Genomic DNA, 56,614 nt, shown 5'->3' on the forward strand with positions numbered 1-56,614 from the left:
GTCGAGAAGGTCGATGCGGCCGGCTATACGGTGGACTATGTCAGCCCACAGGGCGGTTACGTGCCCATCGACCCGCACAGCCTGCAGATGGCGCCAGACTTGGACTGGCAATGGTATGACGACAAACGCTTCATGACACGCTTGGGCACCACCTTGAGCCCCGGGCAGGTGAAGGCCGACGATTACAGCGTCATCTATTACACCGGTGGGCATGGAGTGATGTACGACTTTCCCGACAATCAGCCGCTGCAAGAGTTGGCGCGCAAACTCTACGAAAATGGAGGCATCATCGCGGCGGTCTGCCATGGTGTAGTTGGCCTGCTGAATATCAAACTGAGCGACAACAGCCTATTGCTGAAACACCGTCAGGTCACCGGCTTTTCCAACACCGAAGAAAAGCTGGCCGAACTGGATAAGGTGGTTCCCTTTCTGACCGAAAACGAGATGGTTGGCCGCGGCGGCGTTTACAGCAAGCATGATGATCCGTGGATGCCACACGTGGTCGAAGATGGTCGATTGATCACTGGGCAGAACCCGGCCTCGACCGCCTTGCTCGCCGAACACGTGCTGGCGCAACTCAAGCCGGCCAAAGCCTGACATCAACCTTGTAGTTTTCCTCTGCCGCACACTGCAAAAGGACTACAGCCGATCGGTCATTGAGTGCATAGGCTCAGGGTTCAGTTGTTCACCACGAACAGCCTCGGCCCGGAGAGCGATTGCCCTATGTTGAAAATCCTGAACGCAGGATACCGCCTGCGAGAGCTGCTACTGCTCTCCACGGTGGGCCTCGTGCCTGTGATCTCCGGTTTGCTGGTAATGGTTGTTCAACTGGAAATGAAACTTGCGGAAAATGCCGCCATCTCCGTTCAGGAGGCAGTGTTCAGCATTGACCAGGCGCTGAACCGGATGCATGAAGCTGCCCAGCGTGCCTTGCCGCTCGCAGGCAAGCCTTGCGACAGGGTCAGGAGCGCATTACAGGAGCAAGTTGTGAGCCGCTCCATGATCAGATCGCTGACCTTGGTAGAAGGTAATGAAGCCTCCTGCAGCAGTACTTCAGATTCTCTGGAATACCTATCGTCCTTTGCCGGATCCGGCCAGCAGGTCGAGTTGTCCTATGGGCAACCCGACAAGCGCCGCAAGCTGCTGGTCAACTATTACTTGCAGGGGAGTCATGGCGGGGTGATCGTGACCGCCTATGCCATTTCGCTACGCAACGAACTGGACGCTTTTCAGGATGGGCTGACACTGCTGCTGGAGTTCGACGACCGCTACATCTGGAGCAAAGGCGATAGTCGAGACCCACAGCGCCCTTCGCAGTCCGAGTTTTTTGCGAGCGCGCTGTCGAGCAAGTATGGGTATAGGGTCAAAGGCGGTTACGCCGAAGGCTTCACCGCCCAGGAAATACAGCAGTCAATGGTGCAGATCTTTCCCTCACTGATGCTGGTAGGGATCGTGACCGGCTCGATCGTGTATCTGGGCCTGTACAGGGCGAGCGCCCACAGGCGTGAGGCGACCACCAAGCATGCATGATGGCGGCGCCCCTCAGGTCGGATCAGTCAGTGCTCAGCACACCACGGCGCACCTGGTCCCGCTCGATGGATTCGAACAGCGCCTTGAAGTTGCCTTCACCAAAGCCATCATCACCCTTGCGCTGGATGAACTCGAAGAACACCGGACCAAGCAGGGTTTCCGAGAAGATCTGCAGCAGCAGGCGCTTGTCTTCAGGTTGCGAGGCGCCATCGAGCAGGATGCCTCGCGCTTGCAGCTGATCCACCGGCTCGCCGTGGCCAGGCAGGCGCTCTTCGAGCATTTCGTAATAGGTCTGCGGTGGCGCCGTCATGAAGCGCATGCCAAAGCCCTTCAGCGCGTCCCAGGTCTTGAGCAAGTCGTCGGTGAGGAAGGCTACGTGCTGGATGCCTTCACCGTTGAACTGCATCAGGAACTCTTCGATCTGCCCGGCACCCTTGGACGACTCTTCGTTGAGCGGGATGCGGATCATGCCATCGGGCGCAGTCATGGCCTTGGAGGTCAGGCCGGTGTACTCACCCTTGATATCGAAATAGCGGATCTCACGGAAGTTGAACAGTTTCTCGTAGAAGCCGGCCCAGTAAGCCATGCGCCCGCGGTAAACGTTATGGGTGAGGTGGTCGATGATTTTCAGGCCGGCACCTACCGGGTTGCGATCCACGCCTTCGATAAAGTTGAAGTCGATGTCGTAGATCGAACTGCCTTCGTCGAAGCGGTCGATCAGGTACAACGGCGCACCGCCAATGCCTTTGATTGCCGGCAGGCGCAACTCCATCGGGCCGGTTTCGATTTCTACCGGCTGGGCACCCAGCTCCAGAGCGCGGGCATAGGCTTCATGGGCATTGCGCACGCGGAACGCCATGCCGCACACAGAAGGGCCGTGTTCCGCCGCGAAGTACGAGGCGATGCTCTTGGGTTCGTTGTTCAGGATCAGGTTGATGCCACCCTGGCGATACAGGTGCACATCCTTGGAGCGGTGGGTAGCCACCTTGGTGAAACCGAGTATCTGGAAGACCGGCTCGAGTACGCCAGGCGTAGGCGAAGCCAGCTCAATGAACTCGAAGCCCATCAGGCCCATTGGATTGTCGAAGATATCAGCCATGTTCGTGTCCTCATCTGCAGCGAAAAATTATTGATTGCGTGGGATGTGGAACAGAAACGGCGGTGAGCACGGGATGCCCCGCACGCTGCGGGCGAGGAAGTCACCTATGATCAGCTTGAACCCATGGTATGTCATATGGACCCATTCTCAGCGGGCTTGATCCTTCGGAGCTGAAGGACCTTATTGTTGTATTCGTAAACGGATTCTACATTGCGTAAAATGGTTTGTCGCGTTTTAGTTGGTCCTGAGCGCCGACAAACGGCTATTCTCTCGTTATCTCTCATCGTAGCCAGGTCAGCATGCCCCTTACCGTAAAACGCCGCGCCGCATTCAGCTGGCGTACCCTGTTGCCCTGGGGCGTCGGTGTGCTGCCAGTGGTGTGCGGCCTGGCCATCATGAACTGGCAGGTCGAGCGCGAGATGCAGGCCAGCAGCCAGGCCACCACCCGCCAGACGGTGGAGCACGTCGAGCGCATCCTCGACAACTTGTCCAGTGCTGCCAATGCATTGCTGCCCCTGGCTGGCAGCCCCTGCGATCAGACCCAGCTTACGCTGCGTGCCCAGGTGACCCGCAACGCCTTCGTGCGCTCGACCAACCTGTTCAGGCACAACAACCTGTATTGCACCTCGCTGTTCGGCGAGTTCGACGAACCGGTCAACGCCACCGACTATACCGACGGCAAACTGTGGCTGATGGACGGCAACTCGGTCACCCCGGGGCACGCGCTGCTGGTGTACCGTGCCAGCGAGGGCGACAAAGGGGCAATCACCACGGTGGATGGCGACCACCTGCTAACGGCACTGCGCCTGATCGGCCCTGACGAAGACTTGCAAATCCGCGTGGGCGATGCCTGGATGGGCAAGGACGGTGTCGTGCACAAAGGCGTACCACCTGCCGCCGCCAGCGCCAACGTACTGCTGGGTTCGACCCGTTACCCGTTCAGCGTGCAGGGCGGCTACAGCACCGGCAAACAGGGCCAGCTGTTACGCAGCCACTACCCTGCCCTTATCAGCTTGCTGCTGGTGCTGGGTGCCGTGGCGGCGCTGGTATGCCGCTGGCAGATTCGCCGGGCCACCTCACCCCGCGCCGAGCTGGACCGCGCGCTGCAGGCCGACGAATTTCTGCCGTATTTCCAGCCTGTGGTGCGCAAAGGCGACTACCGCTGGGCCGGCGCCGAAGTGCTGATGCGCTGGAACCACCCGCGCGAGGGCCTGGTAAGGCCCGACCTGTTCATCCCTTATGCCGAGCACAGCGGGCAGATCGTCGCCATGACCCGGGCGCTGATGATGCATACCGCGCAAAGCCTGGCACCCTATGCCGGGCTGCTGGAGGACGGGTTCCATATCGGTGTCAACATCACCGCCGATCATTGCCGCGACCTCAGCCTGCTGGACGACTGCCGCACCTTCCTGCAACACTTTCCGCCGGGCCGGGTGGTGCTGACCCTGGAACTGACCGAGCGCAAACTCATCGAGCCTACCCCGGTGACCCTGGAACTGTTCGAAAAGCTCCACGCCATGGGCGTGATGATTGCGCTCGACGACTTCGGCACCGGCCAGTCGAGCCTCAACTACCTGCGCCAGTTCCAGGTCGACTACCTGAAGATCGACCAGAGCTTTGTCGCCATGATCGGCGGCGATGCGCTGTCCGTGCACATTCTGGAAAGCATCATCGACCTGTCGGCCAAGCTGGGCCTGGGTATCGTGGCCGAAGGTGTGGAAACGAACACCCAGCGCGACTACCTGGCCTGCCATGGGGTGGACTTCCAGCAGGGCTACCTGTTTGCCAGGCCCATGCCGGCCGCCCAGTTCCTGGAGGCACTGGCCACACGCCCGGGCGCTGCGCAGTTGCCGCAACGCGCGGCCCCTGAGATCATGCGCGGCTGATCCACCCGCTCAACTCCCCTATTCGAGGCACTCGTGTCAAAAGGCATCGTTTCATCGGTCATGGCGTCCTGTCTGTTCGCTGTGATGTACTTCTATACCTCGCTGCTCACGCCACTGGATGGCGAAGAGATCTTTGGCTGGCGCACCCTGCTGACGCTGCCCTGCCTCACCTTGTTCATGCTGGTCTCGAAAGACTGGAAACGGGTGGGCGAGCTGCTGGCCCGGGTAAAGCGCACGCCTGTGCTGTTGCTGGGCATGGTCGGCACGTCGTGGCTGATGGGCGTACAGTTGTGGCTGTTCCTCTGGGCACCCTTGCATGGGCGCAGCCTGGAAGTGTCGATGGGCTATTTCCTGCTGCCACTGGCCATGGTTCTTACCGGGCGGCTGGTGTACGGCGAGCGCCTGTCACGCCTGCAAAAGGTGGCCGTGGCTTGTGCCGCACTGGGCGTGGGCCACGAGCTGTACCAAAACGGCAGTTTTGCCTGGGAAACCCTGTTGGTGACGATCGGCTACCCGATCTATTTCGTGCTGCGCCGACGCTGCCGCACCGACCACCTGGGCGGCCTGTGGTGCGACATGTGCCTGCTGCTACCGTGGGCGTTGTACTTCGTTATCCAGGGCCCGCTTTCCAGCGCTGACCTGCAAACCCACCCTGGGCTGTATGCGTTGATCCCGATCCTTGGGGCGATCAGCGCCTCGGCCCTGATCGCCTACGTGCTGGCCAGCCGCATGCTGCCATTCAGCCTGTTCGGCCTGCTCAGCTACGTCGAGCCCGTACTGCTGGTGGGCGTGGCATTGCTGCTGGGCGAAACCATCGGCCCGGATCAGTGGCTGACCTACCTGCCGATCTGGGCCGCAGTGCTGGTGCTGGTGCTCGAGGGTTTCAAGCACCTGCTGCGTCAACGTCGCCGTTCGGTGTAAGCCGAACCTGGCGCACCCGCCGCTCTTCCACCGCCTCCACGGTCAGCGTCCAGCCATTCCAGGCCAGGCGGTCACCCACCATCGGCAGGCGGTCGAGCAGGCTCATCACCAAGCCCGCGAGGGTCTGGTAATCCTCGGTAGCACGGGCACTGAAGCCGGTACGCGCCTGGACCTGGCTCAGGTTCAGTGCACCACTGACCACGAAGCCCTCGCCCTCCTGGACGATGCCGGGGCCTTCAACCTCGCTGGCATCCGGCAGTTCACCGGCAATCGACTCAAGGATGTCGGTCATGGTCAGCAGGCCGGTGAAGTCACCGAACTCGTTGACCACGAAGGCGATGTGAGTCGACTGGCCTCGCATCTGCTCCAGGGCGTTGAGAATGCTGAAGCTCTCCAGCAGGTTCAGCGGCACACGCGCCATGCCTTCCAGGTCCGGCTGGCTGCCCGACAGCAGCTCCTTGAGCAGTTCCTTCTTGTGCACGAAGCCCAGAGGATCGTCGACACGGCCATTGCGGATCAGCGGCAGGCGCGAGTACGGCGAGTTGGCCAGGGCCTGGGTAATGGCGTCGGCCGGTTGCGCCAGGTCGATCATGTCGACCTCGGTGCGGGCGGTCATCACCGTACGGATAGGCCGCTCGGCCAGGTTCAGCACGCCACTGATCATCACCCGCTCACGCCGGTCGAACAGCACCTGCTCCTCACCACCCTCGACCAGGTCGGCGATTTCCTCACCCACTTCGTCCGCCTCGACACGGCGGCCACCCAGCAGGCGCAGCACGGCATGGGCAGTGCGTTCACGCAACGGCCGGTGCTGCTGCAAGCTGCGCTTGCGGCGGGCACGGGCCAGCTGGTTGAACAGCTCGATAAGGATCGAGAAGCCGATGGCCGCGTACAGGTAGCCTTTCGGGATATGGAAGCCCAAGCCTTCGGCGGTCAGGCTGAAACCGATCATCATCAGGAAGCCCAGGCACAGCATGATTACCGTGGGGTGGGCGTTGACGAAGCGGGTCAGCGGTTTGCTGGCAACGATCATGATACCGATCGAGAAGATCACCGCGATCATCATTACCGACAGATGTTCGACCATGCCCACCGCGGTAATGACCGCGTCCAGCGAGAACACCGCGTCAAGCACCACGATCTGCGCAACGATCGGCCAGAACGCCGCATGACGTACCGCCCCACTGGCCTGGGTTACATGGCCCTCAAGGCGTTCATGCAGTTCCATGGTGGCCTTGAACAGCAGGAACACACCACCAAACAGCATGATCAGGTCACGGCCGGAGAAGCTCTTTTCGAACACTTCGAACAGTGGCGCGGTGAGGGTGACCATCCACGAGATACTCGCCAACAAGCCCAGTCGCATGATCAAGGCCAGGCTCAGGCCAATCACCCGCGCACGGTCACGCTGATGCGGCGGCAGCTTGTCTGCCAGGATGGCGATGAACACCAGGTTGTCGATACCCAGCACCAGCTCAAGGACGATAAGCGTCAACAGGCCTAGCCAGGCCGTGGGATCGGCTAGCCATTCCATTAGCGGGTACTCACCGGGGAAGCGTCACGAGGACGGGGGAAGGATGGCCAGAACGGCCGAAAACTGGGGGGCTCCGCGAAGGTGCTCATATAGACCTTGTTAAAAAATTGGGAAAATGATCGTACAAGCAGCGCTGGTTTCTGTGATAGCGCAAAACTATTACAAAACCTGTATCAGTTGTGAGGCGGTATTTGGGGGTACTTTTCTTCAATACCCTCGACAGCCAACGGCTGAAAATCACGGTTCCTTCCAGCCACCGGATCTTTCTCATGAGCCTGTCCCTGTCCATGGCCGCCTTCGCACTGGCGGCGTCGATTTCCCCCGGCCCGGTCAACATCGTTGCCCTGAGCAGCGGCGCCAACCATGGCTTACGCGCCAGCCTGGCGCATGTGGCCGGCGCCACGCTGGGCTTCTGCCTGTTGCTGGTGCTGGTCGGGCTGGGCCTGCATCAACTCCTGCTACGCTGGTCGCTACTGGGCATGCTGCTGCACTGGGGCGGGGTCGCGTTTCTGCTGTACATGGCGTGGAAGCTGGCCAGCGACAACGGCCGGCTGACCAATACACACTCGACAACAGCGCCTTCAGCCTGGCACGGCGTGGCGATGCAATGGTTGAATCCCAAGGCTTGGCTGGCAGCAGTGGCCGGGGTCGGCGCTTACACGGGGGGTGAGCAGCACCTGCTGTGGCTCTTTGCCTGGATATATGGCCCGATCTGTTTTGTTTCGGTCGCGTGTTGGGCATGGGCCGGGAGCATGATTCGCCAGTATCTGGGCAACCCACGGCACGTGCGCTTGCTCAATCGAGGGTTGGCGGTATTGCTGGTGGGCAGTGCGGTCTACCTGGTTATCTGACGCCAGCGGCATCGCGGTAATGCCCCGGTGTCGCCGCCAGGTGCTGCTTGAATGCCCGCTGCAGGTGCGCCTGGTCGGCAAACCCGGCCTCCTGCGCAACCTCGGCAATCGCGCGGCCTTGGCGCAGCTGCGCCCTGGCCAGCTGTACGCGCTGATCGAGCAGGTAGCCATGCGGCGTCAGCCCGAAGCGTTGGCCAAATGCACGAATCAGGTAGGAACGTGACAGGCCGCAGGCGGTGCAGATGTCTTCCAGGCTCAGCGGATCGCTACGATGGGCACGTATGAAGGCTGCCGCCGCGTCCAGCCGTGGGTTACCTGCTTCACCCGTGCCAGTTTCACCCGAGAGAAAGCCCGGCAATGCACTAAACAGGGTCGCCAGGCGCGCCTCCCTGTCAGGCACGCTGGCGTCGAACAGGTCGGCAAAGGCCTGCATCAAACGTTGGTACAACGCAGGCGAGCTACTCCAGGTTTGCGTCGGCAAGGTGAAACCCAACGCCTGTAGCCAGGGCAAGTCGACGAACAGCATCAGGTAGGACCAAGGCTCGCGATCGATGGGGTTGCAGGTATGCACCACGCCCGGGTTCATCAGCACCGTGGTGCCGGCCCCCACCTCAATGCGCAGGCCCCCGTTCAGGTAAGTGCTGCGCCCACCGGTGATCACCCCGATGGAAAAGCTCTCGTGGGAGTGTGCGGCATAACACACCTGCCGCCCGTCCCCTACCCGCCGGGCTTCGACAAAGGGCAACGCAGGGTCACGCCAGAACCGTGATACCTCGATCATCCCCTCGCCCACACGTTGCTCAGATCCCCCCGATACTACACGGTTATCGCGCAAACAGATCGAGCGTGCGTTCCACTTCACCAATATCGATCCTGAAACCATCGCCCTCCGGTATGCCCACCACAAAGCCGAACTGCTGGTGGTCGCGGTCCGTCAGGTATTTGTAGTAGCTGACGAACCGGTTAGGCGGCTGCAAGGTCAGCAGGCTACCGCCAGGCTGCAGCACATTCACACCATGCACCAGTTGGCTACCCTCTACGCCAATGACCACTTTTGCCCCGGCACAGGCTGCGACAATGCTCGGCACGTCAGACTTGAGCGGGTTGACCACGCGAAAACCACGCGTAACCCGCAAGTGTTCGGCAAGCTCCAGCTCATTACGCAGCAGACGCAGGTCGCCGTCACCGCCCCGCAGCAGGAACACACCCGGGTGTGGGGCATGCGGCACATGCGACAGCAGCTTGTCCCCCATGGCCCGGTAGCGGGCGTGCCGGCTGCGGTTGTTGCTCTGGTCGTCGAACAGCACCAGCTCACGGAAAAACGCACTGCGCAAGCGCAGCGGCTTCATATCCAGCCAGTCTTCATAGGCGGGCGCCTGGGTAAACAACGGGTACTTGGCAGAGGGTGCGGTGGTCACCGGGACGCCCTCGTTGCAAGCCAGCGCATAGGTCGGGCAATCTTCCATCAGCCAGGTACCGAACCAGGAATTGCCGTTTTGCGTGCAATAAATGGCTGCCCGGTCAATTTCGTTGTCCACGATGATGCCCGGAAAGGTGCTGGGTTTGAGTGACAACCAATGGCTGGCCTTGCCCTTGTACAACGCACCATCGACCAACCACACATTCTTGATCAGGTAGCCCCGGGTTGGCCCTTGCAGCGTACTGATGCCGCCCTCCATGGTGCGCGCAGGGTGTACGTAGGGGTAAAAACGCTTGCCCTCCCAGCCCGTCACCCGCTCCAGCTGGCCGGGCAGGTAGATGGCTGGTGGCGACACCGTGGTCTCGCCCGGCGCAATGTCCCAGCTCTTGGCAGCCACACTCTTGAGGTCGATGGCCGTGTTCTTGCCCAGGCGCTTGCGGGCCATGTAGCGGTAGGCAGCCAGTGTCCAGGTGTGCTGCCTGGCTGCGAGCGATGCACTGAACTGCGAGATGTCGCTTCCCATGAAGCGTCCTCCCTTGGTAACGAAATGAGAAACCGGGCGCATCGCACCCTCTCTACGCATCCCTGGCTAACACTCAGTTGGACATCACCCTTTCCATCGCGGGAGGGGATTGCAGGTTGGCATACCGGCTGCGCAGCGCTTCCACGAACGGTTCGCCTGCGCCGTTGCCGCCATACAGGTAAATCTTGTGCAGCCCACCAAACACCATTTCGTGGTAGCGGCTGGCAAATTCTTCTTCACTCGGCCCCTCGGGCAACCCCAGGTGCAACGTGAGCTTGTCGCCTTCGACCGCGAACATCGGCGTGTCCCACAAAAACTTCGCCGCGCCGGCCTTGGGCAAGCGAACGAACAGGTAGGCATGGTTGCCCAACGAGTCGATATCGCCGCCACGCCGGCGCTTCCACTTCAACAGCCCGTCATCTGGCCGCGCCAGGCACAGGCCAATGTCGTAATAATCGAAGCCCTGTTCCAAGGCCCACTCAAGGGCCATGAACGTGGTGATGGAGTTCACCTCACGTAGCTTCTTGGGATCGGAAAACACCGCTTCGCAATAGCCAAAGCGCAAGGTGCTCCAGTAGCGTTTGCCGCCGCGCACCACTTCGCACCCCAAGTGGCAGCCGATTACCTCATCGCCCAAGGTAATCAGGTCGAGCCGGCCAACGCTCTTGGCAATCCGGAACACTTCGTCCGTGGGGAACTGTGCCGCATGAATGCCTTGCCTGGCCGTGGCATAGGGGCGCAGCAGGTCCCGGTCAGCCATGGCGATCTCGTCGTCCGAGAGGGTTTTACGCATCTGGTAAAGCGGGCGGTTCTTGCGGATGCTGCGGCGCAGTTCGCTGTCGTAGCGGGCCGTGATGTCTTCCAGCGGGCGCCCCAGCGGAACCACGGCGCTCAGGTAATGTGGCACCGACAACGCGCCCGACGTCGGCATTTCGCTGATCACCACAACATGGTTGGCCGCCGCAGTCGCGCTTGCACCCTCCACGACCGATGCGCTGCCCTGGCCCTTGCCGCCAATCAGCAGTTTGGCCATTTCCCGTTGCTGCTTGCGCCCTATGTAGAGGATTTCGTACGGGCTTTCCTCCTGCATCCGAAACCTGGCAACTTCCCAACGCCAGAAACAGGCACGCGCCAACACTTCACGCACCTTGCTGGCCAGCAGCCTCATTTCGTAGCGCATGGAGGGCGACAGGAATTTTCGCGCCACAGCCGTCAAGGTCTCTTTCATTTCTTCTTCGACGTCCTTTGAAGTGCTCTATGGTCTATCGGAAAAAGAGAAAAAATCAGCAAAAACACCTAACGTCTTGATTTTTATAGTATGGACTTAAACTTCTTTATCACATTCAGTAACAATTTAAGATGCCTGCAAACGCTTTGGCAAGCGGCTCCCCGCTAACTTTAGATCAAGTTTAATGGCGTCAAAATTCCTGCATGAAGTGCATACCCAACAAGCACTTTGCTATAACCGTGCCCGGCGCGCGCCGCTGCAATTATCACTTCGCTATCAATTGATAACCCTTGATGCCGTCTTTGCATAACAGCCCTGGAACCCTAAGGTGACCTGTCGACAAGCACGAGGGGCCATGTTGAGCCAGACTGGTGTTTTTTCGGCAGCCGGTGCATGCTCGCAGCTGAAGCGATTCACCCGGCTTGAAAACCGCCCTGCCAAGTGAGGTGCAGTACCCATGGACCGTCTGCTCGATTCACTCTTCCCCAACGCCGAAAGCATCCCCCAAATCTGGCGCCTGGAAGCCCCCCTGGAACAACGTGATTACCTGGTGAACGGCGAGCTCAGGCGCTGGGACGGCCCCCTGGCCACGGTACGCAGCCCGGTCTGGCTCAAGGAAGGCGGCGAAGAACGCCAAGTGGTGCTTGGCAGCGCCCCACTGCTTGATGCCGACACCGCCCTTACCGCGCTCGACGCTGCCGTTCAGGCCTACGACAAGGGCCGCGGTGCCTGGCCGAACATGCGTGTGGCCGAGCGTATCCAGCACGTCGAAACCTTCCTGGCACGCATGCGCGAGCAGCGCCAGGCCGTGGTCAAGTTGCTGATGTGGGAGATCGGTAAAAACCTCAAGGACTCGGAAAAGGAATTCGACCGCACCTGCGACTACATCGTCGACACCATCAACGCCCTCAAGGACCTCGACCGCCGCTCCAGCCGCTTCGAGCTTGAACAAGGCACGCTGGGCCAGATCCGACGGGCGCCGCTGGGTGTCGCCCTGTGCATGGGCCCCTACAACTACCCGCTCAACGAAACCTTCACCACGCTGATCCCCGCGCTGATCATGGGCAATACCGTGGTGTTCAAGCCCGCCAAGTTCGGTGTGCTGTTGATCCGCCCGCTGCTCGAAGCCTTCCGTGACAGCTTCCCGCCCGGGGTGATCAACGTCATCTATGGTCGAGGCCGGGAAACCGTCAGCGCGCTGATGGCCAGCGGCAACGTCGATGTGTTCGCCTTCATCGGTACGCACAAGGCCGCCAGCGACCTGAAAAAGCTGCACCCACGCCCTCACCGCCTGCGCGCCGCACTGGGGCTGGATGCCAAGAACCCGGGTATCGTGCTACCGCAGGTCGACCTCGACAACGCCGTCGAAGAGGCGGTGACCGGTGCGCTGTCGTTCAACGGCCAGCGCTGCACGGCACTGAAAATCCTGTTTGTCCACGAGGATGTGGTCGACGCCTTCCTCGACAAGTTCCAGCGCAAACTGGCCGCGCTCAAACCTGGCATGCCGTGGGAGCCCGGTGTAGCACTGACACCGCTGCCCGAGCCTGGCAAGGTCGACTACCTCGACTCCTTGGTCGCCGATGCCACGGCCAAGGGCGCACGCGTGCTCAACGAAGGTGGCGGGCAGAGCCGCGGCTCATTCTTCTACCCCGCCTTGCTGTACCCGGTTAACCACGAAATGCGCATATACCATGAAGAGCAATTCGGCCCCCTGGTGCCTGTAGTGCCCTACCGCGACCTGCAAACCGTGATCGACTACGTACTGGACTCCGATTACGGCCAGCAACTGAGCCTGTTCGGCAACGATCCGGCTACCATCGGCAGCCTGGTCGACACCTTCGCCAACCAGGTCGGGCGCATCAACATCAACGCCCAGTGCCAACGTGGCCCGGACACCTACCCGTTCAACGGCCGCAAGAACAGCGCCGAAGGCACCCTGTCGGTGCATGACGCCTTGCGTGTGTTCTCCATCCGCACACTGGTCGCCACCCGCTTCCAGGAGGCCAACAAGGCGCTGATCAGCGAAATCATCCGCAACCGCCAGTCGAGCTTCCTGACCACCGACTACATCTTCTGACGGCCGCGCTTATAGGAAATCGATCTAGCGCCCTTGTCGATTTTCCACCGGTGCAAACGACTCTAAGCAACAGGGCGCCCTCCGGCGCCCACTGCGAAGGAGAGTCGAACATGGCAGCCAAACCCATCCCCGAAGGCCAGCACAGCATTACCCCGTACTTGGCCATCAACGACGCCGCCAAGGCCATCGAGTTCTACAAGCAGGCCTTTGGTGCGGTCGAGATGTTCCGCCTCGATGCGCCAGGTGGCCGTGTGGGCCATGCCGAGCTGAAAATCGGTGATTCGTCACTGATGCTGGGCGACCCCTGCGACATGGAGGGCGGCCTCACCGCCAGCCAGAAACTCAGCGGCGCAGGCGTGGGCCTGCACCTGTATGTCGAGGACTGCGACAAGGTCTACGCCCAAGCATTGGCGGCCGGCGGCACCCAGTTGCATCCGTTGACGGACCAGTTCTACGGCGACCGCAGCGGCACCCTGAAAGATCCGTTCGGCAATATCTGGTTCGTCTCCACCCACAAGGAGGACCTCACCCCGGACGAAATTCGTGCCCGCGCCGCGAAGATCTTTGGCGGCAACTGAGCGGCAAGTTGAAAGCGGCGCGACTTTGCTTGAAGCTTGAGGCTCGTAGCTCGGAGCTGCTTCATGCGAATCATCGACAAATCCGCCGCACAGGTGCGCAGCCTGACCCCCGCCGAAGAAGAGCTGCTGGTCGGCTTTGCCACCGGCAGCCTCGGCGGCCCACGCCTGCTGCAGGCCAACCAGCTGCTGATGAAAGTGCGCAATGCAAACCAGTGGCTGGCCTGTGACTGCCGCAGCGACGCCTTGCCGGTGCTCAATGTCACCCTCAACGGCAGCACCGGCACGCTGTTTCTCAAAAACAACCCGGGCACGGCAGAACACACACCCGGCTGCCCGTTCACCAAGGACGAGCGTGAGGCCGACGAGCGTGAAAACGACCCTGCCCCCCCTGCAGCCTGGCTGCCGCCCGACACGCCACTGCGCCTGATCGGCGACTTTCGCAGCGCCACCAGCAGTGCCAGCGGCGATAGCAACGACCGCCGCGAACAACAGCGCCTGCTGTCACTGCTGCTGACCTGGATCGAAACCAGCGGCCTCAATCTTTACGCCACCCACCTGAAAAAGGACCTGACCACCCAGTTTGCTGAATTGCGCAGCGTGGCCAGCCGCTACCCGCTGCTGGAGCGGGTGCCCGCCAGCAATTACCTGGAAACCCGCCTGGACATGAAGCACATGATGATGCTCAAGTCCCGGCTTCGCGAAGCCACGGTGTTCGGTAACCACCGCCGCCACGGCTTGCTGCTGGACTGTGTCGACCAGATCAAAGGGCGCAAGCTGTTCAACAACCGCAGTGAAGATGGTTTCGACTTCCAGGGGCACCACCTGTATTGGGGCGGTAGCCGTACCACCGGGCCATTACTGGCGCTGATGATCTACTCACCCACCAGCGCCGGTAGCCATTTCTATGAGCTGATCCATGTGGCCAGCGTACCGGTGCTGTCCCGTGCCCACTTGTTCCCTGTGTATCGCGATGAAGAGCGTGAACCGCTCAAGGCGCTGGTGTCGTTGATTGACTGGATGGCCAGCAAAGGTGTGAAAGTGCAAATGCGCCGGCCGGTCATCGGCGGGCAGGTCATGGATGAACTGGTGCTGACCTCGGACCAGGACCGCGTGCTGTCGGTGTCATTGCTGGAGCAGCCGATCGGGCCCGAGCCAGATGCCGAGAACTTCAAGCGCTATGCCGACTTCAAGAGCCTGGAAACCTTCCGCAAGTTCGTTGCCGGCTTTTTCATGCGTGAACGCTGAAATCCTAGGGCCGCTTCGCGGCCCAGCGCCGGCAAGCCAGCTCCCACGGGGACCGCGCAATGCTGAATAGCTACGCAGTACTCAGTACAGGCAGCCCCAAGCTTTCAGGTCACCCTAGGAACAGCTTGTAAGCCGGGTTATCCGTCTCATCCCAATACCGATACCCCATCTCATCCAGCGCCAACGGCAACCCCGCTACCTCGTCCCCCGGCACCTCCAACGCCGCGAATACCCGGGCCTCCGCCGCCCCATGGTTGCGGTAGTGGAACAGGCTGATGTTCCAGCGCTTGCCCAGCCGCTCCAAAAAGCCCAACAACGCCCCAGGCCGCTCGGGGAACTCGAAGCGCATGACCCGCTCATCCGCACCCGGCGCGGCGTGGCCACCCACGGTATGACGCACATGCAGCTTGGCCAGCTCGTTTTCGGTCAGGTCCAGCACGCTGTAGCCCTGCTCGCGCAGGTTGGCCAGCAACTGCTCACGCGGGTCGTGAACAGGGTGGGTCTGCACCCCGACAAACAATCGCGCCTCTTTGCCGGGGTAATAGCGATAGTTGAATTCGGTGATCTGCCGTTTGCCCAGCGCCTGGCAAAACGCGCGGAAGCTGCCCGGCTGTTCCGGAATGGTTACGGCAATGATCGCCTCGCGCTGTTCCCCCAGCTCGGCCCGCTCGGCCACATGGCGCAGGCGATCGAAGTTGACGTTCGCCCCGGAATCGATGGCCACCAAGGTCTGCCCCTGTACGCCATCGCGTGCCACGTACTTCTTGATCCCGGCCACCGCCAAGGCGCCGGACGGCTCGGTGATCGAGCGGGTATCGTCGTAGATGTCCTTGATCGCCGCACACAGCTCATCGCTGCTCACGGTCACCACCTCGTCGACGAAGTGCCGGCACAGCTCGAAACAATGGGCGCCGATCTGCGCCACCGCTACACCATCGGCGAACGTGCCGACTTGCGGCAGGATCACCCGCTCACCAGCAGCCATGGCAGCCTGCAGGCAGTTGGAGTCTTCCGGCTCCACGCCGATCACCTTCACCTCCGGGCGCAGGTATTTCACATAGGCAGCAATGCCAGCGATCAAGCCGCCACCACCGACCGGTACGAAGATGGCATCCAGCGCACCCGGGCGCTGACGCAGAATTTCCATGGCCACCGTGCCCTGCCCGGCGATCACGTCCGGGTCATCGAACGGCGGCACGAAGGTAGCGCCTTCGCTGTCGGCCAGTGTCAACGCGTGTGCCAGGGCGTGCGGGAAGCTCTCACCGTGCAGCACTACATGGCCGCCACGCGAACGCACCCCTTCCACCTTCAGCGATGGCGTGGTGGTGGGCATGACGATGGTAGCCTTCATGCCCAGATGCGAGGCTGCCAGGGCCACACCTTGGGCATGGTTGCCGGCCGAAGCGGTAATGACCCCCCGCTCACGCTGCGCACGGGTCAGGCGCGACAGCCGGGTGTAGGCACCACGGATCTTGAACGAGAAGGTCGGCTGCAGGTCTTCGCGCTTGAGCAATACCTGGTTACCCAGGCTGGCAGACAAGGCAGGCGCGGCTTGCAGGGGCGTTTCGATGGCCAGGTCGTACACCGGGGCGGCAAGAATGCGCCGCACCTGTTCCGACAGCAGTTGCTGGGGGGTGACTGCAGTACGCGGGACGCTGAAGCTGGTCATCGATGACTCCTTGGCTGTTTTCAGTGTGCCCAGGAGTCAGAGAGAAGAAACCCGCCTCCAGGGCGGGTTCGGTGCACGTACGCGCTAGCCCGCCAAGCTGATAATGGCGGTAATAATAATGGCGTTCACGTGCGGGAATGTATTCATGGGGTAGGAACTTAGCCGGTAGCGCAGCACAAAGTCAACACTTGGCTTGCTGCGCCGAAAGCGGCACATCGAACACCTTGTCGAACCCCCACTGGAAGACAAAGGCGTAAACGAAGAAGAACACGAACAACGCCAGGTTGGTCAGCAGCGCCGCCCACAGGCTGACGTCCAGCCAGTACGCCACCAGCGGCAGCAAAATCACCACCAGACCACCCTCGAAACCCAGCGCATGCAGCAAGCGCCGCATGAAGGTGCGCTCACGCTGATGCTGGCGCGCTTCCCAACGCTCGAACACCCAGTTGTAGCCCATGTTCCAGCTCATCGCGATGCCCGACATCAGCACCGACAGCACGGTCGACTGCGCCATGCCTGCACCGAACGCCAGCTCCAGTGCAGGCGCCACGCAGGCCACAGCGATGGCCTCGTAAAGAATGGCCTGGACGATCTTGCGCGCCTTGCCTTGCATGTTCAGCTCCCTGGGTAAACGACCTGTAAAACTACAAGATGTGGCCCACAAGAAAAAGCCCGAAATTTGGACAACCTCGTATTCGGCTGCTTGTATCTATCCCGTACAAACGGCGACATGTCGTACAACTTCGTCGAGGGAACCGAGCGAGGATACAGACGATGGCCTACTCCACCCTGCCGGTGACTGCCGCATGAGCCTGGCATTCATCGATTTTCTCACCTATGTGCTGTTCGGCCTGAAGATCCTGGCGATCACCCTCGCCTCGCTGATGTTCCTGCTGGGCCTGGACGACCTGTTCATCGACCTGTGCTACTGGGGGCGAAAGCTGATCCGGCGTTTTCGCATCTACGACAAGTTTGAGAAGGCCGACGAGAAACGCCTGTACGAAGTCCCGGAAAAACCTTTGGCCATCATGGTCCCGGCCTGGAATGAAGTGGGCGTGGTCGGTGAAATGGCGCGCTTGGCGGCCTCCACCATCGACTACGAGAACTACCAGATCTTTGTCGGCACCTACCCGAACGACCCGCAAACCCAGGCCGACGTCGACGCGGTGTGCCTGCACTACCCCAACGTGCACAAGGTGGTGTGCGCCCGCCCCGGCCCCACCAGCAAGGCCGACTGCCTGAACAACATCATCGACGCGCTGCTGCGCTTTCAGCAGGACGCCGGTATCGAGTTCGCCGGTTTTATCCTGCACGACGCCGAAGACGTGATTTCGCCGATGGAACTGCGCCTGTTCAATTACCTGCTGCCGAACAAGGACATGATCCAGATCCCGGTGTACCCCTATGCACCCGAATGGAAGGGCTTTACCGCCGGCCACTATGTCGACGAGTTCGCCGAAAACCACGGTAAGGACGTTGTCGTTCGCGAAGCACTCACGGGCCAGGTACCCAGTGCCGGGGTCGGTACCTGTTTCAGCCGTCGCGCCATCAGTGCACTGCTGGAGGACGGCGACGGCATCGCCTTCGACGTGCAAAGCCTCACCGAAGACTACGACATTGGTTTTCGCCTGAAGCAAAAAGGCATGAAGTGCATTTTCGCCCGCTACTCCATCAGCGACCCGGCGCTGACCCTGAAACAGGAATGGCGCCCGGGCATGAGCCGTGAGTTTTCCCAGGTAATCTGCGTACGCGAGCACTTCCCGCGCGACTGGCAGCATGCCATCCGGCAAAAGTCGCGGTGGATCGTCGGCATTGTGTTCCAGGGCACCAGCAACCTGGGCTGGAGCCGCAAAGGCGCGCTCAACTACTTCCTGTGGCGCGACCGCCGCGGGCTGTTCGCCTATTTGCTGAGTTTTCTGGTCAACCTGTTGCTGCTGGTATTGCTGGCGATGTGGCTGGTCACGGTGATTGCGCCGGATTCGTGGCGCTTCATGTCGATCCTTAGCGACAGCTGGCTGCTCTCGACCTTGCTGTGGCTCAACGGTCTGATGCTGTTCAACCGCCTGTTCCAGCGCGGCTGGTTCGTTACCCGTTTCTACGGCATTGGCGAAGGCCTGCTGTCGGCGCCGCGCATGATGTGGAGCAACTTCGTCAACTTCTTCGCCAACCTGCGTGCCCTGCGCCAGGTTATGGAGATGGGCGACTCGCGGCGTGTGGCCTGGGACAAGACCACGCACGAGTTCCCCGCCATCGCTGCCCCTGCCCGCACGCCACTGGGCCAGCGACTGGTGGCCAAAGGGTTGATCAGCGACGAACAGCTGCAACAGGCAATCAACAGCCCTGTACGCCGCCGCCTGGGCCGCGAACTGCTGCTGCGTGGCTGGGTAAGCAGCGAACAGTTGGTGGCCACCCTGGCCGAGCAGCTAGACATTCCATGGGCCCCGCTGAATCCGTTCAAGCTCGAACCGCAACTGATCGCCAAACTGCCGCGTAAACTGGCGACGCACTATGGCGTGCTGCCGGTGGCCGAGGACGGCGACACGCTGATCCTGGCCAGCGAAAGCCCGGTCAGCCAAGTGTCACTGGGGGTAATCAGCCGCCACCTCAAGCGCCCGGTACGCGTGCGCCTGGCACCACAAGGCCGGGTAACCCTGGGCCTGCGCTACCACTACCCAAGCCCCTGGCAGAAGCCGGAAACCCGCGACATGCTGGCCACGCTCGCACGCCATCAGGACGACGAGGCGCTGCTGGAACGGGTCAGCCACCACCAGGTCATGCTCGGTACCCTGCTGCAGGTGCGCGGTATGGTGCCCGTCACCTTGTTCAACCAGGCATTGATCGACTTCGACGCCGAACACCAGAGCCTGGGCGAGCACCTGATCGCTCGCGGCATCATCACCGAGCAGGTGTTGCAGCAAGCACTCGACGAACAGGCCAGCGAACAGCAGGCTGCCCTTGACCTGACCCGGGAGGTGGCATGAAGCCGCGTTTTACTCTCACCTTCACTGGCCTGTTGCTGTGCTCCGCCGCACTGCCCGTCGCCGCCTCGGCACCGATGACCGATTTCCAGCGGTTCACCAGCTTTCCGTTCATGGACCGCAGTTATCGTGAGGCCAAGAAAGAGAACTGGGCCGAGGTCGAGCGCCTGACCCGTCACGTGCTGGGCCGCGTGCCGAACAACGACGAAGCCCGCGCACTGCTGGTAGAGGCCCTGGCCCACCAACGCCGCTACAAGGAGGCCGAAGCGCTGGCCGAACAACTGGACGGCAGCCCCGAATACGCCGACGCGCTGCTCGAACTTCGCCTGACGTGGATCGAGCAGGATCCACCGCCAGCCAGCCATGTCGAGCAATGGCTGGCCACCAGCGATGGCATGCACCGGGTGCGCCTGTGGCAGGCTTACAGCCTGAGCCTGGCCAAGTTCGGGGGTGCTGGCAAAGCGCTGGAATGGCTCAACCAGCTGCCACCGCGCGATGATGGTCAGGTACTGCGCCTGGCCCGCGCCAACTTTGCCGAACAGCTGCGCAACTGGAAGGAAACCATCGAGCAACTGCAGCCGCTCGCCGACAAGGGCCAGTTACCCGCCGAAGACTGGCAACGCCTGGCCAATGCGTATATCCAGCAGGTGGACGAAAAAGGGCTGAACACGCTGCTGGCCAGCGCGCCTTCCCCCCAGGCAGCCAACCAGGCACGCCTGGCCATGGCCAACCGCGCCATTGCCGTGGGCCACAACCAACAGGCCCAACGCTGGTTGCAGTCGCTGCCGCCCGATCAGCTGAATCAGCCCGACCAGCGCCAGCAATTGTGGGAGCTGGCCCGCGAAGGTGATGATGCCGTACTGCTGCGCCGCCTGAGCAACGACCTGCAGCGCCCCTGCCTGGAAACCGTCGACTGGTTGTCACGTCAGGACCCTGACCAAGCCCGCGAGCAGTTCAAAGGCTGCACCCCCAGCACCGATCCACGCGCCTACGCTGTGCTCAAGCAACGCCTGTACGGCGACCCGCCACAGCCGCCGCAACCGCGTACCGCCAGCGAATGGGAAAAGCGCTACCGACAAAGCGGCGACCTGGCCGCGCTGGAGCAAGCCACCTTCCTGTTGGTGGAACAAGGCCAGGTGGCACATGCCCGGGAACTGCTGGAGCACGCCTACGACCGCCGCCAAGGCCGCCTCAGCCCGTCGTTGCTGCAGCGCCTGGGCAACCTGTATGCACGTACTGACGGGGCGCTGGACAGCCGCCGCATGCTTGGCCTGATACCCCGGGTGGATGCCAACACCCGCGCCCAGTTGCTCGGCCGCCTGGCCGAAGCCGGCCAGTGCGATGCCGTACACCAGGCGATACCGGCCACCCCGAGCGAACCCGGCCAGTACCGCGCACTGGGCCGCTGTGCCATGCCTGACCAGCCCGGCGAAGCGGTGGTCTACTACCAGGCCGCCGAACGTTTTGGCGGCGGCGGCGATCGCCTGCCCTTGGCCTATGCCCTCGAAGCGGCGGGCGACTCCGAGGCGGCCCTGCCCATCTGGCGCAGCGTCCCGGACGGCGCCTGGACCGACAACGCCCGCCTCACTGCCGCCCGTGGCGCGCTGAATGCCGGCGATGCAGAAGCCGCTCGACGCTACTGGGACGCCGCCGCGCACCACAGCGCTGATGACTGGGCGCTGGGCGCCGCCATTGCCCAGCGCCAGGGCGATTACCCGTCCGCCTTGGGCTTCCAACGCCAAGCCTTGGCCAGCAACCCTCGCGCCGACCACTACTATGCGGCCGCAAGCACCGCGCAGCTGGCCGGCGACAGCGCGCAGAGCATGGCCTGGCTGGCCGAAGCGGTGCGCCTGGCCCCCGATCAGCCACGCTATCGCGCCGATTACGGCATGCGCCTGGCCGGCGCCACAGACAAGGCCCAGCGCCGCCAGTCGATCCCATACCTAGAGCGGGCGACCCACGACTTCCCCGAGGACTACCGCCTCGGCGAAACGCTGGCCTTGCGCTACGACGAAGCCGAAGACAGCGCCTCGGCACGCCGCGAACTGCGCCGTATCCTCGATGTGGAGCAGAACCTGGTCGACGGTGACGACGAGTACGGCAGCCTGGAAGCCCGCAAATACCGCCAGCGCAGGGCCCATGAAGCCCTGTCACGCCGTGACACCATCACCCTGGCCAGCACCTGGTCGCCCGCCGGCACCTCGACCAACGACAAGTTCCTCGACAACGGCCAGCGCAGCGGCAGCTCGCGCCGCGCACAATCGCAAAACGTGCAACTGGCCATGTGGGACCACGCCCTGGGTGAAGAGCCCAGCCGCAACGGCAGCACCTTCTCGGTCTATGGCAGGGTACTGTTCGGTGGTCAGAGCCGTACCGATTACGCGCAAAGCATGGGCACCGGCGTTGGCCTGCGCTACAAGCCGCTCGGCCAGGCCAACCTCAACCTGTACGCCGAGCTGTATCACCAACGACAGATCGACGAAGATCATTATCGCGGCCTGAGCCTGGGGCAGTTGTTGAGCCCGGCCAAGGTCGGCGGTAATTGGGGCGACCTGCGCCACAACGCCGAGTCGAGCAACGACCTGTTGCTGCGCGCCACGGCCTCATTCCTTGACCAAGCTGACTGGCGCAACGACTGGCGGGTGGATGAAGACGACTGGAACGAGCGCTTCCTGTATCTCGACGCCGCCTGGTGGACACGCGCCGGCGACCATGCCTGGCTGTCGCGCTACCAGCAGGGGCATGCCTGGAAGCTGCCGGGCAGCTCACCGCAAACCATAATGCCCTACGGTTTTGTCGAGTTCTCCAGCCAGGACCCGAGCAACGACTGGCGCCAGGACGCCCGTGCGGGGGTGGGTGTGCGTTGGCAATGGTGGTTCGACGACGACCGCTACAACGCCTACCGCGGCTCGCTGAAAGTGCGCGCCGAATACCAGCAGTCGCTGGGCGGCAATCTTTACGAGCGCGCCAACGGCGTGCTGGTCGGTGCGGAGATGACCTTCTGATGCGCAAGATCCTCGCCTTCTGCCTGCTTGCCCTGTGCCTGCCGGCCACAGCTGACCAACGCCTGTTCTACCAACCCCTGAACCGCGACGCCAGTATCACCCCTGCCCAGTGGCAACAGCTGTGGCACGCCACCGTGGCGCAGGGTGGCAAGACCCTGATCGTGCAGTGGAGCGCGTATGGTGACAGCGATTTTGGCGGTGCCCAGGGCTGGCTGGCAAACAGCCTGCGCTCGGCGCATGCCCAAGGGCTGCAACTGGTCTTGGGGTTGTACATGGACCCGGCCTATTACCAACGCCTTGAAGCGTTGGACGGCGAAGGTCAGAACAGCTACTGGAAAGCGCAGTTGGGCCGCTCGCTCAGCCAATACCAGCACCTGCGCAACGCCTGGCAGTTGCCGGTGGATGGCTGGTACCTCCCCATGGAGCTGGACGACCAGCATTTTCGCGAGGCTGAACGGCGCGATGCGCTGTACATCCAGTTGCAGGCCTTCAACCGCCAGCTGGACAAACCGTTGCATATCAGTGCGTTCAGCGCGGGCAGATTGTCGCCAGGAATCAACGCCGCGTGGCTGGAGCAACTGGCCGGGTTGGGCTTGACTGTCTGGTGGCAGGATGGCGCCGGGACCGGGCGTTTGCCCGCGTTGGTGCGCCAAAGCTACGAACAGGCTTTGCCGTGCCGGGTGGGCGTGGTGCGCGAGGCGTTCCGCCAGGTGAGCGGGCCAGGGCAGGCATTCAGGGCTGAGCCTGCCGAACCGAAGCTGGGTAGCGGGTGCCATGCCGAGGCGGTGTTCGCCTTGCGCTACCGGCCCTGGGCCCGAGGTGTGTTGCCACAGAATTGAGTCACCAGGCCCGGCCCTATCGCCGGCCAGCGATAGGGCCGGGCCTGGACAAGCAGTAGTCTCAGGAGCCCACCGATGTTCAAGACCATCGAAGCACACGTACGACAGCAGGTCGCCCCCGCCGCCCTGCGCGCCGAATTCCGCCAGCACGAATTCGAGTCCATGCGCCCGTTCTGCCTGCTGGTGTTCTGCATCAGTATCCTGATCTGGCTGGTCTTCGACCTGATCGTCAGCTTCCTCGGCGGCCAGGGTTTCACCTGGCTGTCCTACCTGTTCATCGCCCTGCTGGGCTGCCTGACCATCGTGCTGCGCTTCACACGGCGCAGCCATCACTTCGACGTGCTCAACCTGCTGTTTATTACCGTCATCACCTTGGGCATGCGCCTGGTGATCGAAGGCATCCCGGTAGCCCTGCGCCCGGTGTGGCTGGTGCTCGGCGTCTCCACCGTGCTGTATGCCGTGTCGGTGCAGCCGGTGCGGCGCTGGTCGTTCTTCTGCGCCATGGTCATCACCTGGGTGATGCTCAACCCCTTCTACCACACGCGCATTGAACCGGACGCACTCGAAGGCGCCATGCTCATCAGCTACGCCATTTTTCTCAGCAGCCTGGTGAGCTACAGCTACCTGCAAATCCGCAAGGCCAAGCTGCACAATTTCTACCTATCGAAGGTGCTGCTTGAGCAGGCTTATGTCGACGCCCTGACCGGAATCCCCAACCGCCGCTCGTTCATGGCAAAAACAGAGCAGCAATTGAAACGGGCGACGCCCAGGCAGTATCTGGCGATGGTCGACATAGACAATTTCAAGAAGGTCAATGACCGTTTTGGCCACGACGTGGGTGACGAAGTGCTCAGACGCGTGGCACTGCACATCAAGGCGGCGATGGTCGATTCCGAGTTTGCAAGATTGGGCGGTGAGGAATTTGCCATTTTTCTTGAAGGGCTCGACCAGCAAAGTGCTGAACAGCAGGTGGAGGCATTGGTACGCAGAGTGCGTGAAGATGCAGGCACACACCCGGTAACCATCAGTATCGGCCTGGCGCAGGTGTCCCCAGGCGATACGTTGACCATGGCGCTGATCAAGGCTGACCAGGCGCTGTATGAAGCCAAGCACACGGGCAAAGACCGGTTTGTGTTGTGGACTACCCGGCTGGCAGCCGAATCCTGAACTGCGCACCGCCCAGTGCCGACTGCGCGACCGTCAAGGTCCCGCCCTGCCCCTCGATCGCTCGCCGGCTGATCGCCAAGCCAAGGCCAAACCCGCCGGTGTTGCGATCGCGGCTGCGGTCCAGGCGGTAGAACGGTTGGAAAATCCGCTCGCGCTCCTCAACCGGTATGCCAATGCCGTCATCCTCCACTGTCAGCAGGCAGGCACCATCGCCCTCCAGCCGCAGGCGCAGCAACAGGCTTTCATCGCAATAACGCATGGCATTGCGCACCAGGTTCTGCACCGCACGCGCCGTCAAGCGCGGGTCCAGCACGAACCGGGGCAGATTACCCTCGGCCTGCACTTCCCAACGGATACCCCGGCCATCGAGTTCCTCGGCAAAACCACCGAGCACGCTGTCGACCAGCTCCAGCAACGATACTTCAACCCGCTCGCGGGCCTGGTCAGCATTGTACAGCCGGCTGTACGACAGCAGTTCCAGCACCAGTTCATCCAGCTCACGCACATGCCCCACCAGTTCCAGCAGACGTTTGCGGCTGGCCGGCGGTACTTCGTCGAACAGCAATACCAAGCCGAAATCCAGCCGGGTCAGGGGTGTGCGCAATTCGTGCGACACTGCATTCAGCAGCTCGCGCTGCTGGTTGACGTGGCGCTCCAGGTCGCTGGCCATGGTGTCGAACACGCCGGCCAGCTCACCAATGTTGGAATGCGGCGAAATGTGCGTACGTTCGGCCATCTGCCCCTGGCCCAGGCGCCGGGCGGTTTCCTTCAGGCGCTCCAGGTCGCGCCAGTGCGGCCATACCCACAGCAGCAGGCACCCCAGCATGGCCGCACCGATCAGTACGGTCACCCCCCACGACAACACGTTGATGTCCAGCGGGTCTGGCGGTGAGTGCAGGCGCACCAGCCATTCCTTGTCCAGCGGTGCCAGCACCGTTTCGTAGTAACCCCACTCGGCAATGCGCACCGCGTACAAACCATGCTCCAGGCGCGCCTGTTCCTCATCGCTCAGGCTGGCCTGGTCAATGCGCAGCAGTTGCAATTCCAGCGGCGCGAAATCGCTGGCCAGTTCTTGCGCCACGGCTGGCCACTGCTCGCGCGGGGCCTGGCGGAACTGGCGCACGATCAACGCCTGCACGCCCTTGGCCTGGTCCAGGTTGTAGGCCATGAAGCGGTCGCGGAACAGGCCGACAATGGTGTCGGGGATGAACAGCAACGCACCGGCGTAGGCAACGATGATCACCAGGTACAGCCGCACCAGGATCTTGAGCATGGTCGATCAGCACTCCCACTCGACACGGCTGAACAAGTAACCCTTGCCCCACACGGTCTTGATCTTGCGTGCTTCGCCGGCGTTGTCGTCGAACTTGCGCCTCAGTTTGGAGATGGCCACGTCCACGGAACGATCGGTGCCATTGAACTCGATACCGCGCAGTTGTTGCAGGATACGGTCGCGGTTCATCACCTCGCCCGCATTGCGTGCCAGCACCACCAGCAGGTTGTACTCACCACTGGACAGCTCCACTTCTTCGCCACGCCAGCTGACCGTGCGCTCGGCCAGGTCGATGCGCAACCCCCCGATCAGGATCAGGTCGTGGTCCAGGCGCGGCTCATTGATGCTGCTGCGACGCAGCAGCGTACGCACCCGGGCCAGCAGCACGCGTGGTTCACAGGGTTTGGTCACGTAATCATCGGCCCCCATTTCCAGACCCAGTACCTGGTCATGGCTGTCATCACGAGCCGTCAGCATCAGGATGGGCAGGCTCTGCGACTCCTGGCGCAACAGGCGGCACAGTTGCAAGCCGTCGATGCCCGGCAGCATCAGGTCGAGGATGACCAGGTCCGGCTTTTGCCGGCGGTACTCGTCCAGCACATGGTCTCCCCGGGCGATCACCTGGACATGAAAGTCGTTGCGTTGCAGGTAGCTGGCGATCAGTTCGGACAGGGCGCTGTCGTCTTCGACCAGGAAAATATTCGGCATAGGCGATAGAGAATCCGGGTGCAGGTGTACGCAGAATATATAACCCTACCGGCCCAGAGGATTGATCTTCACACTTTTTCACACTCACCCTACAGGTATTAACAGCCGCCAGTGCAACAGCTGCCGTAGCATACACCCGGTCATCATCGGAAGATCCGCATGCCTACTAACTTCCCCCCTCGCCTGCGCCCAGTGGCGCTTCTGACGTTTATGAGCTTGTCCCTGGCCGGCTGTGGCGACAGCGCCGAGCAAGACGAAAAGGCCCCTACCCCGCAGGTGCGGGTGGAAACCCTGCAATTGCAGCCCTTGGCGATAAGCAGCGAGCTCAGTGGCCGCATTCTCGCCCCGCGCACCGCCGAAGTGCGCGCACGGGTCGCGGGCGTGGTACTCAAACGCGTCTACCGCGAAGGCAGTGACGTGAAGCAAGGCGATGTGCTGTTCCTGATCGACCCGGCGCCATTCAAGGCCGACCATGACAGTGCCCGCGCCACCCTGGCCAGGGCCGAGGCCACCCTGTACCAGGCACGCCTGCAAGAGCAGCGCTACCGCGAGCTGGTCGACGACAAGGCCGTCAGCCGCCAGGAATACGACAACGCCAAAGCGAGCTTCCTGCAGGCCGACGCCGACGTGGCCGCCGCCAAGGCCGCCCTGGAGCGCACCCGCCTGAACCTCGGCTACGCCACGGTAACCGCGCCGATTTCCGGCCGTATCGGCCGCGCCCAGGTCACCGAAGGCGCCCTGGTCGGGCAAAACGAAAGCACGCCGCTGGCGACCATCCAGCAGCTGGACCCGATCCATGCCGACGTCACCCAGTCCACCCGCGAGCTCAACGCCTTGCGCCGCGCCTTGCGCGCAGGCGAGCTGCAGCAGGTGGGCGACGGCCAGGCCCGCGCCACGCTGATCCAGGACGATGGCAGTGCCTACCCGCTGCCAGGCAAGCTGCTGTTCTCCGACATCAGCGTCGACCCCAGCACCAACCAGATCACCCTGCGCAGCGAGTTCCCCAACCCGGACCTCGACCTGCTGCCCGGCAGCTATGTGCGTGTGCGCCTGGAGCAGGCCGTACAACCCAAAGGCCTGAGCGTGCCGCAGCGGGCCATCCTGCGCGACAGTGCCGGGGTGCCCAAGGTGCTGGTGGTCGACGCACAGGCCCGGGTCAGCGACCGCCAGGTGGTACTGGGCAGCGCCCAGGGTGATCGCTGGGTCGTCAGCGAAGGCCTGACGCCAGGCGAGCAGGTGGTGGTCGAAGGCCTGCAACACGTCAAGGCCGGTGACCAGGTGCAGGTCGACAACGCAACGGGCACAGCGCCCATCGCACAGCACACCGGCCAGTGAGGGCCTGATTCATGCCGCAATTCTTCATCGACCGCCCGGTGTTCGCCTGGGTGGTCGCACTGTTCATCCTGTTGGCCGGCGCGCTGGCCATCCCGCAGCTGCCGGTAGCCCAGTACCCGAACGTGGCCCCGCCGCAGGTGGAAATCTACGCCGTATACCCAGGCGCCTCCGCCGCGACCATGGACGAAAGCGTGGTCAGCCTGATCGAGCAGGAGCTCAACGGCGCCGACAACCTGCTGTACTTCGAGTCGCAAAGCAGCCTGGGCAGCGCCACCATCACCGCCACCTTCGCCCCGGGCACCAACCCGGACCTGGCCCAGGTTGACGTGCAGAACCGCCTGAAGGTGGTCGAGTCGCGCCTGCCGCGCCCGGTCACCCAGCAGGGCCTGCAGGTAGAAAAGGTGTCTACCGGTTTCCTGCTGCTGGCCACCCTCACCTCTGAAGATGGCAAACTCGACGAAACCGCGCTGTCGGACATTCTCGCGCGCAACGTGATGGACGAAATCCGCCGCCTCAAGGGCGTCGGTAAAGCCCAGCTGTACGGTTCGGAACGCGCCATGCGCATCTGGATCGACCCGCGCAAGCTGATCGGCTTCAACCTCACGCCCAACGATGTGGCCGAGGCCATTGCCGCGCAGAACGCCCAGGTCGCGCCCGGCAGCATTGGCGACCTGCCCAGCCGTGGTACCCAGGAGATCACCGCCAACGTGGTGGTCAAGGGTCAACTGAGCACGCCCGAAGAGTTCGCCGCCATCGTCCTGCGCGCCAACCCGGACGGTTCCACGGTCACTATCGGTGACGTTGCCCGGGTCGAGATCGGCGCCCAGGAATACCAGTACGGCACGCGCCTGAATGGCAAGCCGGCCACCGCGTTCAGTGTGCAGCTGTCGCCGGGGGCCAACGCCATGGAAACCGCCACCCTGGTGCGGGCGAAAATGGAGGACCTGGCGCGCTACTTCCCGGAAGGCGTCAAGTACGACATCCCCTACGACACTTCGCCGTTCGTCAAGGTGTCGATCGAGCAGGTCATCAACACCCTGTTCGAAGCCATGCTGCTCGTGTTCGCAGTGATGTTCCTGTTCCTGCAGAACCTGCGCTATACGTTGATCCCGACTTTGGTGGTGCCGGTGGCGCTAATGGGCACCTTCGCGGTCATGCTGGCCATGGGTTTCTCCGTCAACGTGCTGACCCTGTTCGGCATGGTGCTGGCCATCGGCATCCTGGTCGACGACGCCATCGTGGTGGTGGAAAACGTCGAACGCATCATGACCGAAGAAGGCCTGCCGCCCAAAGAGGCTACGCGCAAGGCCATGGGCCAGATCAGCGGCGCGATCGTCGGCATCACCCTGGTGCTGGTGGCGGTGTTCCTGCCCATGGCTTTCATGCAAGGTTCGGTGGGGGTGATCTACCAGCAGTTCTCGGTGTCGATGGCGGTATCGATCCTGTTCTCGGCATTCCTGGCTCTCAGCCTGACCCCGGCGCTGTGCGCCACCTTGCTCAAACCGGTCGCCAAGGGTGAGCTGCATGAACGCAAGGGCTTCTTCGGCTGGTTCAACCGCCGCTTCGAAAGCCTGAGCAATGGCTACCAGGGCTGGGTGATGCAGGCGCTCAAGCGCAGCGGCCGCTACCTGCTGGTGTACGCGGTGCTGCTGGCGGTGCTGGGCTACGGTTTCAGTCAGTTGCCCACAGCGTTCCTGCCCACCGAAGACCAAGGCTACACCATTACCGACATTCAGCTGCCACCCGGCGCCAGCCGCATGCGCACCGAACAGGTGGCCGCGCAGATCGAGGCGCATAACGCCGAGGAAGCGGGCGTAGGCAACACCACGCTGATCCTGGGTTTCAGCTTCTCGGGTAGCGGGCAGAACGCAGCACTGGCATTCACCACGCTCAAGGACTGGTCCGAGCGTGGTGCCGACGACAGCGCCCAGTCGATTGCCGACCGCGCGACCATGGCCTTCACCCAGCTCAAGGATGCCGTGGCCTATGCCGTGCTGCCGCCGCCTATCGACGGCCTGGGCGAGTCCACCGGCTTCGAATTCCGCCTGCAGGACCGTGGGGGCATGGGGCACGCCGCGTTGATGGCTGCCCGCGACACGCTGCTGGCCAGTGCCGGCAAAAGCAAGGTATTGACCAACGTGCGTGAAGCATCGCTGGCCGAAAGCCCGCAGGTGCAACTGGAAATCGACCGCCGCCAGGCCAATGCCCTGGGCGTTTCGTTTGCCGATATCGGCTCGGTACTGGACGTGGCGGTGGGCTCCAGCTATGTCAACGACTTCCCCAACCAGGGCCGCATGCAGCGGGTGGTGGTGCAGGCCGAAGGCGACCAGCGCAGCCAGGTCGAAGACTTGCTGAAAATTCACGTGCGCAATAACAGCGGCAAGATGGTGCCACTGGGCGCGTTCGTCCAGGCCAAGTGGGTGAGCGGGCCGGTGCAGCTGACCCGTTACAACGGCTACCCGGCAGTGTCGATTTCCGGCGAACCGGCAGCAGGCTACAGCTCGGGCGAGGCGATGGCGGAAGTCGAGCGCCTGGTCGCCCAGCTGCCGCCTGGCGCCGGCCTGGAATGGACGGGGCTGTCGCTGCAGGAACGCTTGTCCGGCAGCCAGGCACCGATGCTGATGGCGCTGTCGTTGCTGGTGGTGTTCCTGTGCCTGGCGGCGCTGTACGAAAGCTGGTCGATACCCACCGCTGTGCTGCTGGTAGTGCCCCTCGGCGTATTGGGTGCGGTGCTGGCCGTGACCCTGCGCGGCATGCCCAACGACGTGTTCTTCAAGGTTGGCCTGATTACCCTGATCGGTCTGTCGGCGAAAAACGCCATCCTTATCATCGAGTTCGCCAAGCACCTGGTCGACCAGGGCGTGGATGCCGTCGACGCTGCGGTGCAGGCCGCCCGCCTGCGCCTGCGCCCCATCGTGATGACCTCGCTGGCATTCATCCTCGGCGTGGTACCGCTGGCCATCGCCAGCGGCGCCAGCTCGGCCAGCCAGCAGGCCATCGGTACCGGGGTGATCGGCGGCATGCTCAGCGCCACCTTGGCGGTGGTGTTTGTGCCGGTGTTCTTTGTAGTGGTGATGCGGCTGGCGGGGCATCGCCAAGCGCATTACGCCGACACACAACCGGTTGCCAAGGAAAGCTGACTGGACAAGCCCCGCGTGACATGGGAGGGTTCCCGGCAATGACTGCCCGGAGCCCTTTTTCATGCCTGATTCACTCCCCCCCTGCTCCACCCTCATCCTTGCCGGCGGCCGTGGCCAGCGCATGGGCGGCCGTGACAAGGGGCTGATCGAATGGAAGGGCGAACCGCTGGTGGCGCATGTGCAGCGGGTGGTGCGGCCACTGAGCGACGACCTGGTGATTTCCTGCAACCGCAACCAGGAGGCCTACCGGGCGTATGCCGACCAGTTGGTGGGCGATGCCGAGGCGGACTTCCCCGGCCCGCTGGCGGGGGTGATTGCCGGGCTCAAGGTGGCGCGGTATGAGTGGGTGGTGCTGCTGGCATGCGATGCGCCGCAGGTTGACCGCGCGTTGATCGAGGATCTGCTGCGGTTGGCAGTGGCGAATGACAGTGCGGCGATGGTGCGCCAGGGTGGGTATTGGCAGCCGATGTTCAGCGTGCTGCCACGGCGGGTGCTGCCGATGCTGGAGCAGGCTTGGGCACAGGGTGAGCGGAGTTTGCAGAGGGCCTTGCTGCGCGAGTCGGTTCAGGGGTTGGAATGTACCGAAAATGATTCCCGGTTGAGCAACTTCAATAGCTCGGAGTTGCTGAAAGGCTGAAGGCATCTCCCGCCTGTTCCGGCCTCTTTGCGGGCGAGCCCGCGAAGAGGCCGGAACAGGCAGTAAGTCATCCGGCAGACAATTCCTCGACACTGATCTCTCGCATCCTGAACTTCTGTACCTTGCCAGTCACCGTCATCGGAAACTCGTCGACAAAGCGGAAGTACCGGGGCACCTTGAAGTGCGCAATCCGCGCCCTCGCCCACTCACGCAGTTCATCCTCACTGGCGGTATGCCCCGGGTGCAGCCGCACCCAGGCCACGATCTCTTCGCCGTACTTGCTGCACGGCACGCCAATCACCTGCACATCGGCCACCGCCGGGTGGGTGAAGAAGAACTCTTCCAGCTCGCGCGGGTAGATGTTTTCGCCGCCACGAATGATCATGTCCTTGCTGCGCCCGACGATGCGCACATAGCCCTGCTCGTCCATCACCGCCAGGTCACCGGTGTGCATCCATCCCTCTTCATCGATACTTTCGGTCGTGGCCTTGGGGTTGTTCCAGTAACCGAGCATCACGCTGTAGCCACGGGTACACAGCTCGCCTATCTCGCCACGCGGCACGGTGTTGCCGTCAACGTCGACCACCTTGTTCTCCAGCCGTGGCTGGGTACGACCGACACTGGTCACCCGGCGCTCCAGGTCATCGTCCGGCCCGGTCTGCAATGACACCGGGCTGGTCTCGGTCATGCCGTAGGCAATCTGCACCTCGGCCATGTGCATTTCGCCGATTACCCGGCGCATCACCTCGATCGGGCAGGTCGCACCGGCCATGATCCCGGTGCGCAGGCTCGACAGGTCGAATTCCGCGCGTTGCGGGTGGTCCAGTTCGGCGATGAACATGGTCGGCACGCCATACAGCGCGGTCGCCTTTTCCTCTGCCACAGCGCGTAGCGTGGCCAGTGGGTCGAAAGCATCGTTGGGGTAGATCAGGGTGCTGCCGTGGGTCATGCAGCCAAGGTTGGCCATGACCATGCCAAAGCAGTGGTACAGCGGCACCGGCACCACCAGCCGGTCGTGCTCGGTCAGGCCCAGGCTTTCGCCGACCATGTAGCCGTTGTTGAGGATATTGCTGTGGCTGAGGGTCGCGCCCTTGGGGAAACCGGTGGTACCCGAGGTGTACTGGATGTTGATCGGGTCGTCGCAGCGCAGTTGCGCCTGGCGCTCGGTCAGGGCCTCACGGCTGATTGCGTCGGCACGGGCCTGTAATTCATGCCAGGCCAGAAATCCTGATGGTGGTGCGGCCGCCAGGCTGACCACGCCGCGCAGCTCCGGGAAGCGCTCGCAGATCAGCGCCCCCGGCTGGCCTGTACTCAGGCCCGGCACCAGGCCCAGCAGCATGGCGTGGTAGTCGGAGGTCTTGAACGCGTCGGCGCAGATCACCCAGCGGCAGCCGGACTGGCCCAGGGCGTAGTCCAGCTCGCTGGAGCGGTAGGCCGGGTTGATGTTGACCAGGATCGCGCCAACCTTGGCACTGGCGAACTGGGTGATGCACCACTCGGCGCAGTTGGGTGCCCAGATGCCCAGGCGGTCGCCGGGTTGTACGCCCAAGGCCATCAGGGCGCGGGCGTGCTGGTCGACTGCAGCGGCCAGTTGGCGCCAGGTGTAGCGCAGGGCTTGGTGGCGGACTACCAACGCTTCGCGGTCGGGGTAGCGGGCGACGGTCGCGTCGAAGGCATCGCCGATGCATTGGCTGAGCAGGGCTTTGTCGGGGTTGCCCTGGGAGTAGCTTGGCTGGGGCATGGGTGTTCTCTTGTTGTTTTTGTATTGTCTGAGCCGGCCTCTTCGCAGGCTTGCCCGCGAAGAGGCCAACACCGATCTAGCGGATGAACACCTGCGGCGTCGTGGTCGACATGTCACCACCCGGCAACTTGATGTTGTTCACTTTCTCCAGCGTATCCGGGTTGAACACCGCCAGGTCGTTGAAGGTGCCGCCCAGGTACAGTTTGTCGCCCTTCTTGTCGAAGGTGACGCAGTAATAGGTGTGCTCCAGATTAGCCGCCTTGATCAGCTTGCGCTGCTTGATGTCGTACTTGGCCAGGCGGTTGAGCACGCCGTAGATCTGGTTCGGGTCCTTGGGCGAACGCAAGCCGGTGAAGTACAGCTCGGTCAGGTCGGCGAACTCCTGCGTGTGGGTCTTGCCGGTCTTCAGGTCGACGCTCAGGTAGCCGTACAACAGCTCGGCCTCGTTCGGGTCCTGCTTGGCATCCTTGAACTTGGCAATGGTGTACAGCATCGAGAACTCGTGGCGGGGGTTCTGGTGCGGCCAGAAGTACAGCACGTCCGGGGCGCTGTAGCCTTTGCGGTTCCAGTTGCGCAGCGGCAAGGCCACCGAATGCTTGCCGGTCTTCACGTCCATCTTGTAAATATCCGGCCCGGCAAAATACAAGGTGCCATCGTCGGCGGTACGCATCAGGTACACCTGACGCGGCATCGGGAAGGTCCGCACTGGCTTTGCCTGCAATCCATCGGCGGTGTTGAACACTTCCAGCCGTGGTGGCTTGACCACGTAGTGGTCGTTCAGCATCTGGGTCGGGTTGACCGTGGCGTACACTTCCTTGCCGTTGGGGCTGATGGCGAACGAGTACATCGACCGGCCCACTTCGCCTGCCACGCTGGACAGGTTGGCGTGGAAGGTGTTCTTGCAGGTGTCCAGGTCGATGCCGTAGATGTCACCGTAGTGGTTGTTCAACACGTAGGCAGTGCGGTTGTCCGGCGCCATCATTGCGGTGCCGGGGCCGAACTTGTCGGGCATGACGCAGCTCTTGTACACCGTATCAGTGGCCACATCGACCACATGCAGGTTGTTCGGGTAGTTGGTCACGATCATGTATTCGTGGCCAGCCTTCAGTGCCGGCCCGGTATCGTCGGCCTGTGCCAGGCCGGTACACGCCATGGCGGCGATGGTGAGCGCGAGTGACGCGCAGCGTCCAGCTTTCATGCGGTTTCCCCTTGTCATTCTTGTTGGGCCGGTCACTTGTCTTTCGGGAACACAGTGCCGAGGTTGCGCCAGTCATCCGCCGAGTTGGTGGCCTGGGCGTTCCAGTCCTGATAGGTGCTCATCATGTCCGGCACCTGGGCCGGCCACCAGCAAGGGTCGGAGCAACCATACAGGTCGGCTTCCATCGGCTGACACAGCGAGCTCACGCCACCAAAGGCGTCCACTTCCCAACCCGGGTCGGTGGTGGCCGTACAGCCGGCCACTGCACTCATGGCCATGACTTCTTCGACGCGGTCTTCGGCAGCGGCCTGTTCGAGGATGCGCGCCTTGTTGTTCAGGGGCTTCAAGTGCTTCATGTCAGTGCGCCTTCCGCGGAGTGATGTAGCGATCGATGAAGGCCGGGTTGGCGGCCATGATGCGGCTGTAGACTTCGATGCCGAAGTCGACCCAGTCGCGCATCAGTTCGCAGTAGTGATACGTCGGGTGCTGCGGGTCGCCGTAGCGCGCATAGCTTTCGTGGTAGCAGCCGCCAGAGCACAGGTTGCGGATACGGCAGCTCTCGCAGCCGGTGTTGCTGCGGTCCAGGCGCTGCGACAGGAAGTTGTTGAGCTGCGCCTGCTTCACGCCCTGGTGCACGTTGCCGAAGGTCGGCAGGCTAGAGCCGGTGAAGCGGTGGCACAGGTTCAGCTCGCCTTCGTGGTCCACCGCCAGCATCTTCAACCCGGCGCCGCACGGCAGCGCCTTCTTGTGGCCTTCGTGGATGTCGGTAATCAGCTGGTGCAGGTTGGAGAATCCGATGTTGCGGTGCTCCAGCGCCGCCTCCAGGTACTTGCGGCCCAGCGCTTTCATATTGGCGAACACCTGCACCAGCTCTTCGCCAGTGAGGTTGAAGTCGGCCATGTCGCCGGAGGTGACCGGGGCAAAGCCCACTTCGGCGAAGCCCATTTCGTTGAACAGGTGGTTCCAGATGGTCTCGACGTCGGTGATGCCACGGGTTAGCGTGACCCGCGCGCCCACCGGGCGGCTGGTGTAGCGCGACAGCAGCAGGTCGGCCTTGCGCCGCACCACGTCATAGGTGCCCTGCCCGCCCACGGTGATGCGGTTGCGGTCGTGCACGGTCTTCGGGCCGTCGATGCTGATCGACAGGCCGAAGCGGTGGGCGTTGAGCCAGTCGATGATCTCTTCGGTCAGCAAGGTGGCGTTGGTGGTCATGATGAACTCCACCGCTTTGCCTGCCTCGGCGAAACGCCGCTCGCAGTAAGCCACCATGTGCTCGATCAACGGCCGGTTGGACAGCGGTTCGCCACCGAAGAACACCACGCTGTAGCGGTCCTCGTTGGGCGATTCCTTGAGCAGCATCTCCACCGAGGCTTCGGCGGTGGCGGTGCTCATCTTCTTGCCGGCGGACGGTTTGTCCAGGTCTTCCTTGTAGCAATAGGTGCAGCTGAGGTTGCAGCCGGTGTTGACGTTGAGCACCACGGTATTCAGCGCAGTGCGCTCGACCTGCCTGAGGGCGATTTCCGGGGTCAGCGGCGAGCCGTCGCTGACCAGCTCCAGCGCGATCAGTTCGCGCAGGGTGTCCTGGATATCGTCGCCGGCAAACTGCTGGCCCAGGCGCTGCATCAGCTCCTCGGCCGAACAACCTTGCTGGCGCAAGGCGTCGATGATGCTGCCTGTCACGGCATCTGTGGCAAACAGCGAACTGCTGGGAATATGGAACAGCATGCGGTCGGCATCGACCTGCACTTCATGCAGGTTGCGTTCGACCAGGTTCAGTAGCGCGCCCATGGCGACCTCCCGATAATCGATCCGTTGGAAAACCGTTGCGCCCTGCCGTTACGGCAGCGGCGGGTTGTTCCAGCGCTGAACGGTGACGATCATGTGCCCTTCGCCAGTCTGGCCACCGTCGGCCAAGGTGGCGATGACCTTCAGGTTACCGGCATTGTTGGTCATCATTTTGCGCTCAGGGTTGGGGCCGGCACCGCCTGGCACGAACACGCCATCGGCCTGCATCTTGCCGGCGAACTTCACGTCCTCATCCTCGACCGCACGTTCGTTGAACGGCTCGACTTTCCAGGTGGCTGGCAGGTAGCCGATGCGCAGAGGCTGGCCGCTGGCGTCTTTACCCCAGGCCTCGGCTTCGAAACGGCCCTGCACTTTCGGTACCGAAGCACCGTTCTCGCCAATGCGGGCAATGGAGAATGCCGGCACGACCTTCACTTCCTCGACCTTGTCGTATACCGCCAGGCTTGCACCTTTGAGCGCGCCCACTGCAACCTCGCGCTGGCCAGGCTTGGCATCGGCGGCTGCGCGGGCCTTGACCCGCACCAGGGTCGGGGTTTGCTCCAGCACTTCGGTCACCTCCACCCCGGCACCCAGGTCGGGCTTGCCGTCCAGGCCGCTGCCTACCAGGGTGATCTCGCTTTCGCCGCCCGCCTTGATAAATGCCGGCTGTACGGCAAGCAGGCGTGCCTTGCCTTCCTTCACCGCAGTGAAGTCCAGGCCACGTTCATCGTGCTCGGCCTCGAACATGCGGCCTTTCATTTCGCCATCCAGTGCCGCGAACACCTGACGCAGGTTGGCGTCTCCCACTTTGACGTTGCCGCGCCATTCATAGCCGTTGTACAGGATTGCCGTGCCACTGCCGTTGAACGGCGTGCCATCGGCATAAGCGCCCTTGACCTCCACCTTGAAGGTATCGCCCTGGTCGGCGGTGACGCTCATCACCCCGCGCACATCGCCCTTGGCCAGCATGTGCCCGCTGAAGGCCCATTGCCCCGGCAGCACATCGGCGCTCGGCTTGGCCTTCTGCCACTCGGCCCAGGCCGGGTTGTCCAGCGGGTAACGCTTGGCAAGTTCCGGTACCACCTGTTGCAGGGCAATCGGCAGCCAGTCGCGGTCACGCGCCTGGGCCTGGTATTCGAGGGACGGCCATTGGCCGAGGTGGAAGTTGACCAGGTGCTCCCATTCCTTGGCCGGGCGACGCTGCAAGGCCACGCGGGCACCGGAGTGGCAACGGCCACAGGTTTCACTGAGCTGGGTATCGAAGTGCTCGACGGTGTTCAGCCGGCGTTCCATGGCGTAGCGCACACCATCGGTTTCGCTGGGCGCCAGGCCCTGCTTGTCGGCCAGGTACTTGACCAGCGTGCGACGGTCGTCGTCGCTGATCTGCAGGCCGTGCATCACCTGCATGCGGGCGATGCTCATCAGCCAGCCTTCCGGCGTTTTTCGCTGGTGGCTGATGCGGCTGTAGGTATCGTTGCCTTCGGGGATATGGCACCCCATACACTTGTTCTGCAACAGGCTCGGGCCCTGCTCGGCCGCCATGGCCTGGGTGCTCAGCAGCGCGGCGGCGACCAGCGCCAGTTTGCCCGCATGCCGCCGGAGTCGAGTCGTCTTCAAGGTCAGACCTCCACGGTTGTTGTTCTTATCGTTTTTCGCACGCTTTGGTACAGCAGGTGTGCATGTGGCAGTAGTGATACAGGAACTGTGCCAGATGCTGCAAAAGCGTTGTCTTTCAGGCTTTTAGGCCGTTTTCTGGTCTTGGCCAGCATCCAGGATGGCTAATTGCAGCGTGCCATTTCGCGACAGGGTGTTTCATCCTGAGACAGGGCCTGCTGCACAGGCCTTCGCGGGCTCGCCCGCTCTCACAGCAATTGCGAAATGCCTGAGTACAGCCACTGTTTCACCACCGTCTCACAGCGTCTCAATGTGCAACAGCGCACACCTGCAATCACAGCCTTGCACCCAGGCAAAACCCAATGCCTTCAACACCTTGCGACCAATTGCCCACCTTGGCACGGCCATTGCGCCTGTGCCCGTCACACCCAATGACAAGAGGCACAGCCCCATGCTTTCTGAACTGCCCATCCTGCCCGCCACCCGCGCCTTTCTCGAACGCAAGCTGAAGATGCGCATCGGCGCCGACTGGCAGGAGGCCGCCAGCGGTCGCACCCTGTCGTTCCGTAACCCGGCCACTGGCGAAGTGCTGGGTGAAGTGCCCGCCGCCGAGGCCGAAGACGTCGACCGCGCCGTGCGCGCCGCACGCCAGGCCTTCGACGACTCGCCATGGAGCCGCCTGCGCCCGCGTGAACGGCAAAACCTGCTGTGGCGCCTGGCCGACCTGATGGAGCGCGACGCCCGCCAGCTGGCCGAGCTGGAATGCCTGAACAACGGCAAGAGCGCCGCCGTGGCTCAGGTGATGGACGTGCAGTTGGCCATCGATTTCCTGCGTTACATGGCCGGCTGGGCCACCAAGATCGAGGGTAGCACTGTCGAGGCCTCCATGCCGTTGATGCCCAACGACCAGTTCCACGGCTTCGTGCGCCGTGAGGCCGTCGGCGTGGTTGGCGCCATCGTCGCGTGGAACTTCCCGCTGCTGCTGGCCTGCTGGAAGCTCGGCCCGGCCCTGGCCACCGGCTGCACCGTGGTGCTCAAGCCAGCAGATGAAACCCCGCTGAGCGTGCTCAAGCTGGCCGAACTGGTCGACGAAGCCGGTTACCCGGCGGGCGTGTTCAACGTGATCACCGGTACCGGCCTTAATGCCGGTGCCGCGCTCAGCCGCCACCCCGGCGTGGACAAGCTGACCTTCACCGGCTCTACCGAAGTCGGCAAGCTGATCGGCAAGGCGGCCATGGACAACATGACCCGCGTCACCCTGGAGCTCGGCGGCAAGTCGCCAACCATCGTCATGCCCGACGCCAACCTGCAGGAAGCGGCTGCGGGTGCGGCCACAGCGATCTTCTTCAACCAGGGCCAGGTGTGCTGCGCCGGCTCGCGCCTGTATGTGCACCGCAAGCACTTCGACAACGTGGTGGCCGACATCGCCGGCATCGCCAATGGCATGAAACTGGGCAGCGGCCTGGACCCGGCCGTGCAAATGGGGCCGCTGATTTCGGCCAAGCAGCAGGACCGCGTCACCGGCTACATCGAGCTGGGTCGCGAGCTGGGCGCGACCATCGCCTGCGGAGGCGAAAGCTTTGGCCCGGGCTACTTCGTCAAGCCGACGGTGATTGTCGATGTCGACCAGCGCCACCGCCTGGTGCAGGAAGAAATTTTCGGGCCGGTGCTGGTGGCGATGCCGTTCGATGACATCGACGAAGTGATCGGCATGGCCAACGACAACCCCTATGGCCTGGGCGCTAGCATCTGGTCCAACGACCTGGCAGCGGTGCACCGGATGATCCCGCGTATCAAGTCGGGGTCGGTCTGGGTCAACTGCCACAGCGCGCTAGACCCGGCATTGCCATTTGGTGGCTACAAGATGTCTGGCGTCGGCCGTGAGATGGGCGCAGCGGCCATCGAACATTACACCGAGCTCAAATCGGTGTTGATCAAGCTCTGACCTCCTGCCTGTGCCGGCCCTTCGGGTTCACCCGCGAAAGGGCCGGCACAGGCAGCCCCAAAACAACAATAAAAAACCATGGAGCACACCATGAGGCACACTCTCGCCTGCACGCTGACCCTGCTGATCACCGCCCCCTTCACCCAAGCCCACGAGCTGTACAACCACAACGGCACCACCCTCAACGCCGACCTCGAAGCCCTGTTTGGCGTGTTCCACAGCGACGAAAGCTTCAACCAGGCCGGCAACCGCCAGCCCGGTAGCACCGCCTGGCAGGAGGGCTACGTCAAATACGGCCTCAGCGGCAGCCAGGCCCTGCCCGATGCAGGCGCATTCTACGGCGCGTTCAACCTGCTCAGCTCCGCCACCTGGGGCGACGGCGACGCCGCCGGCCTGACCTTGGGCGACGAACGCCGCACCGCCATCGAAGACCTTTACCTGGGCTGGCGCTCGGCCAACCTGTTCCCGGCTTTGGGCGAAGATGGCGTAGACATTTCTGGCGGCCGCCAGGTGGTGACACTGGGTGACGGCTTCCTCATTCAGGGTGACCCGGTGAACCTGGGCAAGGTCGACCTGGGCGCCAACTTCGACCGTGGCGGCGCCTACTACCTGGCCGCCCGTAAAGCCTTCGACCGCACCGCAGTCCTGCGCCTGGGCGGCAAACAAGGCTGGCGCGGCGACCTGATGTGGCTGAAGTCCGACAACCATTACCAGGCCGACACGTCGCTGGCAGTAGCCAACCTGGAACACGTCGCCGACGCCGGCACCGTGGGCCTCAGCTGGATACGCGGCCTGGACGTTGACCAGCGCTACGCGCAGATCATGGGTCTGGAGCACCGCGACGGCATGGACACCGCCAGCCTGCGCGGGCGCGGTAACCTGGGCGTGAAAGACCTGGAGCTGGCCGCCGAATACGTGACCCAGGACAAGGCCGGCGGGCGTGAGAATGCCTGGTACCTGGAGGGCAGCTGGACGTTCTCCGAGCTCCCCTGGTCGCCCACCGCCACCTACCGCTACAGCCGCTTTTCCGAAGGTTTCGACCCACTGTTCTATGGCCTGAGCCGGGGTTATGGCACCTGGTTCCAGGGTGAAGTGGCGGCCAACTATGCCGGGCCGTTCAACAAGAACAGCCAAGTGCACCACATGGCGCTCAAAGGCAAGCCGCGGGACAACCTGACTGTGGGCGCACTGTACTTCGACTTCGACACGCTGGACACGGACCCGGGCAACCTCGGCGGGCGGGAGCTGGACCTGTATGTGGAATGGATGGTCAACGACCACCTGCTGATCAGCCCGTTGGTGGGGTTCTACAAGCCGGAGCGCAGTGCGGATAATGGGGGCACGCAACTGGGTAGCCGGGATACCGGAGCCTATATGCAACTGATTGTCGGCACCTTCTTCTGACTCAAGGCCCTATCGCAGGCAAGCCAGCTCCCCCGGTACTGCACAAAGCCTGAGCCTTGTGCAGTACCGGGGGAGCGCACTCAGCTGGAAAAGCTGCTAGCCCCTTGACTCAACGCCTCCTCGACAAAGTCCAGGCGGTCCTGCCCAAAGAACATCGCCTCACCCACAAAACAGGTCGGCGCACCAAACACCCCACGCGCCACAGCCGCTTCGGTCGCCTGCTTGAGCGCCGCCTTCACTTCACCGTCAGCCGTCAGTGCGTGAAAAGCCTGTGGATCGAAGCCTGCCGCTGTCAGTGCTTCATCCAGAACGGCGCTGTCGCCCAGGTTACGCCGCTGCCCCCACAGCCCATTGAACAGCGCCGACAGCAATGACTCGAACCGCTCCGGTGAATGCAACTGGGTGCCGATCACGCCGCGCATCAAGCTCAGCGTATTGACCGGGAACCCCGGCGGCATGCCGAAGGGCACGCCATACCGAGCGGCAAAGCGCGCCAGGTCGGTGAACATGTAGCGGCCCTTGGCCGGGATCATGGCCGGCGAAGCATTGCCAGTCGCCTGGAAAACGCCTCCCAGCAAAATTGGCCGGTAGCGCAGTGTGGCACCCTGGCGAGCGCACAGGCCCGGCAGTTGCGTCCAGGCCAGGTAGCTGGCCGGGCTGCCCAGGTCAAAATAGAAATCGAGGGTGTTGTGCATGGGTTTCGGTCCTTGCTGGGTGAGAGGGGCTTACCAACGTTCCATCCAGGGGCGCAGGTCCAGTTCGAATGTCCAGGCGTCTCGCGGCTGGGCGTGCAAGAACCAGTAACTGTCGGCAATGTGCGCGGGGTCGAGGATGCCATCCTGATCCTTGAGGGCGTAACGCTCGGGGAAGCTGTCACGGATGAATGCCGTGTCGATGGCCCCGTCTACCACCACATGCGCGACATGGATGTTCCGCGGCCCCAGCTCGCGCGCCATGCTCTGGGCCAGGGCACGCAAGCCATGCTTGGCCCCGGCAAAAGCGGCGAACCCGGCTGCACCACGCGTGCCAGCCGTGGCGCCAGTGAACAGAATGGTGCCACGCTCACGTTGGACCATGCGCCGGGCAACTGCTTGAGCCGTGAGAAAACCGGCAAAGCAGGCCATTTCCCAGATCTTGAAGTACTTGCGCGGGGTTTCTTCAAGAATGCTGCAGGGAACATTGGCACCGATATTGAAGACAAACGCCTCGATAGGGCCAATATCACGCTCGATAGTCTCGACCAGCGCGGCCACTTCATCCTCCTTGCGCGCGTCAGAACCAAACCCATGGGCCTGGCCGCCGGCAGCGTGTATTTCCTCCAGCAACGGTTGCAGTTTTTCGGCCTGGCGCCGGGTCACGCAAGCGACATAACCCTCGCGGGCGAAGCGCTTGGCAATCTCACCCCCGGTGGCGTCGCCCGCACCAATCACCAGCACTACTTTTTGTTGTTCTGCCATGCCTGCCTCCATTGGTGAATGATCGTTTAGTAAACGAACGCTATGTTAAGATCGCGATCATCGTCAAGTCCGTGTGCAGAGGCATGTGAATGCGCTACTCCCATGAACACAAACAGCAAACCCGCGAGCGGCTGCTGGCCAGCAGCGGCGCGCTGGCCAAGCGGGGAGGTTTTTCCAGCACCGGCGTGGCCGGGCTGATGAAAGCGATCGGCCTGACCGGCGGCGCCTTCTACAACCACTTCCCGTCCAAAGACGACCTGTTCACTGAAGTGGTACGCCAGGAGCTGTGCAACAGCCCGCTGGCACGCCTGGCCAGTTCGGGGGCAAGCCGCGAGCGGCTGGGCCGTTGCCTGCAGCAATACCTGAGCCTGGCCCACCTGAACAATGCCGAGGGTGGCTGCCCGCTGCCGCCGCTGGGTGTGGAAATCGCCCGGGCCGCCGCACCCGTGCGCGAAGAGGCCGAGCACTGGCTGGTCAGCCTGCATCAGGCCTGGAGTGCAACACTGGAGGATGATCAACTGGCCTGGGTGCTCATCAGCCAATGCGTCGGTGCGTTGATGGTCGGGCGCATGCTGGCCACTGAGCGGGTGCAGTCGCAGGTGCTGGACGCAAGCCGCCAGTTTGTCGAAAAGGCTCTGCATGAAGCGGATTAGCCTGCTACTGGGCCTCACGCTGGCGCTGCCCGCGCTTGCCGAACAAGCGTGCCCACCCGGGCAATACCAAGTGTGCCTGATGGGGTGTTTTTGTGCACCGATAGACCCTGGTCAGGCCGGCCAGATTCTCAAGGATGTGGAGGTCATGGCGTCTTCCAGCCTGACGTTCGCCTTGCGCCAGGCCAGGGATGAGGCCACCGCCAACGGCGTCGAGCCAATCCCGCTGCATATCCGGGCGCAACTCGAACCTTGGTACGACTTTGCCGTGCTTGACGCAGCGCGCTTCCGGGTGGGTGACGAACAGCAGATGAGCGCGGCCAATGCATTGTTGCAAAACCCTGATGTGAACGCTGTGACGCTGATCGACACGATCATCTTCCGCCGGGCCGACGACGCCGAAAACAACGTGGCCTTGTGGGCGCATGAGCTCAAGCATGTGCAGCAATATCAGGAACTGGGGGTAGAGGAATTCGCCCGGCGCTATACGCGCGACTACGACGACCTGGAGGGACCGGCCTACAAGATCGAGGCAGAGGTGGGCAAAGCACTGCGCGAACGCGGCTCGGGCCAGGCCAGATAGCAGCAGCGGTGCGCGACGCTGTGGGCGCGTCCGCTGCGCTTGGTTTTTCAGGACGCCGCCGATGCCTCTTCTGCCACCTGCTCTCGGCTGGCATAACGCTGCGCCAACACCGCGCAGACCATCAGCTGGATCTGGTGGAACAGCATCAGCGGCAAGATCATCGCACCAATGCCGCTACCCACGAACAACACCTGGGCCATCGGTACTCCGGTCGCCAGGCTCTTCTTGGAGCCGGCGAACAGGATGGTGATACGGTCTTCCAGGTCAAAGCCCAGCACCTTGCTCAGCAGACGAGTGCCGAACAGCACCACCGCCAGCAAAATCCCGCACACGGCGAACAACCCGGCCAGATGCTGCGGCGATACCGTGTGCCACAGCCCGGTGACGACTGCCTCGCTGAAGGCGGTGTACACCACCAGCAAGATCGAGCCCTGGTCCACCACCTTGAGCCAACGGGCATTGCGCTTGACCCAGGCGCCGATCCAGCGCCGCGCAATCTGCCCCGCCACGAACGGCACCAGCAGTTGCAGGGTGATCTTCAGCACGGCATCCAGGCCAGAGCCGGTGTCGCCACTGGCGCCCAGCAGCATCATCACCAGCAACGGGGTAAGGAAGATGCCCAGCAGGCTGGACGCGGCAGCACTGCAAATGGCCGCCGGCACATTGCCACGGGCCAGCGAAGTGAACGCGATGGCCGACTGCACGGTAGCAGGCAAGGCACACAGGTAGAGCACGCCCAGGTACAGTTCATTACCCACCAGCGGCACGAACAGCGGCTTGAAGGCCAGGCCCAGCAGCGGGAACAGCACAAACGTGCAGGAGAACACCAGCAGGTGCAGGCGCCAGTGCCCGGCACCGGCAATGATCGCCTCACGCGACAGCTTGGCGCCGTGCAGGAAGAACAGCAGGCCGATGGCCAGGTTGGTCAGCCAACCGAAATACACTGCGCCATCGCCCGAGCAAGGCAGCACGGTGGCTATCAGCACCACCCCGAGCAAGGCCAGGGTGAAATTGTCGAATAACATGCGCAAATACTTCATCACTGTGTCCATCTTGTCATTGTGCAAGGGCAAACGATAAGGTCTGCGGCTTTTCGCCGCTAACGCCGGAACCCCCACTGGTATCGCTCAACGGACACGCTCCACAAAAGGACCCCCACCATGCCCCTCTCCCGCCTGGCCGCGCTCGCGGCCGCCATTACCCTCACCTTGGGCCATGCCAACGCCAAGGCCGATGACCAGCTGCAAGCCAAGGTAGACCGTATCATCCGCCCACTGATGCAGGCGCAAGGCATCAGTGGCATGGCCGTGGCCATCTACGCCCGCGACCACGCGCACTACTTCAGCTACGGCGTGGCCAGCAAGGCCGACAACGTGCCGGTGAGCCGTGACACGCTGTTCGAGATCGGTTCGGTGAGCAAGACCTACACCGCCACCCTGGCTGCACTGGCCAGTGCCGAGGGCCAGTTGGACCTCACAGCGCCGGCCAAGCGCTACCACCCGGCGCTGGCCGGCACGCCCATCGGCGACGCGACGGTGCTGGAACTGGGCGCCTACAGTGCCGACTGCCTGCCCTTGCAGTTCCCGGATGCAGTGCAAAGCCCGCAGCAGGTCGTCGATTTCTTCCGACACTGGCAGCCCCACGCCAAGCCCGGTACGCAACGCTGCTATTCCAACCCTAGCCTTGGCTTGTTTGGTGACCTTGCCGCCCGCGCGCAGCACCAGCCGTTCGCCACACTGATGACCGAAGGCCTGCTGCCGAAAATGGGCCTGGGGAACACGTACCTGCACATCCCGGCCAGCGCCCAGGGCCTTTATGCCCAAGGGTACGATGCCGCCGAAAAACCGGTGCGCGTTGGCCCCGGCCCGTACGCCGACGAAGCCTACGGCATCAAGACCAGTGCCAGCGACTTGCTGCGTTACGTGCGCCTGCAGATGCAGCCTGAAGGCTTGCCACCGGCACTGGTGAAAGCCATCGACATCACCCAGCAAGGCTACTTCCAGGTCGGCGCCATGACGCAGGGCCTGGGCTGGGAACGCTACCCCTATCCGGCAACCCTGGCCACGCTGGTCGATGGCAACAGCCCGCGGCTGATCCGTGAACCCCAGGCAACCACACGCTTGCAACCGGCCCTGCCCGCCCAGCCGGCTGCCTGGTACAACAAGACCGGTTCAACCAACGGTTTTGGGGCCTACGCCGCGTTCGTGCCTTCCGAACAGCTGGCGATCGTGTTGCTGGCCAACCGAAACTACCCGAACGAAGCGCGGGTGCGCGCCGCCTTCGAGATACTGTCCGGCCTGTAGTACGAGCAGCGATTGTCGAACAAAACGACAGAAATGTAGTGCCAAAAAATATTCACTACAAAATGGTTGACGCCGTTCATCGCCCTTGTGCATGATGAAGCCGTCTCCCCGATCGGGAGCGGTGGCAAGGGTGTTCCAGACGGCCTGCGCGGTAACGCAGGCCGTCCGTGGAGAGGGAAACTGTCCAAAAGGCAGCGTGAGAAAGCCCCTGTTGCGATGCTGCTGTAGCAGCCTTGGTAGTGCGCTACACCGTGGTAGCGCCAACTGTGAAAATCACCTACGAATGGGTAATGGGGGCTTTATGATGAACTTGAACAACAATCCGACTATCGACCAATTGGCCCAGCTGTTCGCCGTGCGCAAAGACAGCCTTGACGACCACCTGCTGTGGGTCAGCCAAACCGGTGAAGTGCGCCTCGACCGCCTGCCACCGAACACCGTCGAAGATGAATTTGAAGAGCACCTGCCCAGCATGCGTGCACGCTTCAAGGTCTACCGCCGTGGCCAGGGCTACGTCGGCAAGAAGGCCGCCGCCGACACCGAGTTCGTTGGCCGCGTGCTGCAGACCCTGCAACAAGAATGGCCCGCTGCCCGTGAGCAGCAGGCAGTCAAGGTGATCGAACCGCTCAATTGAGGGTTCCCGCCTATACCTGAGCCCGGCCCACTTTGGCCGGGCTTTTTCATGCCTGGCGCCGCTGGCTGCAGTTTTCTGGCAAGGGCAAGGCACCGGTTGCCATCGCCCGGGCGCGGTTGACACCCCATACCAGGGCGCGGGTCATGGTCTCACCCGGCCGTGTCGGGTAGTACTCCTCCAGCAGTGCGCGCCCATCTCCAGCGTACAACCCCAAAAACAGCTGGGTGGCCCCCAGGCGTGACAGGCGCACCTGCACATCCAGCGTGGTGCCGTCACTGAGGGCTTCATCGTGGCTGCGGCTGTGCAGTTGGGCGTCGGCCCACTGCCAATAGGTCTGTTCCCTGACTCGCATGAGCATTCAATCCTCCGTTACTGGAATGCCCCACCAGAAAACCACAACCTCGGCCAGCCGGCGAGTGCTACCCGGCAATGCCATGAGGCGGATCAACAAAGCGCAATAAAAACCCCGCCATTCAGCGGGGTCATGTAGGGGGCGGGATTCACTTCTTCAGCGGAACCCGCGGCATGAAGCGGCCTTTTTTGCTGCGCTGCAGGTGTGCAGGCTGGAGCTGTTCGGAATCATCCAGCGTCATGTGGGCGAAGCCCAGACGAAAGGCCGCCTGGCCGCAACGCACCTGGCTGTTGATCGGGAACGCGTCATTCAGGTCTTCGAAAAAGGATTCGCTCATGCCCTGTCTCCCTCCAGTGGCGGTCGCGTCGGCAACCAGAAGAGCTGCCCAGGAAACGCGGCCTGTGAAAATGAGACTAGCTGGTCATTTGCGGACCGCCCGGACAAGATTCCGGCACCCGACCAGTGGCAACCCGCTCTACTTCAAGCGCACTGCCGTACCGGTGGCAAATACCACGACCATACCGCCCTGTACCGACGGAATACTGATCTCGAAATCCACACCCACTACCGCATCGGCTTGCAACTGGCGTGCCCGAGCCTTGAGTTCTTCGGTTGCCTGCTCGCGCGCCTCGCGCAGCGCGCGCTCCAGGGTTTGCGAACGGCCGCCGAACACATCACGAAAGCGTGCAAAGAAATCGCGCACGAAGTTGATGCCCTGCACCGATTCGAAGCTGACCACGCCCAGGTATTCGGCAATCGGGCGGCCTTCGAGATGGCTGGTGGTAGAAATGATCATGGGTGCGCTCCGCTGGCCTGGCAAAAGAGGCCGATTCTAACAGAGCGCAGTCCGGCAGATGGGGCCGCTTTACGCGTTGGCCGCGCGCAAGCGTTGGCCAAGCCGCGCACCAAACACGTTCACCAGCAACCCGGCCATCACCAGCAATGCCCCCCAACCTTGGGTTGCGGTCAGCCGTTCGCCCAGCAGCAATGCCGACGAACTCAGGCCAATCACCGGCACCAGCAACGAAAAAGGTGCCACCTTGCCAGCCGGGTGGCGTGACAACAGCTTGCTCCACAAGCTGTAGCCAAGCATGGTGGCGACAAAGGCCAGGTACGCCAACGCCAGCACCGAGCTCCAGCTGATGTTGGCCAGCGCATGGCCAATGCGCTCAGGCCCTTCCAGCCACCAGGACAACGCCAGGAACGGCAACGGCGGGATCAGGCCGCCCCAGATCACCAGTGCTACCAGGTCAACCGAACCAAACCGCCGGGTGATGATGTTACCCAGGCCCCACATGGCACCGCCGCACAGGGTCAGCACCAGCGCCAGCATGGGTACATGGCCGCCGTCTTCGCTGCCGATCAATGCCAGGCCGCTGGCCGCCACCAGCAGCCCCAGCACGCTGGCCAGGCGCAGCCGCTCACCCAGGAACAATGCCGCGAAACCGAGGGTGAAGAACGCTTGCGACTGCAAAATCAAAGAGGCCAGCCCTGGCGGCATGCCGCTGTACATGGCCTGGAACAGGAAGGCGAACTGGCCCAGCGAAATGGTGGCCCCGTAGGCGATCAGCCAGCGCCACGGCAGTTTGGGCCGCCTGACCAGCAAGATCGCCGGAAACGCCACCAACAAGAAGCGCAATGCTCCCAGCAACATCGGCGGCAAGCCATCGAGGCCAACCTTGATGACCACGAAGTTGACTCCCCAGGCGACAATCACCACCAGGGCGATGAGCAGGTCCTTGAGCGGCATTGCGGGTTCCTTCTTCAGGCTTTTCTAGACATATTTCGTTACAGCATAAGGCTATTCCTTCGGCAGCGACCAGCACAGTTGTGGCCAAGGGTTGCGCAACAGTGACTGTTACTGCATCCGTTCAATCCCGAAAGCCAGGCGCGGTCTTTTCCAGCATCCGCAATAGCGCCGCCCATGCCAATTGCAGTGCATCCGGGTCCGCCAGCTCCCCCTGCTTCACCCCCCTGCCAGGGTCATTGAATTGCCGCTCGGTATGCGCGCACACCGCCGGGGGCGGAAAAACCAGTTGCCCGGCACTCTGCGCCGCCAACTGGATCTCGCAGGCTTTCTCCAGGTAATACATGCGTAGAAAAGCTTCGACCACGCTGCGCCCGGTTGTCAGCAGGCCATGGTTGCGCAGGATCATCACCGGCTTGTCGCCCAGATCGGCCACCAGCCGTTGCTGCTCATCCATGTCCAGCGCAATACCCTCGTAAGCGTGGTAAGCCACCTTGCCGTAAAACTCCATAGACATCTGGTTCACCGGCAGCAGCCCACATTCCAGCGCCGCTACTGCACACCCGGCCCGGGTATGCGTGTGCAGCACGCACTGGGCATCCTCGCGGGCGGCATGAATGGCGCTATGAATGACGAAGCCGGCCGGGTTGACCGAGTGCGGCGTGGGTTCCACCAGCCTGCCCTGCAGGTCGATCTTCACCAGGCTGGAGGCCGTGATTTCATCGAACAGCAGGCCGTACGGGTTGATGAGAAAGTGATGCTCCGGCCCCGGCAGACGCAGGGAAATGTGGGTGAAGATCAGGTCACTCATGCGAAAGTGCGCGATCAGCCGATAACAAGCCGCCAACTCCTGGCGCAAGTGCTGTTCCGTTGCGGTCATGGTCATTGCCCTGATTGATGAAATGGCACGAAACTACTTGGTCGCCCAGGCATTGAAGCGCTGTTCCAGCTCTTCGCCATGGTCAACCCAGAATTCCACATTCATCGCCAGCGCCCCTTGCAGGTTCTGTGGTGAAGTGGGCACCCAGTCGGCCAAGGCCGGGTCAAGCCTGGCAGCAGCCTGGGTATTGGTAGGCCCATACGGAATCTGCTGCACATAACGCACCTGGGTATCCGGTTGATTGGCATAGGCAATCAGCCGATTGGCCTGATCCACATGCCGCGAGCCTTTTATGATCGCCCAGTAATCCATGCCATACAGGCTACCGGGCCACACGACGGCCAGCGGGCTGCCCTGTTGTGCTGCCACGGCGATGCGGCCGCTGTAGGTGGAGGTCATCACCACATCGCCTGCAGTCAACCACTGCGCTGGCTGGGCGCCCGCGTCCCACCACTGGATGTAGGGCTTGAGTTCACTCAGTTTGGCGAAGGCACGTTCAACCCCGGCCGGAGTCGACAGTACTTGGTAGACATCTTCAACCTTGACCCCATCGGCCAGCAGGGCGAACTCCAGGTTGTACACCGCACGCTTGCGCAGGCCGCGCTTGCCCGGGTACTTGTTCACATCCCAGAAGTCGGCCCACGATGTCGGTGCCTGGGCCAGCTTGTTGCGGTCGTAAGCGATCGCCACGCTCCACACCAGCGCAGCCGAGCCGCAGTCCTGCGCTGCATCAGGGATCAGTTCGGCGGCACGGCCCAAGCGTTTCCAGTCAAGGTGCTCGTACACGCCCTCGTCACAGCCACGCATCAAGTCCGGCCCTTCGATCTGCACCACGTCCCAGTCGACGTTACCGGTGTCGGCCATCACCTGGATCCGCGCCATCTCGCCGTTGTATTCGCTCTGGATCAACTTGCTGCCGTCCTGCGCACTGAACGGCTTGAAGATCGCCTCGTCCTGAGCCTTCTGGCCAGCACCACCATAAGCGACCACGACCATCTCTGGCGCGGCCTGCGCACTGCCCAGGCCAAGGGCCAGCAGCGCCGTACAAAGGCCGCTCACACATGGGAATACCTGCATCGTAGTTTCCTCCTTCCGGTGCCGCGAAGGCCCGTTTTCTTGTTGTTGTGAGGTCACGCCCTCGCCGTGAGGGTGAACAAAACCTAGTCGCGCACCAGTAAAAAAACAAGTTGATTTTTTACTGGCGCTACACTTTCATAAACAAAACAAGAACAACACCGCACCGGAGCCGCCTGTATGCAGACCGCCTTCCCTCACCTGTTCGAACCCTTGCAGATACGCGGCAAACGCCTGAAGAACCGCATCATGTCCACCGGCCACGACACCTGCCTGCCTACCGACAATCTGGTGAATGACAAGCTGATCGCCTACCAGCGTGACCGCGCCGCGGGGGGCGTAGGCCTGATCGTGCTGCAAGTTGCCGGGGTGCATGACAGCGCCCGTTACACCTCGCATGTGCTGATGGCCACCGACGATGCCTGCATCGACGGCTACCGCCAGCTTGCCGAGGCCTGCCATGCGCACGGTACCGTGGTGCTCTCGCAGCTGTTTCACCCCGGGCGGGAGATCATGGAGTCGGCAGACGGCCTGTTGGCGGTGGCGTACTCGGCGTCTTCGGTGCCCAACGAACGCTTCCGCGTCATGCCGCGCGCGCTGGACCAGGCGATGATCGATGAAATCGTCCAGGGCTACGCCAGCGCCGCCCGCCGCCTGCACCAGGCCGGGCTGGATGGTGTCGAGGTGGTGGCCAGCCATGGCTATCTGCCCGCGCAGTTCCTCAACCCACGTGTGAACCTGCGCAGCGACGGCTACAACGGTGAACTGGAACAACGCCTGAGGTTCCTGCGTGAAGTGCTGGCCGCCGTGCGAGCCGCCACCGGCGAGCAGTTCATCATCGGCCTGCGCATCAGCGCCGACGAACGTGACAGCCAGGGCCTGAGCGAGGATGAGTCACTGGCCGCCGCAGTTGCCTTGCAGGGCCAACTCGACTACCTGCACATCGTCGCCGGCACTTCAGCATCACTGGGTGGCGCCCTGCATATCGTGCCGCCCATGGCCATCGAGCCCGCCTACCTGGCCCGCGAGGCCGCTACCTTCAAGCAACAGCTGGCTATCCCGCTGTTCGTGACCGGGCGCATCAACCAGCCCCAGGAAGCCGAACTGATTCTGGCCCGCGGCCAGGCCGATGTCTGCGGCATGACCCGAGCCTTGATCTGCGACCCGTTGATGCCGAACAAGACCGAACGCGGCCAGGTCGAAGATGTACGCGCCTGCATCGCGTGCAACCAGGCGTGCATCGGCCACTTCCACCGTGGCCTGGCCATCTCCTGCATCCAGCGCCCCGAAACCGGCCGAGAACTGCAATACGGGCAACTGACGCCCACGGCCAGCCCCAAGCGCATCCTCGTGGCCGGCGGCGGGCCAGCTGGCATGAAGGCCGCCGCCGTGGCCGCTGCCCGAGGGCACCAGGTAACACTGTACGAGGCCGGCCCCCAGCTCGGCGGCCAGGTGCTGCTGGCCCAGTTGCTACCGCGCCGCGCCGAGTTCGGTGGGGCCAGCACCAACCTGCAGCGGGAAATGGCCCTGGCCGGCGTGGAAGTCGTGCGCAACACCCGGGTCGACCGCACCTTGGTCGAGCGCGAGCGCCCCGACCTGGTCATTGCCGCCACCGGTGCCACCCCTTACTGGCCAGCGTTCGAACGCACCGGTGACTTGCAGGTGGTCGACGCCTGGCAGGTATTGCGCAATGAAGTGAAGCCGGGGCGCTCGGTGCTGGTCATCGACTGGCGCTGCGACTGGATCGGCCCAGGCATCGCCGAACGCCTGGTGCGCGAGGGGCATCACGTGCAGCTGGCGGTTAACGGTACCCATTGCGGCGAAAGCCTGCCGCTGTACGTGCGTGATCAACTGGCCGGCGAGTTGCATCGCCTGGGCATCCCCATCACCCCTTACGCGCGCCTGTATGGCAGCGACGACAACACGGTGTACTTGCAGCACACCGCCAGTGGCGAGCCGATGATCTTCGAGGGTATCGACACCCTGGTGCTGTGCCTGGGTCATCAGCCTGAAGACAGGCTGGCCAGCGAGCTGGCTGGCCTGGTGGAAGTGCGGCGCGTTGGCGACTGCCTGGCGCCGCGCACCGCCGAAGAAGCGATTCACGACGGCCTGACGGTTGCCTGGTCGCTCTGAGGCTGTACATACTGCGGCTTTTACGATGGACCGACGTGCATGAGCCAACTTCCCCAGCCCCCCGCCAGTGAAGCCGGGGGCGCAGCGCCGCAGTTTCTGGGCACCCGCATCCGCGGCCTGCGCAAGCGCCGTGGCATGACGCTGGCGGAGTTGGCTGCACACAGTGAACTGACTGCCGGTTATATCAGCCAGCTGGAGCGCAACCTTTCCTATCCGTCGATCCCCGCGTTGTTCAACATCGCCCGCAGCCTGGGCGTGACCATCCAGTGGTTCTTTGCCAGCGAAGCCACCACCGCCCCCGAAGACCAGGGTTACGTTGTCCGGCGCAACAGCCGCCTGAGCGTGCATTACGAAGATGGCATTGTCGATCAGTTGCTTACCCCGCAACCCAACCGCCAGCTGGAAATCCTGCACTCACGCTTCCCCCCGGGCACCTACAGCCAGCAAAGCTACAGCCATGAGGGTGAAGAAGCTGGCTACCTCCTCAGCGGCAGCTTCGAGCTTTGGGTGGGCGAGCGGCATTTCCAGCTGGGTGAAGGCGACAGTTTCAGCTTTTCCAGCCAGGAACCCCATCGCTATGGCAACCCCGGCGAAGTGGATGCCGTGGTGATCTGGGTGATCACGCCGCCAACATTTTGAAGCACTCCCGCAGGCCTTGGTAACACTGCTGACCCTCGATAGGGTCTACCTTGAGGCCGGCACGGCTGCGCAAAATCCTGGGTGAAGACGCCGCGTTACGCGTGGTAGTGGTCGACCGCGGCGCAAAAATCGGTGCCGCCTTGGGCGACGAGCTTGGCAACTACGCGGTGATGTCCTGCCAGCACGCGATTCCACTGGAGCGCAATGGGGCCGTGACAGGCCCCATCCTTGCCATCAGGCAGCAGCAAACAGCTCGTTGGCAATCTGAGCCTGGGCAGCGTCAATCGCCTGGCTACGGTGTTCCGGGCCATAGGCCAGGCCATGGGCGCGGACGATTTCCAGGTCGGTGACACCGATGAAGCCCAGGAACACTTTCAGGAAGTCCTCATGCCCCGCGCCCGTCGGCTGGCCAGCGTGCAGGCCTCCGGCGGTGGAAACCAGCACCACCTTCTTGTCGCCACAAAGGCCTTCCGGGCCAGCTTCGGTGTAGCGGAACGTTTTGCCGGCAACGGCCACGCGGTCGATCCAGGCCTTGAGTTGGGTCGGTACTGTGAAGTTGTACATCGGCGCGCCAATGACTACAGCATCAGCAGCCAGGAATTCTTCCAGGGTTTCAGCACTGAGCTTGGCTTCAAAAGCCTGGGCAGCATCGCGCATGTCTTCAGGGGTACCGGCAGCTACCAAGGTGGCGGCGGAAAAGTGGGCGATGGCGTCAGCGGCCAGGTCACGGTAAACCACTTCCACGCTTGGGTCGGCTGCTTTCCAGGCCTCGACCACTTCGCGGCTCAGCTGGCGGGAGGCGGAATTGTCGCCCAGGATGCTCGAATCGATGTGCAACAGTTTCATGGGACTCTCCTGTGATTGAAGACCGCGTCAGTGGGCGATCACGATGGGGAGAATCCTACCGGGGTGCGCAATGGCTGATAAGGAGGCAAAAATGCGTTAGTTTGTCCCACAGGTGGAACAGTGAGACAGGCCCATGCAAGACCTTAACGACCTCTTTTACTTCGTGCGCGTCGTCGAAGCCGGTGGATTCGCCGCAGCCGGGCGCCAGCTGGGCATCCCCAAGTCGCGCCTGTCGCGGCGCATCGCCGAACTGGAAGAACGCCTTGGCACGCGCCTGCTGCAACGCACCACGCGGCAGCTCAAGCTCACCGCCGTAGGTGAACGCTACCTGCATCATTGCCAGGCCATGCTGCTGGAAGCCGAAGCTGCCGATGAAGCCGTAGCCAGCATGAGCAGTGAACCGCGCGGGCGCTTGCGGGTGTCATGCCCGGTGGCGCTGGCACACGCGTTCCTGCCAGATGTGATCAGCCGTTTTCTTGAGCAGTACCCGCTGGTGCAACTGGACATGGTGCTGCTCAACCGCCGGGTCGACCTGATTTCCGAAGGCATCGACGTAGCGCTGCGCGTGCGTGACCTGGGCGATGAAGACCCGGCGCTGGTCACCCGCCGCCTTCGCCAGGCGCAAATGCAGCTGGTGGCTGCCCCCGGGTTCGCCGATCACATTCGCGAACCTGCAGAGTTGGCGTCGTTGCCCGTGCTGGGGGCCGCCGAAGCCGACCGCTTGGTACACTTCCGCCTGCTCGGTCCACAGGGCAAGCAGCAGGAAATTGCCCTGGAACCGCGCCTGGCCATTGATGATTTCGTAGTACGTAATGCTGCTGTACGGGCCGGACTAGGGTTCACTGCGCTGCCCAGCATGTTCTGCGAAGAAGAACTGGAACGCGGCGAGCTGGTGCGCCTGCTGCCCGAGTGGTCATTGCCGGGCGGGTATCTGCAGGCCGTGTATCCGCACCGGCGTGGTTTGCTGCCTGCTGTGCGGGTGTGGATCGATCACCTGGCAGCGTCATTCGAAGCTTGTGGAGAGCGGTATGTCTGAAAGGAAGATGAGCGAAGCCCAAGTGGCGGCGTTTTGCCTGAGCCTGCCGGGTGCGCGAGAAGACTACAAATGGGGTGGCATTCGGGTGTTTTCAGTAGCGGGCAACAAGATGTTCGCCGTGCTCGACCTCGCCGGTGCGGGTTTGTCGTTCAAGGTGGCCGATGAACTGTTTCTCGGCTACTGCGACCGCCCAGGGGTAAGACCTGCGCCCTATCTGGCGCGGGCAAAATGGATCAGCATGGCGCAGCCCTACCCCATGGGGCGTGATGAGCTGACAGATTTGCTGCAGCGCTCGCACCAGTTGGTGGTGCGCCGGCTGCCGAAGCGCTTGCAGGTAGGGTTGATGATGTGAACTACCTGTACCGGCCTCCCGCGGGCTTACCCGCGAAGAGGCCAGTACAGGCAATAATCAATTGAAGGGCAGATAACGCCCCTCAAAAAACAGCCAGTCCGCCCAGAACACCTGGTGCACCAGCACAATCCCCCAGCACACCAGCTGGTACGAAACCTTGCGGGTCTTGTGCCGGAACACCTGCTGCGCCACCAGTGCCCCCGGCCAGCCACCCAACAGCTCACTGGCATGCAGCACTTTCTCGGGCGTACGCCAGGCCTGGGTACGCGCCTGTTGCTTATCCTGCCAATACAGCAACAGGCTGATCAGGCTCATGGCCGGGTACAGCGCCAGCGGCCACCAGGCCTGGTCGTTCCAGGCCATGCGCGCAGCACCCAACCCGGGCAACAGGCACAATACCCCCAACAGCAGCAGTTTCAGGCGCACATTGCGTACGCCCTGCGCCCGTTGCCCGCGCAACACCTCAGCCATGAGCTGTCGACCAGTCAACCCAGCCGAACTGCCAGGTCGCCAGAATCAGCAGGCCGAACACAATGCGATACCAGGCAAACGCCGCGTAGCTGTGGTTGGCAATGAACTTGAGCAACGCGCGCACGGC

Annotated in this window: 51 protein-coding genes and 1 pseudogene (2 of these 52 only partly in view); 26 read left to right on the plus strand and 26 right to left on the minus strand. The window is 62.8% G+C overall.

Going from position 1 to position 56,614, the window contains the following annotated elements:
- Positions 1-597 carry the 3' portion of a type 1 glutamine amidotransferase domain-containing protein gene (locus FHW75_RS04720; RefSeq protein WP_019099275.1) on the plus strand. The gene continues 96 nt to the left of window position 1, outside the view, so the window shows 597 of its 693 coding nt (coding positions 97-693); the start codon falls outside the window, past its left edge; the stop codon is at positions 595-597.
- A gap of 126 nt (positions 598-723) precedes the next feature.
- Entirely contained in the window at positions 724-1,530 is an 807-nt protein-coding gene (locus tag FHW75_RS04725; RefSeq protein WP_183673236.1) for a CSS-motif domain-containing protein, read from the plus strand.
- Positions 1,531-1,552: 22 nt separating this feature from the next.
- Here the strand turns inward: FHW75_RS04725 and hppD are convergent, their stop codons facing one another.
- On the minus strand, positions 1,553-2,629 hold the full coding sequence (hppD, locus tag FHW75_RS04730; RefSeq protein ID WP_016714000.1) for a 4-hydroxyphenylpyruvate dioxygenase: 1,077 nt from the start codon (positions 2,627-2,629) through the stop codon (positions 1,553-1,555).
- Between the two features lie 299 nt (positions 2,630-2,928).
- Here hppD and FHW75_RS04735 point away from each other — a divergent pair, with 299 nt between their 5' ends.
- Complete coding sequence (locus FHW75_RS04735) at positions 2,929-4,515, plus strand: EAL domain-containing protein (protein WP_019099277.1); 1,587 nt, start codon at positions 2,929-2,931, stop codon at positions 4,513-4,515.
- Positions 4,516-4,548: 33 nt separating this feature from the next.
- Positions 4,549-5,436 carry an EamA family transporter RarD gene (gene rarD, locus FHW75_RS04740; protein WP_025752941.1) on the plus strand — a complete coding sequence of 296 codons (888 nt, stop codon included), beginning with the start codon at positions 4,549-4,551 and terminating at the stop codon, positions 5,434-5,436.
- Here the strand turns inward: rarD and FHW75_RS04745 are convergent.
- Entirely contained in the window at positions 5,399-6,970 is a 1,572-nt protein-coding gene (locus FHW75_RS04745) for a TerC family protein (protein WP_019099279.1), read from the minus strand. The two genes, rarD and FHW75_RS04745, sit on opposite strands and share 38 nt — an antisense overlap.
- A 269-nt stretch (positions 6,971-7,239) precedes the next feature.
- Between FHW75_RS04745 and FHW75_RS04750 the strand changes: the two genes are divergently transcribed.
- Complete coding sequence (locus FHW75_RS04750) at positions 7,240-7,821, plus strand: LysE family translocator (protein WP_019099280.1); 582 nt, start codon at positions 7,240-7,242, stop codon at positions 7,819-7,821.
- On the opposite strand, the gene FHW75_RS04755 is transcribed toward FHW75_RS04750, so the two are convergent.
- The 3 genes from FHW75_RS04755 to FHW75_RS04765 all read right to left on the minus strand — a co-directional run bounded on the left by FHW75_RS04755 (position 7,814) and on the right by FHW75_RS04765 (position 10,992).
- A complete protein-coding gene (locus FHW75_RS04755; protein WP_019099281.1) occupies positions 7,814-8,602 on the minus strand; it encodes an AraC family transcriptional regulator in 789 nt (262 codons plus the stop codon). The genes FHW75_RS04750 and FHW75_RS04755 overlap by 8 nt on opposite strands.
- Before the next feature lie 43 nt (positions 8,603-8,645).
- Complete coding sequence (locus FHW75_RS04760; RefSeq protein ID WP_019099282.1) at positions 8,646-9,764, minus strand: glycosyltransferase 61 family protein; 1,119 nt, start codon at positions 9,762-9,764, stop codon at positions 8,646-8,648.
- A gap of 73 nt (positions 9,765-9,837) precedes the next feature.
- Positions 9,838-10,992, minus strand: coding sequence for a hypothetical protein (locus FHW75_RS04765; protein WP_027609803.1), 1,155 nt, complete (start codon positions 10,990-10,992; stop codon positions 9,838-9,840).
- A 457-nt stretch (positions 10,993-11,449) separates the two neighbouring features.
- Here FHW75_RS04765 and FHW75_RS04770 point away from each other — a divergent pair, with 457 nt between their 5' ends.
- The 3 genes from FHW75_RS04770 to FHW75_RS04780 all read left to right on the plus strand — a co-directional run bounded on the left by FHW75_RS04770 (position 11,450) and on the right by FHW75_RS04780 (position 14,892).
- On the plus strand, positions 11,450-13,069 hold the full coding sequence (locus FHW75_RS04770) for an NADP-dependent glyceraldehyde-3-phosphate dehydrogenase (RefSeq protein WP_025752943.1): 1,620 nt from the start codon (positions 11,450-11,452) through the stop codon (positions 13,067-13,069).
- A gap of 110 nt (positions 13,070-13,179) precedes the next feature.
- Entirely contained in the window at positions 13,180-13,647 is a 468-nt protein-coding gene (locus tag FHW75_RS04775; protein ID WP_183673238.1) for a VOC family protein, read from the plus strand.
- A gap of 63 nt (positions 13,648-13,710) precedes the next feature.
- On the plus strand, positions 13,711-14,892 hold the full coding sequence (locus tag FHW75_RS04780) for a hypothetical protein (RefSeq protein WP_028698876.1): 1,182 nt from the start codon (positions 13,711-13,713) through the stop codon (positions 14,890-14,892).
- Between the two features lie 109 nt (positions 14,893-15,001).
- Here FHW75_RS04780 and ilvA read toward each other — a convergent pair whose 3' ends face one another.
- Together ilvA and FHW75_RS04790 are read right to left on the minus strand one after the other, a co-directional pair.
- Entirely contained in the window at positions 15,002-16,561 is a 1,560-nt protein-coding gene (gene ilvA / locus FHW75_RS04785) for a threonine ammonia-lyase, biosynthetic (RefSeq protein WP_159266180.1), read from the minus strand.
- 181 nt (positions 16,562-16,742) lie between these two features.
- Positions 16,743-17,174 carry a PACE efflux transporter gene (locus FHW75_RS04790; RefSeq protein WP_016713990.1) on the minus strand — a complete coding sequence of 144 codons (432 nt, stop codon included), beginning with the start codon at positions 17,172-17,174 and terminating at the stop codon, positions 16,743-16,745.
- A 193-nt stretch (positions 17,175-17,367) separates the two neighbouring features.
- On the opposite strand from FHW75_RS04790, the gene nrfB reads away from it, so the two are divergent.
- The 4 genes from nrfB to FHW75_RS04810 all read left to right on the plus strand — a co-directional run bounded on the left by nrfB (position 17,368) and on the right by FHW75_RS04810 (position 24,550).
- On the plus strand, positions 17,368-19,542 hold the full coding sequence (gene nrfB / locus FHW75_RS04795) for a cyclic di-3',5'-guanylate-activated glycosyltransferase NrfB (protein ID WP_019099288.1): 2,175 nt from the start codon (positions 17,368-17,370) through the stop codon (positions 19,540-19,542).
- A complete protein-coding gene (locus FHW75_RS04800; protein WP_183673240.1) occupies positions 19,539-22,544 on the plus strand; it encodes a phage receptor in 3,006 nt (1,001 codons plus the stop codon). Before nrfB ends, FHW75_RS04800 begins: the two co-directional genes overlap by 4 nt.
- On the plus strand, positions 22,544-23,383 hold the full coding sequence (locus FHW75_RS04805) for a DUF4434 family protein (RefSeq protein WP_019099072.1): 840 nt from the start codon (positions 22,544-22,546) through the stop codon (positions 23,381-23,383). Before FHW75_RS04800 ends, FHW75_RS04805 begins: the two co-directional genes overlap by 1 nt.
- Before the next feature lie 75 nt (positions 23,384-23,458).
- On the plus strand, positions 23,459-24,550 hold the full coding sequence (locus FHW75_RS04810; RefSeq protein WP_027609809.1) for a diguanylate cyclase: 1,092 nt from the start codon (positions 23,459-23,461) through the stop codon (positions 24,548-24,550).
- Here the strand turns inward: FHW75_RS04810 and FHW75_RS04815 are convergent.
- Both FHW75_RS04815 and FHW75_RS04820 read right to left on the minus strand, forming a co-directional pair.
- A complete protein-coding gene (locus FHW75_RS04815; RefSeq protein WP_019099071.1) occupies positions 24,525-25,823 on the minus strand; it encodes an ATP-binding protein in 1,299 nt (432 codons plus the stop codon). The two genes, FHW75_RS04810 and FHW75_RS04815, sit on opposite strands and share 26 nt — an antisense overlap.
- Positions 25,824-25,829: 6 nt before the next feature.
- Complete coding sequence (locus FHW75_RS04820; RefSeq protein ID WP_019099070.1) at positions 25,830-26,531, minus strand: response regulator transcription factor; 702 nt, start codon at positions 26,529-26,531, stop codon at positions 25,830-25,832.
- Between the two features lie 159 nt (positions 26,532-26,690).
- Here FHW75_RS04820 and FHW75_RS04825 point away from each other — a divergent pair, with 159 nt between their 5' ends.
- The 3 genes from FHW75_RS04825 to mobA all read left to right on the plus strand — a co-directional run bounded on the left by FHW75_RS04825 (position 26,691) and on the right by mobA (position 31,643).
- Positions 26,691-27,866, plus strand: coding sequence for an efflux RND transporter periplasmic adaptor subunit (locus FHW75_RS04825; protein WP_019099069.1), 1,176 nt, complete (start codon positions 26,691-26,693; stop codon positions 27,864-27,866).
- An 11-nt stretch (positions 27,867-27,877) separates the two neighbouring features.
- Positions 27,878-31,006, plus strand: a complete 3,129-nt coding sequence (locus FHW75_RS04830; protein WP_183673242.1) for an efflux RND transporter permease subunit — start codon at positions 27,878-27,880, stop codon at positions 31,004-31,006.
- Positions 31,007-31,067: 61 nt separating this feature from the next.
- Positions 31,068-31,643, plus strand: coding sequence for a molybdenum cofactor guanylyltransferase MobA (mobA, locus tag FHW75_RS04835; protein WP_183673244.1), 576 nt, complete (start codon positions 31,068-31,070; stop codon positions 31,641-31,643).
- 67 nt (positions 31,644-31,710) lie between these two features.
- Here mobA and FHW75_RS04840 read toward each other — a convergent pair whose 3' ends face one another.
- From FHW75_RS04840 to peaA, 5 genes are all read right to left on the minus strand, one after another.
- Positions 31,711-33,384 carry a fatty acid CoA ligase family protein gene (locus FHW75_RS04840; RefSeq protein WP_183673247.1) on the minus strand — a complete coding sequence of 558 codons (1,674 nt, stop codon included), beginning with the start codon at positions 33,382-33,384 and terminating at the stop codon, positions 31,711-31,713.
- A gap of 76 nt (positions 33,385-33,460) precedes the next feature.
- Positions 33,461-34,582: a quinohemoprotein amine dehydrogenase subunit beta gene (gene peaD, locus FHW75_RS04845; RefSeq protein WP_183673248.1), complete on the minus strand. Its 1,122-nt coding sequence runs from the start codon at positions 34,580-34,582 to the stop codon at positions 33,461-33,463.
- 32 nt (positions 34,583-34,614) lie between these two features.
- A complete protein-coding gene (gene qhpC / locus FHW75_RS04850; RefSeq protein WP_012272119.1) occupies positions 34,615-34,938 on the minus strand; it encodes a quinohemoprotein amine dehydrogenase subunit gamma in 324 nt (107 codons plus the stop codon).
- Position 34,939: 1 nt separating this feature from the next.
- Complete coding sequence (gene peaB, locus FHW75_RS04855; protein ID WP_084297326.1) at positions 34,940-36,370, minus strand: quinohemoprotein amine dehydrogenase maturation protein; 1,431 nt, start codon at positions 36,368-36,370, stop codon at positions 34,940-34,942.
- Positions 36,371-36,418: 48 nt separating this feature from the next.
- The gene (gene peaA / locus FHW75_RS04860) at positions 36,419-37,984 is read right to left on the minus strand and encodes a quinohemoprotein amine dehydrogenase subunit alpha (protein ID WP_019099063.1); all 1,566 of its coding nucleotides are present in this window, start codon (positions 37,982-37,984) and stop codon (positions 36,419-36,421) included.
- Between the two features lie 448 nt (positions 37,985-38,432).
- On the opposite strand from peaA, the gene FHW75_RS04865 reads away from it, so the two are divergent.
- Both FHW75_RS04865 and FHW75_RS04870 read left to right on the plus strand, forming a co-directional pair.
- Complete coding sequence (locus tag FHW75_RS04865) at positions 38,433-39,926, plus strand: aldehyde dehydrogenase (RefSeq protein WP_019099062.1); 1,494 nt, start codon at positions 38,433-38,435, stop codon at positions 39,924-39,926.
- A 90-nt stretch (positions 39,927-40,016) separates the two neighbouring features.
- Positions 40,017-41,330, plus strand: a complete 1,314-nt coding sequence (locus FHW75_RS04870) for a hypothetical protein (protein ID WP_161751277.1) — start codon at positions 40,017-40,019, stop codon at positions 41,328-41,330.
- 80 nt (positions 41,331-41,410) lie between these two features.
- Here FHW75_RS04870 and FHW75_RS04875 read toward each other — a convergent pair whose 3' ends face one another.
- Positions 41,411-42,025 (minus strand): 2-hydroxychromene-2-carboxylate isomerase, encoded by a 615-nt coding sequence (locus tag FHW75_RS04875; RefSeq protein ID WP_019099060.1) that lies wholly within the window; start codon positions 42,023-42,025, stop codon positions 41,411-41,413.
- Positions 42,026-42,055: 30 nt separating this feature from the next.
- Entirely contained in the window at positions 42,056-42,787 is a 732-nt protein-coding gene (locus FHW75_RS04880) for an SDR family oxidoreductase (protein ID WP_019099059.1), read from the minus strand.
- Positions 42,788-42,876: 89 nt separating this feature from the next.
- Between FHW75_RS04880 and FHW75_RS04885 the strand changes: the two genes are divergently transcribed.
- Both FHW75_RS04885 and FHW75_RS04890 read left to right on the plus strand, forming a co-directional pair.
- The gene (locus FHW75_RS04885; RefSeq protein ID WP_019099058.1) at positions 42,877-43,440 is read left to right on the plus strand and encodes a TetR/AcrR family transcriptional regulator; all 564 of its coding nucleotides are present in this window, start codon (positions 42,877-42,879) and stop codon (positions 43,438-43,440) included.
- On the plus strand, positions 43,427-44,020 hold the full coding sequence (locus tag FHW75_RS04890; protein WP_025752978.1) for a DUF4157 domain-containing protein: 594 nt from the start codon (positions 43,427-43,429) through the stop codon (positions 44,018-44,020). The genes FHW75_RS04885 and FHW75_RS04890 overlap by 14 nt, the downstream gene beginning before the upstream one ends.
- 47 nt (positions 44,021-44,067) lie before the next feature.
- Here FHW75_RS04890 and FHW75_RS04895 read toward each other — a convergent pair whose 3' ends face one another.
- Entirely contained in the window at positions 44,068-45,060 is a 993-nt protein-coding gene (locus FHW75_RS04895) for a bile acid:sodium symporter family protein (protein ID WP_371105380.1), read from the minus strand.
- A gap of 120 nt (positions 45,061-45,180) precedes the next feature.
- Between FHW75_RS04895 and ampC the strand changes: the two genes are divergently transcribed.
- Both ampC and FHW75_RS04905 read left to right on the plus strand, forming a co-directional pair.
- Positions 45,181-46,323 carry a class C beta-lactamase gene (ampC, locus tag FHW75_RS04900; RefSeq protein ID WP_027609817.1) on the plus strand — a complete coding sequence of 381 codons (1,143 nt, stop codon included), beginning with the start codon at positions 45,181-45,183 and terminating at the stop codon, positions 46,321-46,323.
- Positions 46,324-46,624: 301 nt separating this feature from the next.
- The gene (locus tag FHW75_RS04905; protein ID WP_003253895.1) at positions 46,625-46,957 is read left to right on the plus strand and encodes a hypothetical protein; all 333 of its coding nucleotides are present in this window, start codon (positions 46,625-46,627) and stop codon (positions 46,955-46,957) included.
- Between the two features lie 46 nt (positions 46,958-47,003).
- On the opposite strand, the gene FHW75_RS04910 is transcribed toward FHW75_RS04905, so the two are convergent.
- The 6 genes from FHW75_RS04910 to FHW75_RS04935 all read right to left on the minus strand — a co-directional run bounded on the left by FHW75_RS04910 (position 47,004) and on the right by FHW75_RS04935 (position 51,013).
- On the minus strand, positions 47,004-47,315 hold the full coding sequence (locus FHW75_RS04910; RefSeq protein WP_025752985.1) for a hypothetical protein: 312 nt from the start codon (positions 47,313-47,315) through the stop codon (positions 47,004-47,006).
- 142 nt (positions 47,316-47,457) lie between these two features.
- Entirely contained in the window at positions 47,458-47,646 is a 189-nt protein-coding gene (locus tag FHW75_RS04915; protein ID WP_003253897.1) for a hypothetical protein, read from the minus strand.
- Positions 47,647-47,784: 138 nt separating this feature from the next.
- Entirely contained in the window at positions 47,785-48,105 is a 321-nt protein-coding gene (locus FHW75_RS04920) for a YbjQ family protein (RefSeq protein ID WP_183673250.1), read from the minus strand.
- A 69-nt stretch (positions 48,106-48,174) separates the two neighbouring features.
- Entirely contained in the window at positions 48,175-49,059 is an 885-nt protein-coding gene (locus FHW75_RS04925; RefSeq protein WP_019099052.1) for an O-acetylserine/cysteine exporter, read from the minus strand.
- 121 nt (positions 49,060-49,180) lie between these two features.
- Entirely contained in the window at positions 49,181-49,936 is a 756-nt protein-coding gene (locus tag FHW75_RS04930; RefSeq protein WP_019099051.1) for a class II aldolase/adducin family protein, read from the minus strand.
- A gap of 33 nt (positions 49,937-49,969) precedes the next feature.
- Positions 49,970-51,013, minus strand: coding sequence for an ABC transporter substrate-binding protein (locus tag FHW75_RS04935; RefSeq protein ID WP_183673252.1), 1,044 nt, complete (start codon positions 51,011-51,013; stop codon positions 49,970-49,972).
- A gap of 177 nt (positions 51,014-51,190) precedes the next feature.
- Between FHW75_RS04935 and FHW75_RS04940 the strand changes: the two genes are divergently transcribed.
- The 3 genes and pseudogenes from FHW75_RS04940 to FHW75_RS26725 form a co-directional block, all read left to right on the plus strand.
- The gene (locus FHW75_RS04940; RefSeq protein ID WP_027609820.1) at positions 51,191-53,143 is read left to right on the plus strand and encodes an FAD-dependent oxidoreductase; all 1,953 of its coding nucleotides are present in this window, start codon (positions 51,191-51,193) and stop codon (positions 53,141-53,143) included.
- A gap of 39 nt (positions 53,144-53,182) precedes the next feature.
- Positions 53,183-53,782 carry a helix-turn-helix domain-containing protein gene (locus tag FHW75_RS04945; protein ID WP_019098582.1) on the plus strand — a complete coding sequence of 200 codons (600 nt, stop codon included), beginning with the start codon at positions 53,183-53,185 and terminating at the stop codon, positions 53,780-53,782.
- A 44-nt stretch (positions 53,783-53,826) separates the two neighbouring features.
- Positions 53,827-53,964, plus strand: a pseudogene (locus FHW75_RS26725) (NAD(P)/FAD-dependent oxidoreductase); the annotation flags it as partial.
- 52 nt (positions 53,965-54,016) lie between these two features.
- Here the strand turns inward: FHW75_RS26725 and FHW75_RS04950 are convergent.
- Positions 54,017-54,628: an FMN-dependent NADH-azoreductase gene (locus FHW75_RS04950; protein WP_019098581.1), complete on the minus strand. Its 612-nt coding sequence runs from the start codon at positions 54,626-54,628 to the stop codon at positions 54,017-54,019.
- Positions 54,629-54,761: 133 nt separating this feature from the next.
- Here FHW75_RS04950 and FHW75_RS04955 point away from each other — a divergent pair, with 133 nt between their 5' ends.
- On the plus strand, positions 54,762-55,664 hold the full coding sequence (locus FHW75_RS04955) for a LysR substrate-binding domain-containing protein (RefSeq protein WP_183673254.1): 903 nt from the start codon (positions 54,762-54,764) through the stop codon (positions 55,662-55,664).
- The gene (locus tag FHW75_RS04960; protein WP_161989885.1) at positions 55,657-56,016 is read left to right on the plus strand and encodes an MmcQ/YjbR family DNA-binding protein; all 360 of its coding nucleotides are present in this window, start codon (positions 55,657-55,659) and stop codon (positions 56,014-56,016) included. Before FHW75_RS04955 ends, FHW75_RS04960 begins: the two co-directional genes overlap by 8 nt.
- Positions 56,017-56,073: 57 nt before the next feature.
- Here FHW75_RS04960 and FHW75_RS04965 read toward each other — a convergent pair whose 3' ends face one another.
- Complete coding sequence (locus tag FHW75_RS04965; protein WP_019098578.1) at positions 56,074-56,487, minus strand: DUF1294 domain-containing protein; 414 nt, start codon at positions 56,485-56,487, stop codon at positions 56,074-56,076.
- A protein-coding gene (locus tag FHW75_RS04970) for an undecaprenyl-diphosphate phosphatase (RefSeq protein WP_025753007.1) crosses the window boundary here: on the minus strand, positions 56,480-56,614 show its final stretch. 696 nt of this gene lie beyond the right edge of the window; only the last 135 of its 831 coding nucleotides appear in the window; its start codon lies beyond the right edge, outside the window; it ends in the stop codon at positions 56,480-56,482. The genes FHW75_RS04965 and FHW75_RS04970 overlap by 8 nt, the downstream gene beginning before the upstream one ends.

Origin of the sequence: Pseudomonas sp. OG7 (assembly GCF_014192825.1) — a bacterium.
Lineage (GTDB): Bacteria > Pseudomonadota > Gammaproteobacteria > Pseudomonadales > Pseudomonadaceae > Aquipseudomonas > Aquipseudomonas monteilii.

Bases quoted from the DNA above. Each gene is read 5' to 3' on its own strand.
- FHW75_RS04725 (WP_183673236.1), top strand. From the start codon at position 724: ATGTTGAAAATCCTGAACGCAGGATACCGCCTGCGAGAGCTGCTACTG.
- hppD (WP_016714000.1), bottom strand. From the start codon at position 2,629: ATGGCTGATATCTTCGACAATCCAATGGGCCTGATGGGCTTCGAGTTC.
- FHW75_RS04735 (WP_019099277.1), top strand. From the start codon at position 2,929: ATGCCCCTTACCGTAAAACGCCGCGCCGCATTCAGCTGGCGTACCCTG.
- FHW75_RS04745 (WP_019099279.1), bottom strand. From the start codon at position 6,970: ATGGAATGGCTAGCCGATCCCACGGCCTGGCTAGGCCTGTTGACGCTT.
- FHW75_RS04750 (WP_019099280.1), top strand. From the start codon at position 7,240: ATGAGCCTGTCCCTGTCCATGGCCGCCTTCGCACTGGCGGCGTCGATT.
- FHW75_RS04755 (WP_019099281.1), bottom strand. From the start codon at position 8,602: ATGATCGAGGTATCACGGTTCTGGCGTGACCCTGCGTTGCCCTTTGTC.
- FHW75_RS04760 (WP_019099282.1), bottom strand. From the start codon at position 9,764: ATGGGAAGCGACATCTCGCAGTTCAGTGCATCGCTCGCAGCCAGGCAG.
- FHW75_RS04765 (WP_027609803.1), bottom strand. From the start codon at position 10,992: ATGAAAGAGACCTTGACGGCTGTGGCGCGAAAATTCCTGTCGCCCTCC.
- FHW75_RS04770 (WP_025752943.1), top strand. From the start codon at position 11,450: ATGGACCGTCTGCTCGATTCACTCTTCCCCAACGCCGAAAGCATCCCC.
- FHW75_RS04775 (WP_183673238.1), top strand. From the start codon at position 13,180: ATGGCAGCCAAACCCATCCCCGAAGGCCAGCACAGCATTACCCCGTAC.
- FHW75_RS04780 (WP_028698876.1), top strand. From the start codon at position 13,711: ATGCGAATCATCGACAAATCCGCCGCACAGGTGCGCAGCCTGACCCCC.
- ilvA (WP_159266180.1), bottom strand. From the start codon at position 16,561: ATGACCAGCTTCAGCGTCCCGCGTACTGCAGTCACCCCCCAGCAACTG.
- FHW75_RS04790 (WP_016713990.1), bottom strand. From the start codon at position 17,174: ATGCAAGGCAAGGCGCGCAAGATCGTCCAGGCCATTCTTTACGAGGCC.
- nrfB (WP_019099288.1), top strand. From the start codon at position 17,368: ATGAGCCTGGCATTCATCGATTTTCTCACCTATGTGCTGTTCGGCCTG.
- FHW75_RS04800 (WP_183673240.1), top strand. From the start codon at position 19,539: ATGAAGCCGCGTTTTACTCTCACCTTCACTGGCCTGTTGCTGTGCTCC.
- FHW75_RS04805 (WP_019099072.1), top strand. From the start codon at position 22,544: ATGCGCAAGATCCTCGCCTTCTGCCTGCTTGCCCTGTGCCTGCCGGCC.
- FHW75_RS04810 (WP_027609809.1), top strand. From the start codon at position 23,459: ATGTTCAAGACCATCGAAGCACACGTACGACAGCAGGTCGCCCCCGCC.
- FHW75_RS04815 (WP_019099071.1), bottom strand. From the start codon at position 25,823: ATGCTCAAGATCCTGGTGCGGCTGTACCTGGTGATCATCGTTGCCTAC.
- FHW75_RS04820 (WP_019099070.1), bottom strand. From the start codon at position 26,531: ATGCCGAATATTTTCCTGGTCGAAGACGACAGCGCCCTGTCCGAACTG.
- FHW75_RS04825 (WP_019099069.1), top strand. From the start codon at position 26,691: ATGCCTACTAACTTCCCCCCTCGCCTGCGCCCAGTGGCGCTTCTGACG.
- FHW75_RS04830 (WP_183673242.1), top strand. From the start codon at position 27,878: ATGCCGCAATTCTTCATCGACCGCCCGGTGTTCGCCTGGGTGGTCGCA.
- mobA (WP_183673244.1), top strand. From the start codon at position 31,068: ATGCCTGATTCACTCCCCCCCTGCTCCACCCTCATCCTTGCCGGCGGC.
- FHW75_RS04840 (WP_183673247.1), bottom strand. From the start codon at position 33,384: ATGCCCCAGCCAAGCTACTCCCAGGGCAACCCCGACAAAGCCCTGCTC.
- peaD (WP_183673248.1), bottom strand. From the start codon at position 34,582: ATGAAAGCTGGACGCTGCGCGTCACTCGCGCTCACCATCGCCGCCATG.
- qhpC (WP_012272119.1), bottom strand. From the start codon at position 34,938: ATGAAGCACTTGAAGCCCCTGAACAACAAGGCGCGCATCCTCGAACAG.
- peaB (WP_084297326.1), bottom strand. From the start codon at position 36,370: ATGGGCGCGCTACTGAACCTGGTCGAACGCAACCTGCATGAAGTGCAG.
- FHW75_RS04865 (WP_019099062.1), top strand. From the start codon at position 38,433: ATGCTTTCTGAACTGCCCATCCTGCCCGCCACCCGCGCCTTTCTCGAA.
- FHW75_RS04870 (WP_161751277.1), top strand. From the start codon at position 40,017: ATGAGGCACACTCTCGCCTGCACGCTGACCCTGCTGATCACCGCCCCC.
- FHW75_RS04875 (WP_019099060.1), bottom strand. From the start codon at position 42,025: ATGCACAACACCCTCGATTTCTATTTTGACCTGGGCAGCCCGGCCAGC.
- FHW75_RS04880 (WP_019099059.1), bottom strand. From the start codon at position 42,787: ATGGCAGAACAACAAAAAGTAGTGCTGGTGATTGGTGCGGGCGACGCC.
- FHW75_RS04885 (WP_019099058.1), top strand. From the start codon at position 42,877: ATGCGCTACTCCCATGAACACAAACAGCAAACCCGCGAGCGGCTGCTG.
- FHW75_RS04890 (WP_025752978.1), top strand. From the start codon at position 43,427: ATGAAGCGGATTAGCCTGCTACTGGGCCTCACGCTGGCGCTGCCCGCG.
- FHW75_RS04895 (WP_371105380.1), bottom strand. From the start codon at position 45,060: ATGAAGTATTTGCGCATGTTATTCGACAATTTCACCCTGGCCTTGCTC.
- ampC (WP_027609817.1), top strand. From the start codon at position 45,181: ATGCCCCTCTCCCGCCTGGCCGCGCTCGCGGCCGCCATTACCCTCACC.
- FHW75_RS04905 (WP_003253895.1), top strand. From the start codon at position 46,625: ATGATGAACTTGAACAACAATCCGACTATCGACCAATTGGCCCAGCTG.
- FHW75_RS04910 (WP_025752985.1), bottom strand. From the start codon at position 47,315: ATGCTCATGCGAGTCAGGGAACAGACCTATTGGCAGTGGGCCGACGCC.
- FHW75_RS04915 (WP_003253897.1), bottom strand. From the start codon at position 47,646: ATGAGCGAATCCTTTTTCGAAGACCTGAATGACGCGTTCCCGATCAAC.
- FHW75_RS04920 (WP_183673250.1), bottom strand. From the start codon at position 48,105: ATGATCATTTCTACCACCAGCCATCTCGAAGGCCGCCCGATTGCCGAA.
- FHW75_RS04925 (WP_019099052.1), bottom strand. From the start codon at position 49,059: ATGCCGCTCAAGGACCTGCTCATCGCCCTGGTGGTGATTGTCGCCTGG.
- FHW75_RS04930 (WP_019099051.1), bottom strand. From the start codon at position 49,936: ATGACCGCAACGGAACAGCACTTGCGCCAGGAGTTGGCGGCTTGTTAT.
- FHW75_RS04935 (WP_183673252.1), bottom strand. From the start codon at position 51,013: ATGCAGGTATTCCCATGTGTGAGCGGCCTTTGTACGGCGCTGCTGGCC.
- FHW75_RS04940 (WP_027609820.1), top strand. From the start codon at position 51,191: ATGCAGACCGCCTTCCCTCACCTGTTCGAACCCTTGCAGATACGCGGC.
- FHW75_RS04945 (WP_019098582.1), top strand. From the start codon at position 53,183: ATGAGCCAACTTCCCCAGCCCCCCGCCAGTGAAGCCGGGGGCGCAGCG.
- FHW75_RS04950 (WP_019098581.1), bottom strand. From the start codon at position 54,628: ATGAAACTGTTGCACATCGATTCGAGCATCCTGGGCGACAATTCCGCC.
- FHW75_RS04955 (WP_183673254.1), top strand. From the start codon at position 54,762: ATGCAAGACCTTAACGACCTCTTTTACTTCGTGCGCGTCGTCGAAGCC.
- FHW75_RS04960 (WP_161989885.1), top strand. From the start codon at position 55,657: ATGTCTGAAAGGAAGATGAGCGAAGCCCAAGTGGCGGCGTTTTGCCTG.
- FHW75_RS04965 (WP_019098578.1), bottom strand. From the start codon at position 56,487: ATGGCTGAGGTGTTGCGCGGGCAACGGGCGCAGGGCGTACGCAATGTG.